Below are 57671 nucleotides of genomic sequence, written 5' to 3'. Positions count from 1 at the left end.
GTTAATACCCCTCTCGTCATATTATTTACGGTCTGCGCAATTTGGGCGGGAGCAATTCCATATTCTGTAGCCTTCTCTCGAATGACATTAATCTGGACCTCTTCCATCTTAGTGCTTAAGTCATTTGTAACTTTGACAACTCCATCTAAGCTACCTAAATCTTGTTGTAAGTTAGTTACTGCTGCGTCCAATATGCTCTTATCGTTAGATGACACTGTAAATGACACAACATTTGGTGAAGAACCAGAAGCAGTCTGCACATTGAAATTAATTTCTGCATCATCTCCAACAGCTTTTACCACTTTTGGCTGCACTTCATCTACAAAAGTAAAAACGGAACGATTTCTATCCTCTAATGCTTTTAACTTCACTGAAATTTCAGCTGTATTAGAACTTGAGCTTCCTCTAGACTGCCCTTCTTGACTACCTCCTACAAAGCTCACATAAACTTCTATATCCTCTTCTTTTTGTAGGATATCTTCTACTTTATTCACCACTGTATCTGTCGCTGTAAAAGAGGAGCCCTTTTCAAGATTTACTGAAATAGTGACAAATCCTTCGTCCGTTGCTGGCAAAAATTCTGTTCCAACTCGGAGCAAACCGATTACGGAAACAATTAACAGAATAACAGTAATCATTAAAATCATTGCACGATGACCTAATGTCCACTTAATCGATCGTTCAAAATTATTATAAGCTTTCGATCTTCTTCGTTTAGCTTCCAGATTTCCTCTTGGCTTTTTCAGTAACTTACTTGCCATCATTGGAATAACAGTTATAGCTACTACCAATGAAGCAAGCAAACTAAAAGAAATCGTAAGTGCAAATTCGGTAAATATCTGCCCTATTAAGCCAGAAAGAAATAGAACAGGAACAAAAACAGCTATAGTAGTCAAAGTTGAGGCAGTAATAGCACCAGCAACCTCCTTCGTACCAATACTTGCTGCTTCTTTAGGTGTCTTTCCTAATCCTAAATGTCTTTCGATATTCTCTATAACAACGATGGAGTTATCAACAAGCATCCCAATGCCAAGTGCTAGTGCCCCTAAGGTCATAATATTAAGCGAAAACCCAGCAAAATACATAAGAACAAACGTTACAATAACGGAATACGGGATTGCTGCTCCAACAATAATTGGACTTCTAATGCCTTTTAAGAATATAAACAAAATAATCATCGCCAATAACCCACCCGTAATTAGGGTAGTTCCAATATTATTAATGGCAACTTTTACATAGTCCCCTTGATCGAAAAGTATATTTGCGTTGACATCCTGGAACGCTTCTTTTTCCAGTTGCTTATCTAGTTCATTTTGAAAAGCTGTAGAGACATTCGCTGTATTAGCATTAGATTCTTGAAATACAGATAACAAAACAGCCGGTTCATCATTCGCTCTAGTTTCAGAAAATTGTTCTTGCTTCGTTAAATCGACAGTCGCCACATCTGCAATTGTGACTGCCGTTCCATCCAACGGATTAACTGTTACTACCAATTTTTTTATATCTTCGACAGATGTTAACGTGCTAATTATTCTAGTAGTTAATGATTTATCCTCATCTGTTTCAATGGGATTACCTGGAAGGGAGATATTATTCGCTTGAATGACTTGTACAATATCTGTTTGTGTAAGTCCTTTGTTTTTTAATTTCTCTTGGTCCAATAATATCTGTACTTCTTCCACCAAAGAACCGGATACATTGACACTTGCGACTCCTTCTGTTCTTAACAATTCTTTCTCTAATTGCTTCGCTATCTGCTGAATATCCGTTTTTGAATCCTTCGTATTCAATGATAGCTGGATGACTGGGAATTGGGCAGGATCGAACTTCAAGAATCTTGGTTTGTCTGCTCCATCAGGAAGAGGTGTAATATCGATGCGCTGCATGACATCTAACTGAATTGCATCCATATCTGTAGACCAATCGAATTCTAATAAGATGAAATTAGCCCCTTCTTGTGATGTACTATTCACAGATTCAATACCTGGTAAAGTACTCAAGGAGGATTCCAAAGGCTTCGTAATTTTTTCATCTACCTCAATTGGACTTGCACCTTGATAGTTCGTGACAACGACTGCAATAGGAGGATTTAAATCTGGTATTAAGGTAACAGGTATTTTAAAAAATGAAACCCCACCTAGAATTATGACTAAGAACATAATAACAGTTGTAAATACGGGTCTTTTTATCGAAAAATCACTAATTTTCATTTACGGGGGACCACCTTCTTATTTGCTCTTTCTATCATATGCTCTACAGAAGAAGAGTTCAAATTTTTATCACGTGTAATGCATTGACAGTGTTGATCTATTAAGATGAGTTTTATGAACCAAAGTTATCGCGAGCAAATAGTATAGAAAATAGAGATTTGCCCATATAAATGCTCTCTTCCCGGATGTGCGCTTGCCGCACGCTACGCATGAGCCTTCAGGATGATCGCTACGCCCCTTCATCCTTTTTGAAGTCTCATTCTTCGCGCTCATGCGGCTTGGAAGACGCACATCCTATAGATTGATACTGGATAAATATTCCTTTTCGTAAGTAAATCTATATTGAGAGCAAGTAAGTCTGTTTTGACCGCATGTAAGATATAGCAAAGCGCAAGTATATTCAAAGTAATCGAAAGTAATCGACAATCCAACGTAAGTAAATAGGATTGAGGATAGAGATTTTCCCATATAGATGCTCTCTACCCGGATGTGCACTTGCCACAGCCGCACATCCTATAGATTGCTACAGAAAAGGAAATCACTATTAAAGGAATTAATTTACTGTAAGTATGCTTTTTTAAATCATTATTTTTTTAATAAATGCACTGCTCAATTTCTAATTAATATCTACTTATATTTGATTGGAGCTCAAGGCATCGACTCAAGTGGGAACAGCAAATGTTTTCTGCATCGAAAGCGAAGCGTCAGGTACACGAGCTGAAAGCCCCGCAGGAACGCATTCAGGGGACAAAGATTAGGTGCATCGTGTGGCAACGCCTTTGCGACCAACATCCTGTTGGTACGAGGAGATTAAGCCGTGCCCGCTTAAAGGGCCCGCATGGAGCGTAAATAAACATTGTTTAGATTTCACTACTAATTACTTTTTTATTAAATTGACTCGAATAGATGAAATATCTTTATTATTAGAAGTCTTCAATCGCAAATGCTTTCCTTCAAAAATAGAAAGAGGTCACCTTATAGGCAACCTCTTGGATATTAAAGTAAATTATAAAGCTTAATGTGCTCATATTTGTCCTGGAACCAACGAGTGGCGAACTCATTTTCAAATAAGAATACATAGTTATCATAACGATCTCTTACAAGCATAGAACGTGGTCCTGTCATAGATTCCTTCACTTCTTCTTCGTTCTCAATCCATCGAGCTACTTTAGATCCGATTGGTTCCATTCGGACCTCCACATTATATTCACTATTCATACGATGCTCAAACACTTCAAATTGAAGCTGTCCAACAGCACCTAAAATAATTTCCTCAGTGTGAAGTGTTTTATAGTACTGAATGGCTCCTTCTTGTACTAATTGTAAAATTCCCTTGTGGAAATGCTTCGACTTCAATACGTTTTTAGCAGTTACTTTAACAAATAGTTCAGGTGTAAATTGTGGAAGTTTCTCATAAGTAAAAGCTTTCTTGCCTCCGACAACCGTGTCTCCTATTTGATAATTCCCCACATCGTAAAGTCCAATAATATCTCCTGCAACTGCCGTTTCAACTGTTTCACGATCATCGGCTAAGAACTGAGTTGACTGCGTCACTTTAAACGTTTTTCCTGTACGAGCTAAAGTAACCGTCATGCCTCTCTCAAACCTACCGGAAACGATACGAACAAATGCAATACGGTCACGGTGAGCTGGGTTCATATTCGCTTGAATTTTAAAGATAAAACCAGAGAAGTCTTCGTTTAACGGATTGATTTCTTCTTCCTTTTCTGTCATGCGAGGCTGAGGAGTTGGTGCAAACTGTAAATACGTTTCTAAAAATGTTTGTACCCCGAAATTAGTTAATGCACTACCGAAGAATACTGGAGTCAAATCTCCATTCAATACTTTTTCCTTATCAAAATCATTCCCAGCTTCGTTTAGCAACATGATATCTTCTATGGCCTGAGTGTAGTAGGAAGTTTTTTTCATCGAATGATCGACTGCAAGCTCTCCCTCTTCATCTAAAGGAAGAAATCTCTCCGATTCTTCTGTACGGAATTGCTCAATTCGTCCATTATAACGATCATAGATACCTAAGAACTCTTTACCCATACCAATTGGCCAGTTCATTGCATAAGATTGAATGCCAAGAACCTCTTCTAGCTCTTCCATTAGTTCAAGTGGTTCTTTCCCTTGACGGTCAAGTTTGTTTATAAAAGTAAAAATAGGAATGCCTCTCATACGACAAACTTTAAATAGTTTTAACGTTTGTGCTTCAATACCTTTGGCAGCATCGACAATCATTACTGCACTATCAACTGCCATCAATGTACGATACGTATCCTCACTAAAATCCTGATGTCCAGGTGTATCCAATATATTTATACGACAATTATTATAGTCAAATTGCATAACGGAGGATGTTACCGAAATTCCACGTTGCTTTTCGATTTCCATCCAGTCAGATGTTGCAAATTTCCCTGATTTTTTTCCTTTGACTGTACCTGCATCACGAATAGCTCCACCAAAGAATAAAAGCTTTTCCGTAATAGTTGTTTTACCAGCATCCGGGTGGGAAATAATTGCAAAAGTTCTTCGCTTCAATATTTCATCTTGTAATTTTATATCCATTCTGTTATATCTCCTTCTTATTCACTTACTAATCATATGGATTTAGGGAGCAAAAAACAAGTAAAAAAGAATCGGTTTTACCCGATTCTTAAGAAATTTGTGTGTTTACATAGCTATACAAAAGTTTAGCTGTGTTTTCCAATGAATCAATATGTGTACGTTCATATGCGTGAGAAGCTTCAATTCCTGGTCCCAATAGAGCATGCTTCACATCATACCCAGCACGAATAGCTGCCGAAGCATCTGATCCATAGTAAGGATAAATATCTAATTTATAATCGATATTCTCTTTTTTAGCCAGTTCTACTATTTGACGAGTTAATTCATAATGATATGGTCCAGAAGAATCTTTTGCACAAATAGACACTGTATACTCATCCGACGATTGTCCGTCTCCAATAGCACCCATATCAACAGCCAAATATTCTACTGTTTCTGCAGGTACGTTTGAGTTACCCCCATATCCAATCTCCTCATTATTGGAAATATAGAAATGTGTTGTATGTGGTAAAGTGACATTTGTATCTTGAATTGTTTTGATTAATTGAAGTAGTAATGCTGTACTCGCTTTATCGTCAAGATGACGGGATTTGATAAAACCATTTTCAGTTTCTTCGAATCGAGGATCGAATGAAACAAAATCCCCCACCTCTACACCTAACTTGCGTGTATCTTCAGCAGTTAATACTTTTTCATCTATACGGACTTCGATATTTTGTTCATCTCGAGGTAAAGCACTAGCGTTTTTATATACATGCACAGTTGTTTGGTGCATTAAAATAGTACCACGAATTTTTTTACCATCCGCTGTATGAATAGTACAATATTCACCTTCCACTGCATTCCAATTAAAGCCACCGACCATAGTAAGTTTTAATCTACCGCTTCCTTTAACTTCTTTTACCATCGCACCTAAAGTATCTGTATGCGCAGTTAAAAGTCGATGCTTCGTTTCATCTGTTCCTTGTATTGTAGCGATTAACGCACCTTTATTTGTCCGAATATAATCCACTTGCAGTTGCTTTAAAATATTCTCCATAAAGTCCATGATCTCTTTTGTATAACCAGACGGACTTGGAATTTCCACCAATTGTTTTAATAATGTAACCGTTTCTTTTGCATGAAAAGTAAATGTCATTGATATATCCTCCTTCAATTCCTTGTTATTATCTTATCAGAGTCTTATATATTTTTTAATACAAAATTTGGTACTTGATGCGCTTCTAAAGGTTTTGAGTAGTAATATCCTTGAACAGTGTGACAGTCATGATTCTTCAAAAACTTAATAACCTCTAAAGTTTCTACTCCCTCTGCAACTACCTCTAGTCCTAAACTATGACCTATCCTAATTATAGAGGATACAATCACTTCATCTCTGCCTATTAACACTCGGTCCATGAGACTACGGTCAATTTTTAATGTATGAATCGGCAGCTCACTTAAATATCGGAAATTAGAAAAACCGGAACCAAAATCATCCATTGCTAGCTTAATTCCAAGTTTCTCTAATTCATATAATAGCTTCAATAATCTATCCATATTTTTCATTAATATATTTTCTGTCATTTCAATTTCCAAATACTCTGGAGGTAACCCCGTTTTCTTTAAAATTGCATGCAGGTTTGCTAAAAAGTCATATTGCTCTAGCTCTACGGGACTTATATTGACGGAAATAGTTTGAAAAGGAATCCCTTGTCGAATCCACGTTGCACCTTGTCTGCAAGCTTCTTCTAATACGTACTTTCCAATTGATATAATGAGACCAGTTTCTTCTGCGAAAGGTATGAAGTCGTTTGGAGGAATAATTTCTTTGCCTTTTTTATTCCAACGAATTAATGCTTCATAGCCATGAATAGATTCACTTTTCAAATTGACTTTAGGCTGATAGACGAGGTAAAACTCATTATTATCTAGCCCTGATCGGATATCACTTTCTAAACCCACCTTGTTGACATAACCTTCCATATGTTTTACATCGAATAGCACAGCATTTCGTTTGCCATACTCCTTAGAAATATTTAATGCTAAGTCAGCTGCACGATGAATTTCCATATAATTGGACCCATGTAGTGGAAAGCAAGCTATACCGATTGAACAAGAAATATGTATTTCCATTTCTTCAATACTAAATGGCTCTTCAATCTTTTGTATTACTAGCTTTGCGTCTTCTAGCGTCGTAATATCTTTTTGTTGTTCCACAATCAGCACAACAAATTCATCCCCGCCGATACGATATAACTCTCCTACATGTTTATAGAAATTTTTAATTCTCGTCGCAACTAACTTTAACAGGGAATCTCCGGTAACATGCCCTAAGGAATCATTAATGTTTTTAAAACGATCCAAATCAATATACACAAAACTAAAAGGCGAGTAATTGTTTATCATTTGTACAATATCTCTTTCTAGCGCAGCGGTGTTATAGGTATTTGTCAAATGATCACGATACGCAAGCTCAGCAAGTTTAGTTCTCGTGGATTCAAGTTCCGTTATATCATTGCCAATTCCAATCGCACCACTTATTATTCCATTTTGTTCAATTGGAGAGATTGTAATATGTATACATCTATCACCTAACCATTCATTATAGGAGACTTCCTCACCAATATTAACTTTGTTTAGATAAAATAATAATCGATCAGTCATCTCTTCTGAAAAATATGTATTTATACTATAGATAGGACTTAATATTTTATTCTTAATAAAATCACTGTTAGGTTGAATAGTTTGTAGCCCTTTATTTGCTAAATAGTCTGAGGCCACTTTCCCTGTCAATAATGAAAAACCATAATTGTTATCATTATCTTTTTCCACTTTGAAGACTAAATTGTTTATGTGGTGTACTACTGTTTCAAAAGATGATAATAGTTTGGATTTTAATAATATTTCCTTTTCTTTTTCTAGTGTAATATCAGTACGGATACTTAGAAAGTAAGTTTCATTGGAATATGTTTCAATAGGTATTATGTAAGTTTTTACCCAATAAATTTCACCGTTCTTGCGTCTATTGCAGATTTCACCTGTCCATGTGTGTCCTTTAAGAATGGTTGACCACATTTCTTTAAAGAAAGAACTTGGATGAGTTTTCGAATTAATAATTTTATGTGTATTTCCTATTAATTCTTCCTTTGAATATCCTGTAATATCACTAAAGCGATTATTAACGAATAATATTTGTCCTGACTTATTTGTAACAGCTATTATCATCGTTTCATTCACTGCATAATCCATAAGCTCCATCTTAAAAAAGGCATCGTCTAGCTTTTCCTGAAGTGCCATATCGCTCGCCAATGACTCATTGAAAATTGCAGTTTTAACTTTATATAATAGTTCATCGGTGTTCGTGTTAAATACAGACTTCATCCTGCTTCCCCCACCCCAAGAAAATGATTAATTAGTATCAACATTACATATAATATTAGTAAAATAGTCTCTGTTTGTCAATGTCATTACTATGAAATATGGATAATCCGAGTCATTTAATCCTAATTTAGAATATTTCGAAGCGTCTCCAAAGCAAATGTTTATTTAAGCATTAATTTTAAACAGTTTAAAAAAAGCCATCATAACTTTCTAAAAAGTTATGATGGAATAAATTAATTTTCATTAAAATTACTTTAGCAAGCCTCTTACTAACTTCACCTTATTTTTATACGGTGGAAAAACAATATTAATTGGTAACGTAGTATTTTTCTTTACGATAGATTTTTGGTGGGTAAATAATGTAAAACTCGCTTCTCCATGATAAGATTGAATCCCGGAATTTCCTACTCCACCAAATGGTAAATGGGGACTACCAGCATGAGTGATTGTGTCATTTATACAGCCACCACCAAACGGTAGCTCTTGTAGAAAGAATGCCTGCGCTTTTTCGTGTTCGCTAAACATATAAGCAGCCAAAGGTTTTGGTAATTGGCGAATTCGATGGATTATACTACGTAAATCTTTGTAACCAATTATAGGTAACAGTGGTCCAAACAATTCATCAGCCATTGATGGACTATTAAAGTCAACCCCATCTAATAACGTTGGTTCAATAAATAAATCATCTCTATCCGTTTTACCACCAAAAATAATATGATTACTCTCCGCTTCTAAAATTCGCATAAGTCGATCAAAATGATTGTCATTCACTATTCTTCCAAGGTCAGGACTCTGTTGCGAATTCTTACCATAAAATTGAACAATAGCTTTCTTCATCTGTTCGATAAACTTATCTTTTACATTTTCCTCAACTAATACATAATCGGGTGCTATACATGTTTGTCCGGCATTAACAAATTTCCCCCACACAATGCGTTTAGCTGCAACAGCTAAATTTGCAGTATGGTCTACAATAGCCGGACTTTTCCCTCCTAATTCTAAAGCAATTGGGGTCAATCTTTCCGCAGCTGCTTTCATCACTATCTTTCCTACTTGAATGCTTCCCGTAAAGAAAATAAAATCAAAAGGTGCATGAATTAACAGCGAAGTTTCTTCTTTTTCTCCCTCTACAACACGAATGTATCTCGGGTCATATGCTTCCGAAATAATTTTTTTTACTATTTTAGACGTATGTGGTGTTGCTTCAGACGGTTTAATAACGGCACAATTGCCTCCAACAATAGCTCCTATGAGTGGTTCCATAATAAGCTGGAATGGATAATTGAATGGTGCAATGATCAAAACAGTACCATAAGGATCATTTACGATAAAACTTTTGGATGGCATTAAAGCAACTGGAGTTTTTACATACTTTGGTTCCATCCACTGCTCGATATTTTTAATCATATATGAAATATTGTCATAAACTAACCCAATTTCTGTAACATAGGCTTCAAATTCACTTTTTCTTAAATCTTTGTATAATGCTTCTATCACTTCTTTTTCATACTTTTTAATCGTAGTTTTTAGTATTTCCAATTGTTCTACACGGAATGCTACAGGTCTAGTCAATCCAGCATAAAAATATGCTTGATGCTCATCTAACATATGATTTAGTTGTTGTTCTGTAAATTTCATTTATATTCGCTCCTTTTTATTCCATTTATCTTAAGGGAATCATACTATTTATTTCTATTAGAAGAAAGAACAAACATTTATATTGGAATACATGAAGTGTGTCTTTCGTGGAATACTATTTTCAAGAAGTCCTTTCCCACAATAGACTGTAACTATAAGTCTATAAGACTTTAGGATACCTATGCTATATGATCCATTTTTCAGTTAATTGGTTTATGTGTGAAGCTTGGCAGGGTATAGACTTGGTATAGAAAAAATGATTAAAGGGAGGAAATAATAATGACTGAAACAGAAACTTGGTGGGAGCCCATTTTTACAGGAGCTTTTGCGCTAGGGCTTAATAAAGAACGTATGAATGAAATAGAGGAAGAATCATTTTTATATTTTAAAGAGGACCAAGGTGAAATGGAGACAACTAATTGAATAATGTATATAGGATCAGCTTTTCCCTTCATAAGAAAAAAGGAAAAGCTGATTTTTCATTCTATATTTCTCCAAAGGTATAAGGCAGCGTAACTATTATAGGGTGCCCAGGAGGCTAAGTGAGGGGTAATTTCACTTTTCATAGGCTTTCTATCTAGATGCCATTGTTGCTTGAGCGAATTTTGAAGACCTATATCTGCCAAAGGAAACAGGTTCTCTCTTCCTAAGCCAAATAACAAGAAGCTTTCCGCTGTCCATGGACCAATTCCTCTATACTTTATCAGTTCAGAAAGTATGAAATCATCCGATTCAGTTACAAGTGCTTCTAAGTTCAAAGCCCCTTCTACAATGGCTTTAGAAATCCCTATCATATACTCTGCCTTTCTTGTACTAAACTGCATTTGACGTAGCGTTCCAACATCAAGATTGGCAATAATCTCAGGAGCTGGATACAACCAGACACCTTCTTTGCTTTTACTAAAAGTATGAACAAATCGTTCTGTTAATGTTCTTGCAAAAGTAAGATTTAGTTGCTGATGAATGATACTTTTCATAATATTCCCATACAACGAAAAGTCAGTAATAATTGGGGTGCCCTCAAATTTTAAAAACAATGAATGTAAATTAGTTTCTAAAAAGTGCTCGTGAATAGGCAACAGACTTCTATTGAAATGAAATATGGACAAGACACGTTCATATTGTTCTTCTGTTTCTAACCCGGTTAGTATAAATTTTGGTTCATGCAATGTTCCGATACTTTGAACCGTTATAATTGTTTCATCTAACGGGATTTTGACTGTTTGATTGGAGAGATCTACAGAATTTAGCGGATCTAAAGCTAGTCTTCTTAATACATCCTCCATACGATAGGTAAATGCTAATTCCACGGTTTGTGTCATGATTTATCCCCTTTCGGTAATATGCTAAACTACAATGGGTGATATAAATGAAAAAGTTTTTTGTATGTATAGGTGGTCTGTTTTTTTGCTTACTATATGGCTGTGAAGAAAATTCCACTAACAGTGTCATTCAAACAAGTGGTAGTACCAAACAAATTCCAGTAAAAGTAGTTGAGGTTACTGACGGTGATACTATTAAAGTTAAGTATAATGGAAACATAGAAAAAGTTCGATACTTGCTAATAGACACACCGGAAATAAACCATCACACATTAGGAAAGCAACCATTTGGGGAAGAAGCGAAACAACGGAACAAGGAATTATTAAATAGTGGGGATGTAACGATTGAGTTTGATGTAGGAAATCGCTTAGACGACTATGGCAGAATGCTTGCGTATATTTATGTGGATGGCCAGAGCGTTCAAAAGACGTTACTCGAAGAGGGGATGGCACGTGTTGCATATATTTTCCCTCCAAACATACGGTATTTAGACGATTTCGAGGAAGCTTCCGAAAAAGCTGAAAAGAAAAATATTGGCGTATGGGAGACAGAAGATTACGTCACTAATCGAGGATTCGATGATGCGGTCATCTCCGATAACAGCGCTAAGGTAGAAATACAAACATCCGGAAAATGTATCATCAAGGGCAATATTAATCGACAAGGCAAGAAAATTTACCATATCCCTAGTGGAAAATATTATGAACAAACAAATCCCGAAGAATGGTTCTGTAACGAGCAGGAAGCTATAAAAGCAGGATTTAAAAAATCTGGGGAGTAAGAAAAATCGGGCAAAAAGACGCCAACCCCTTTAAGACATAAATATGCCGTTGATTTCTACTCCGGTCGGACGCTTTCCGTGGGCGTGGGCATGGCCTCAGCCGCTTCCCTCGCCTCGCTCAGTCTAGGTTCTTCAGCTCGTGCTGTTCCCACTGGAGTCGCCACTCCGCGCTTCAATCAACAATGTCCACTTGAAGTAAATGGATAATTGAAAACAATAGTATTTACTAATTCCTATTGTATATAGAAATAAGTAATGTTGAAATATGCTCTAGTACAAAGAAATTTTACTGTCTGCATCTATCATTGGATAATAGCATTTCTAATTCAACAGCGATTACAGATGATGTTTTCACTAAGTAAAATTGGACCAATCTTATAATGGAGTACTACACACTAATTGATTGTAGTGAAAGGTGACGACTCCGGCGGGATGAGTGAGACAGATGAAACATCACAAACGACGCGTCAGCGACGGTGATGGTTCATCGCTCACCCCGCGGAGGCCAACAGGATGTGGTCACGAAGGCGTTGCGCTCGCGTGGTGACGTACTTAGCCATCGTTCCTTTGTCTCCGCCTGTAACGGAAATCACTAGTATTATTCATTCTTTAAAGTATCATGAACCCAGTATGCACGGGCCATTTTTATATAATTTTATTCTAAAAAAACAAACTGTGTAGCCTCCTATTAAAAGGCCACACAGCTTTATGTTCTAGCACCTTTTACTTTTGCTTCTGGTACTGTTTCTTCTGGCGGAATATCTGCAAATGTTTCATTTTCTTCTTCTAAATCTCTAGTACGATGTGCTAAACGCGAGGCTGCACTTGAAGCAATACTTGCTACTAAATCATCTAGAAACGTATGAACAGCTCCGCCGACTTTTGTATCTAATTTTGAAATAAGTCCAATTTTATTTTTATCTAAATGCCCAAAGGTAGTTACTGCAATACTTCCATAAGTAAATACAGCTCCTAGTGCAATCGTTTCGTCTACCCCAAACAAACCTTCATCCGATTCAACTATTTGTTGTAATGGTGCAGATAACATTTTTTTCTCTGCTAACTCGTCAAGTTCGATACCAACTAATATCGCATGTTGCATTTCTCTTTTTTTCAATACGCTTTTTACGGATTCTATACAATGCTCTATAGTAAGCCCTTTGTTGTAAGGAAACTGCATTTCAAATACGATTTTTGCAATTTCTTCAATAGTAACTCCGCGTCTTTTTAACGCATCCTTTGTAGCCTGCTCCACTTCACGTGAATGAACTCTAGATGTCTGTCTATCCATATTAGTATCCCCTTTGTTGTTTTAGCGTTTGGTTTATTATACCTCTTTGCTAGTATATGATACAATTTCTGTACTACATGAATGACATTAGGAGGAACTTATGAACAAAGGTACTATAGAGGATATAACGCTTTTTAGCGAGGCTTTACAGGAAGAAATGCAACTACTAATTTACTTGCCACCAAATTATTCTGCACTATATAAATATTCTGTTCTAATCGCATCCGATGGTAAAGACTATTTTCAACTAGGTAGAATCTCTCGGGTGGCTGACGATTTATATGAAGAAGAAGCGATTGAAAACTTAATCATCGTTGGAGTACCTTATAAAAGCGTAAAAGATCGAAGAGATAAATACCATCCAGATGGTTCTCAGCATGCTGCATATATACGATTTTTAGCTCAAGAATTAGTTCCTTATATAGATGAAAACTATCCAACTTATCAGGTTGGTATGGGTAGATCACTAATAGGTGATTCGTTGGCAGCGACTGTTTCACTTATGACAGCTTTAGCTTATCCAAATACATTTGGAAGAGTAATTATGCACTCCCCACTCGTAAATGAAGACGTTCTAGAAAAAGTAAAAAACCACGAAGACGTTCATGCATTTTCTCTTTACCATGTGATTGGAACCGAAGAAACTGCAGTTAAAACAGGTGATGGTTTATTAACGGATTTTATCACTCCAAACAGAGAGTTACACAATTTAATAAAAAATAAAGGGTTTTTGACCTTTTATGACGAATTAGAAGGAAATCATACTTGGAAGCTTTGGCAACCAGATATAAAAAGATCACTGTTGCAAAATTTTAGCCTATAGAGAAATATTTGTTATAATAGTGATATGATTTGTATGAAAATTTGAGGAGGTAATGAAAATGAAATACGGAATTGTTGCTTTTCCATCTAAAAAGGTACAGGACTTCGCCAACTCCTATAGAAAGCGTTATGACCCTCACTATGCTTTAATTACTCCACATATGACAATTAAAGGAGTATTTGAAGCAGATGAAAATGAGATTAAATCGATTGCTGAGAAGGTTACTGAAGTAGTAAAGAATCATAAGCCATTTACATTAAAAACAGCGAAGGTTAGTTCATTTGCCCCTGTTACTAATGCAATATATTTTAATGTGGAGCCCACAGCTGAGCTAGTTAAACTACGTGAAGATCTAAATGCGATTCAATATAATGATGAGGAAAGTTATTCTTTTGTTCCTCATATTACAATCGCTCAAAAGATGAGTGCAAGTGAACATGATGATATTCTTCCTCAATTAAAAATGATTGGTGCTGAATTTGAAGAAGAAATCGATCGACTTCATCTTTTATACCAACTAGAAGATGGATCATGGACTGTTTATGATACATTTAGATTGTCTGGAGCTGAGTAAGTATTGGTGTACGCAAAGAAAGTTGAAACTGAAAAAGAATATCAAGATGCAATTAATATTAGAAGAAAAGTTTTTGTAGAGGAACAGGATGTCCCGCTTCACCTTGAACTCGATGAGCATGATGCGGAAGCTGTGCATTTTGTAGCATACGATGGAGAAACACCTTTTGGTGCTGGCCGAATAAGAGTAATTGAACCAGGCATCGGAAAAGTAGAACGTGTCTGTATACTTCCAAGTTATCGTGGGAAGAAGTTAGGAAATCTCATGATGCAATGTATGGAGGACTACTCACTTTCTACCGGAATTACCAAGTTAAAACTAAATGCACAAAGTCAGGCTATTCTTTTTTATGAAAAAAGAAATTATACAATAAGCTCTCCTGAGTTTTTAGAGGCTGGAATTCCTCACCGAGCAATGGAGAAACAAATTTAATTTAGTAAATCTTTATGGAGGGTTGTGACTGACGTCATTGCCCTCCATTTGATGTTTAAAAGAATAAAAGAATGGAGTAAATCAAAACCATTGTGATGAAAATGCACTTTTTCCTAATGGAAACATTCTATCCAGATGCGTGATATCGTATGTTGAGCACATTCTAGTAATAGTAATTAGATTAGAAAAAATAGTATTACTTGACTTCTGTGAGAAGTTCTTATAATTCCTTATTTTGTACAAATGATCATTACAATTTTATTTAATAAATTGCATTTTGGGTGTCATTCTTTACTTCATTATCATATACATACTAAGAACGAATGTAATTCGAATACTTCTATATTTTTATATAACTACTGGAACCACACTGTACTTGTCCACATCTGACTTTTATTTGGATCCTCTATTTTTGCTGTTACTCTAAAAGCTGTAGAATGAATTCAAACTATATATGTATCCATATTAAATTCATCTTAACATTCCAAACTTTTTTCAATCTTTTAGTTGGAGATAAGATTTTTTATGATGGATTCTTTTTATTTTTAATGTAGAAATTGGAGTTATATAAAAAAGCAGGAAATCTCCATTTTTTAGGAAGTTCCTGCTAACCCTTAGCCTCTTCATAAATAATATTTCTTCTTGTTAATTAAAAACTATCTGTACCCAAAAATATAAAAGTGTTAGCGTTACAATCGTTGTTATCGGAATAACTTTTATCGTGATGCTTAAATAATCTTTCCACGTAATATTAATTTTATTTTTCCTTAAAATATCCATCCAAATAAGGGATGCGAGCGTTCCAATTGGCAATAACAGCGATCCCATGTCGCTTCCAATTATATTTGCAAGATAGATAGTTTTTAATGTAATTGGGTCTAAGCCCATTTCTGTTAATGTTATTGTCCCAATCATTAAGGCAGGGTGATTGTTAAAAAGGTTAGAGAGTATGGACACTAATCCTCCCATGATGAAACTTGCTTGAAATAGCCCCTGCTGAACTATCGGTTTACACCACTGAACTAATAATGCAGTTAGTCCAACATTATGCAGGCCATAAATAATTACGTACATAGAAAATGCAAAGATTAGAATATGCCATGGCGTCTTTTTCAAAATATCTATAGGATTAGATTTTAAATGGTATCCTCTCCAAAGCAAAAGAATGACAGAACTAATTGCTGCTACTATTTCAATGGGAATATTTACATAAGAAGCGACAAATAGCATACCTCGTACAACTAACACATAGAATAGGATCTTCAACATAAATTTAGTCCGCTTTTGTTTTGTTTCTAAGGATATACTTGCTTTCAGTGGGTGAAAGCTTTTAGTGAAAAAGGATTCTTCAATATTGATGAGAGATGTTGGTAAAGTTACTGGCAGTTTTTCCTTCACAATGATGAACATCAAATATGACATAAACAATAACCCTAAAGTTGCTGGGACAAACATCATTAAAGTATGCATCCATAATGACATATCTACAATTTCTAAAGCTATTAAGTTAACTAGATTACTTACTCCTATAGGTGCGCTGGAGGCAGTAGCGATTAATGCTCCACTGATTAAATAGGGGATCTGTTGATGAGGTTTTAGTCGCATATTCTTCAGTAATAATATTAAAATGGGAGTTGTTATTAATATACTACCGTCATTATTAAACAATAGTGTCATCCCAAAACATAATAACTGAATATTCCAATACAATCGATATCCCGAACCTTTTGATAAACTTACAATTCGAGTAGCTACCCAGTTAAAAAAACCGAAGCTTTCTAATATGACAGCCATGACAACTGTCGATATAATAGTAATGGAAGCCCCTCCAATTTTATCGATAATATCTAAAACATCCTCTAATGACACAATACCTGCTAATAATATAATCACAGCACCAATTGTTGCTGGCCAAGCTTCATTTACTTCTCTAGGTCTTACAAAAATGACTAACATAGTAGATAGGAACACCAAAATGGCGATTCCAATTTGCCAACTCATACATATACCATTTCCTCTCCTTGTTAAGATTGTCCGCTTCCTTGTATGTATATTCTCTTTCTACTTAGAGAAACGAGGTGTATGTCCATATTCCTTAAAATAATATAAATAATTCACTATTTTTCAAGAAAAAAGTTTTATGTATTTCCAACTTCAAGAAGCATGAAACATTTCATGCTTCTAATTTTTGTATTTATTTTTACCTTTACGATGTAAGACTTAGTCATGTCATGACTTTATCCATATCTTTCTTATACTTGGTGGATTGTTTTTATATGTTCGATATTTAGATAATCTTTAGCTGCTCTTGCTTTCTCCAACTCAACTATTTGTTCTTCTACATTTTTTATTTTTCCTATATGACTCTTACTTCCTCCAATATTGAACACAACCATTTTATCTCTAAACTTTTCTATTTGAGTTTTAAAGGTATTAACAAGAATTTCATTAGCTAAAGGTTTGGAGTAGTTGTTATTTAACCCGTAAGGACCTTCATTAGAAGTATAAGGAATAAGCCACTTTAAGTGTTTTGTAGATATATACATAGTTTTATAAACGGGTGAATAAAACTCAAAATAGTCATCCATTATCTGAGTAATAGAACCATGTAGAGGCTGATCATCTGCCAAATAAATTTCAGAATTTTTACCTTTTGCATGCTGTAGCGTAGCTAGCAAGGATAAACCCTCGTTATTTCCACCATTATTTAGAATAGACGACTCCTTTGGGGCAGATGTATCAAATTCGTCGTTCTTGATAGCACAGAAACTATGGATATGATTGATAGGGATGTACATATAATCTATTCCGTTAAAAATAACGAGTAAGTCTGTTCCCAAATCAATTAGTGTACCCTTTAATTTCTTTTTTCCTGAAACCTCAATTTGGACAAATTCCTTGATTAGACTTTGAATAATTTTATTCAAGGTCACAACTCCTTTTAGCATTTATTCATCTTCGAACTAAGTTTTCCTTAGTTTGCGGTACATTGCTGTTGCATGTCTCATTAACGAAATATACTGTTTTTCTAATGCAGCTGTGTCTTGTTTGGAATCATAAAATTGATAACCACTATTCATTTCAAACCGTCTAATTTTATCTGGACGATATTCACTTCCTTCAACCCTTGGGTGAAAGTATGATTTGTTATCTGTTTGTTTAAAATTTATCGTATTTGAAATTTGTACTGCAGCGTAATTCATCAATGCAAAGTATTGCTGCTCCAGCATTTCATTTACTTCTTTTCTACTCAGCACATTTGCAGTTAATACTTGTTTTTTTTTTTCTGATGTCTCCGATATTTTATCTAAGACATCGAGTTTGTCATGGCGATCAGAATTTTCGTTTGTTTGATTTGAAAGAGATGTTTGTTGCCCAGTGTTACTGCTAGTCAACATTGTATTTTCGATTGGGATTGCATGTTTCCTTTTCGAATCAGCTTTCTTTGGTAGTGCAACTGTAGATTGATCGCTATTCATAGTACTCCAAGCCGTTAAAAGTATATCTTTTCCCTTCATCTCCAAACGATTTTCGGGAACGTTAAGTTGTTCATCGGAAAACTCATTAGTTTGTTCTTTTATTATTTGATCTTCTAGTTGAGGAGAAAACGTATTTTCCTCCAACTCATCGGTGTTTATCGGTTCCGTTACTTCTGTATGAACACCATCAACTATTGGGGATGATTTCTCTTCACTACCTAAATTATTGGCAGCCGCTGCCGCTAGATTCAAACTTATACTTTCTAGCTTCTCTTTCAATTTAAGATAAAATTCGTTTTCCTCTAATGTATCCGTATTTATCGGTTCCGGAACTTCTTTATGAACACCATCATGTATTGTGGATAATTTCTCTTCACTTACTAAAATATTGGCAGCCGCTGCTGCTATATCCAAGCTTTTACTTTCTAGCGTCTCTTCCATTTGAGAAGAAAATACGCTTTCTTCTATTGCATACGTATTTATAGGTTCCATTACTTCCGTATGAATACCATCATCTATTGCAGCTAGTTCCTGATCACTAACTGAAATATCGGCTTTCTCTTCCAATAGCGAAGAAACTGTACTTTGGTCAGCTTTTCCCTTATTTATAGCATCGTTCCAATCTGCAATAATTCCAATGTCCGGTGATGTAATTCTGTCCTGTATCCCAATCAAATGATCATCTTTAACTTCAATAGATTCTTTGCTAATACGCATCCTATATAATTTTTGGATAGTACGTTGTTCCTTTTTGTTTAAAAAGTAGTGGTCACTTTTAGATATTTCGCTAGAAATATCCGTAATATGTGAAATAGGTATATAAAATAACTCTTTTTTATTGATTAGGATAATATGATCCTCGAAGATACTGCTTAATATACCAAAAAGAGTAGGATTACTAAATTTATTTATAGTAACCCAGTGATATCTTAATGCAATTAATACATCTGTCAAATCATTTCTAACTAGATGTAGACTGGATTCCTTTGCCATACGTAGATCTTTTGCATTCTTAGAAAGTGCTTGTATTTGATGAATTGCTATATAGACAATATTTTCATTCACTTCCAAAACAATATGATTATTTTGAACGTCTAATAAGATACCTTCAACAAATTGATTTTTTGTTAAATACAATCCTATATTCATGTTTTCATTGGCATATAATACATTTTCGAAGTTTTGTTTCTGCATTTGGAGATCGCCTCCCTTTTAGAATAGTCGTCGCTTTTAAATAAAAAAAGCGACGAATGCATCCTCTATTTATTTACTAGCTTTACTTTTCTTTTTCTTGATTATTTGAATCTTTTTTATTTTCTTCTTTATCATTTTTACCTTTGTCTTCTTTATCATTTTTACCTTTGTCTTCTTTATCATTTTTACCTTTGTCTTCTTTATCATTTTTACCTTTGTCTTCTTTAGTTTTTTCAATCTTTGCTCCATAGCTGATATTACGAATATGGAATAAAGCAACTCGGATTATTTCTTCGTTCGCCACGATTGTTACAAAATCATCTGTAACTACGTCCAGAACGCCTTCTAGTGTTTCAGGTCCACCACGGTTAATTTTTACCCAATGTAGTGTTAGACAATCCAAAATACCTCTAAAATCATCTGCTTGTAAATACTTAAAATCCTTAGGTATTTCAAGAGTGAATTCTACTGGTTTTTTTGAATTATGAGTCAAACTTTTAATATGCTGTGTATTATAATAAATAATGCCATCTTCTTCTGTTAGAAGAGTAAAGTAATCATCCTCTGCTGATAAGAGCTTACCAACCCGCGATTCTGGACCACCTCTATCCACTTTAATTACTTTGTCTACTAGAGAGAGTATCATTTTCTTATTCATCTTTCTAACCTCCTTTTTTAGTATCCTAGTATCTATATGTATCCCAGGGTATTTGAGTATTGGTTAAACGCCCATTTACCAATAATTATACAAGCACTCAATATAAGTTAGTTCCCGAACAAAATTGTACTTTCCTACATACTCTGTAACAGTGACATTAAATTATAGAAAGTAGTGAGTAATTTTGAAAGACCATAAAAAGAAAAAAATGCCTCATCATAGATCGGCAGATACATCAAAAGAACTTACCGATACTAATGTAAGTGAATCGGAAGAGGAAACAGAAACGGTAGAACAAAACCAAGTTTCCAAGAACAAAAAAGAAAAGGACCAGAAAAAAGAAGAAGATAATACAGAAGATAAGGAAAAAAAGGAGAAAAAGAGCTCTAGGGATTCAGAGAAAAAAGAAGATAGTAAAGCAGATAAAAAAGAAAAAAAGGAAAAAAAAGAATCCAGTGATTCTGATAATAAAGATGAAGATAGTAAAGATAAAAACGAAAAAAAAGAATCCAAAGAATCAAATAAAAAAGAGTCTGATCATAAGAAAGACTCGAATGGTAAGAAAAAAGGACATAAGAAATAGTTGATCTTTATTACTGCATAGATTGCACTTTGGACATAAGAATGGCATAATTTTTCATCCATACTTAAATGGTTAATGATATTCCACATGGCAAGTGATATACCGAATGAAATAATGGATTAATAAATATAATAGTATATGCCAAATTCACAAAGTAAATAAAGGTCTAGCTAATCCCCTTCATGGAAATAGCTGGACCTTTATTTAATGCTCTGGTATATCATAGGTAATAATAGGACAAGTAATTTATATTAGACCTCTCTTAATGGTTGGAGAAAGAAAAACCGCTTATCGGAATAACCCGATAAGCGATTTTCTAATACTTTGAACTACACATACAAGTTAACACTGTTTCCTTTGCCATTTATTTCAGCAATTCTTGGTGATAGGTTTACTGGATTTGGATGAATAAAGCCTTTAAATAATGGTTGGGTTGATGGTCTTTCACTTTCCAGTAATTGCTCTTCTTCCTCTTCAAGAAGTTGCTCTTGCTCTTCTAAGTGATCATCAAAAACAGATTTAAATTTTGCATTTTGGATATTATCAATATAAGCAAAATTACGATCGTTTCCAATCATTCGATTAGCATAAACTTCCGTTTGAATCGATTGCATTGGAAGAATATATCCCATTTTCTCCACCCCCACATTATTATTCTATTAAGCTTTACCCCATTTTAATACGACTTAAACCTTTCATTCAAATATAATCTAAATATTCTATTAGATTATAATAATTTTTGAATATCTGCCATACTCAATGAACTACCGCTCTGTAAAATCGAGCGAGTAAGTTCATTTTCTAATTCCTGAGAAACAGGTTTATTTGCTAGCTTGCCAACTTTACGTACAATTTTACGAACCTGTTTTTCATCCGTAAAATCAGCATATGAGATGGCATTGGCAAGCGTAAATAGTTCATCCATTGATACACCAGTTTTATTTTCTATTGATTTAAAAAATGAATTTTGCATTATTTTTCCCCCTCACATCTTTATAATTTTGGATTAAGGGAAAAAGCTTCTACCAACAATGATTAATAATATAAATAATACTACGATTAGTACAAATGTAGAACTTTTATTACCTCCGTACTCGTTTCCTCCGTAATATTCAGGATAACCTCCGCCACAGTAGCCGTACATACCTTTCCCTCCTCTCCTCTTCAACCTATTGTATGCAAGAGTTGAATGGAAAAAAGGGCGATTCAACTAGTATCTTGTTTTCCTCTTATGAAAAATGAATGCACCAATTACGCCAAACAAAATAGCAGCACTAATACCAGAGCTTGTTACTTCGAACATGCCAGTCAAAACACCTATCAACCCATGCTTCTCCGCTTCTGCTAATGCACCGTGTGTCAAAGAGTTACCAAAGGAAGTAATGGGAACAGTAGCCCCCGCTCCAGCAAAGTCAATCAATGGCTCGTATAGACCAAAACCATCTAAAATGGAACCTAATACAACTAAAGTACTTAATGTATGAGCTGGTGTTAGTTTAAACACATCCATAAATATCTGACCTATTACACAAATTAGTCCACCAACAACAAATGCAGTAACTAATGATGAAATCATCCTAACCCCTCTTTTCCATACGACATTCAATGGCATGCGCAATACAAGGGATTGTTTCCCCTTGCTGATATGTTAAAGGAGACAATAATGCCCCTGTAGCTACTAGTAAAACACGCTTAAAAAAACCTTTTTTTAGCTGGTCATATATTTGACCAAAGAAAACAGTTGCAGAACATCCTGCTCCACTAGCACCTGCATTGAAAAAAGTATCATTTCCATAGAACTGAGCTCCCGCATCTTGAAGGACAACACCAGTATTTTCATCCTCAAACATTTCCTTTAGTATAGAAATTCCTATATTCCCTAAATCACCTGTCATGATTACATCGTAGTCTGCCATTTTACTGTTCGTATTCGTTAAATGCCGTTCAATTGTATCCCTTGCCGCAGATGCCATTGCTGCACCCATATGCAATGGATTTGTCTGAAAGCTGTCCACTACTCTGCCGATTGTGGCATGAGTGACTACTGGGGAATTTTTTACATCTTTTTCTAGCAGTGCAAAACCCGCTCCAGTTACAGTCCATTGTGCTGTTTTAGGTTTTTGCGACCCATATTCAAGTGGGTATCTAAATTGTCGTTCTACTGCTTGATGATGACTTGATGCTCCGGCAATGACTGTCTTCGCATTTCCCGAGTCCAGTAAAAGACAGCCGAGAATAACGGATTCCATTGAACTGGCACATGCAGAAAAAACACCTAGAAATGGGATAGCCAAGCTTCGCGCTGCAAAATTTGTCGGGGATAATTGATTAATAAGGTCCCCTCCTATTAGAACATCTACTTTATCAATCTGAGTATGACCCTTTTTAGCAGCCCACTGACATGCTTTTTCAATCATTCGGGAAGCTGCCTGCTCATTCGTTTCATTTTTTTCCGTTTCTAATGAAAGAACCTCATCAAAGGAGTCAGCAAAAGCACTATCTTTTTCTACTGGTCCCACTACTATCCCCGTATTGGCTATGCAAATTTTATTTGTAAACTGGAGAGTTCCGAATGTATTTACCATGAAATCACACCTATATTCACTAATATTGTTTTAATGAGTGCGACGACAAATGCAGATAGAACACCAAATAATATAACCGATCCAGCAAGCTTGAACATATTGCCTCCAACTCCTAATACATATCCTTCCGATTTATGCTCTATAGCGGCTGATATTACAGCGTTACCAAATCCTGTAACTGGTACTGCTGAACCAGCACCTCCAATCTGCGCAATCTTTTTGTATATACCAGTTCCAGTTAGAATCATCGAGATAAATACTAAAGTAGCCACCGTTGGATTAGCAGCAGTTCCTTCTGTAAAAGGGAAAAACCGCATATAAAAAAAAGTGATTAGTTGTCCAATAGTACAAATTATTCCCCCTACGATGAATGCTTTTAGTATGTTCATAAAATAAGGCACTTTAGGATTTTTTTCATCAACTATTTTCTGAAATTGTTGTTGGTCCATTATGTCTCTTCCTTTGATAATGATTTTATTTTTTCAATCCTCTTCTTAAGGTCTTCTTCTTTCAGCTTTTTCTCGATGATGGATTCTACTTCCCACATAACTTTTTGATCTGCTGTGACTAATACTTCTTTTTCTGGAAATTGTTTTTCAATTTGTTTTGTAATTTTATTTTCAATTTTTGTTTTATTAAAACGATCAAATCGGTTGATATAAATGGCCACTAAAATATCTTCCTCGTTCATCACACCTTTATATCCGTAAATCGAATCATGTTTTTGCATGATCGGCTTTAGTGAAGTGGAATTATCAGCAGGAAATATTACTTTTTCCTTCTCACTTGAACAAGCGCCCAACAATAAAACCATTAAAAAAACAATTACGCTTTTTTTCATACGATTACTTGCTCCTTTTTCGTGTTAGTATGCTCGCTGCTATTTGAAATATGCGGTTGGGTTACGAGATATTTGCCCTTATCAAGATGATCTTCCCACATACGTTAGTAAGAGATGAAGAGGAGGTGAATTTAATGGGTTGTGGAAATATAGGTGATGTTACTGACGAAAGACGATCTAGAAATTGTGTTTGTGATGTTGTCCGCGCAATTAAAGACATTCAAGATCAAGCAACAAATGACGATTGCCCTCAATGTCCGACAAATTGTTTTCTAGAACCACTTGGAGGTCTTGTGAGCCCTGCTGCTCGACGCCAAGCTGACACACGAGTATTCATGTTATTAACAAAAGACGGAGATCCATTTAAAGCATTTTTCCGTGATAATGATAGATTTGATTGTGATTGCATTTCTGTTTTCTTCCGTGTAGAAGATATCTTTGACGGTTGCTGTGCAACTTTACGAGTATTAGAGCCACTTGACAGAGAACGTAAAGAAGTTGATCTATTGAACGATTGTGGAACAAAAATCGATTTAAGAAAGCTTTGTAAAGTTCGAAATTTCAGATCAACTGGTAGCTGTGTGACTGTAGACTTGGATTGTTTCTGTGCAATTGAATGTATCGCCGATGTATTTTTAGGTGTATGTGACTGATCGTTTCATCATTGTAGTGTCTATTCCGTTCGGGCCTAACCCGAGCGGTTTTTTTATTGGTGAATCAGCCATGGATAGCAAGCTCATTGTGCATTTTGGCAAATAATTTAAAAACGCCAATAAAAAAAGCTATCCTACAATAGGATAGCTCACTTTCACTTCAATATACTTCCACGCCAAACAATTTTAACAATCTCGTCTAACGGGAACGTCATTAATTCTTCTGTACCTACGAGTAAAGTAACGATGTCCTCTTCTACTTTCTCCACTTCACCTTGTACAGATCCTCCATCCTTTAGATGAAATATTAATGGTCGGTACACTTTACGTTGAAATGGTTTTGCTAAAAAGTTTAATTTATCTATAATTTCTAGTGTCTTCGTGGAGTAACTTTTTTGTATTTCATAAATTGATGTACTTTCATCTAGTAGCTCATATGGAGCTTCGATTCGTTCATTTGGTGGTAGATGAAAGACTGGAGGACCTTTTATAAAGAGCAAAGGATCATTAAACGAGTTCATTAGCACATCCTTTTTCCTTTACTTTATGCAATTATAAAAAATATGATACAAATTACAAAGATGAGATAAATAAGGTGGCCAGTCCAAGGTAAATTAAAATACTTACTACGTCATTAACCGTTGTGATAAATGGTCCCGATGCGACTGCTGGGTCTATTTTCATTCGATGAATCAATAACGGTATAAAAGAACCCCCTAATGTAGCAATAAATATAGAGCCAAAAATAGATGAACCTACTAATATACCGATTAGTAAATCGTGTTTCCAAAAATATACTACTCCGACTACTAGTAAACCACAAATGATACCAGTTATAAGACCAGTTCCAGCTTCTCTAAAAAGTAATTTAATCTTGCTTTCTTCCTCAATATCTCCAGTTGCAATACCACGAACAGCCACGGCCAGTGCTTGAGTACCACTATTCCCAGCCATACCAGCTATTAAGGGAATAAAAACAGCGAGCAGGGCAACTTTATCTAAAGTTTGTTCAAAGATACTCATTAAATTAGCGGTAAACATTCCTAGGAACAATAAAATTATCAACCAGGGCAATCTTTTTCTTGCAGCCTGTAATGGTCCTTTATCGAAGGTGTCCATGTTGGAAACCCCTGCAAGTTTCGAGTAATCATCTGATGCTTCTTCTTCTAATACGTCTAAAATATCATCGACCGTAACAATCCCAAGTAAATGATTTTTGAAATCTACTACCGGGACAGCTAAGAAATCATAGTCTTTAATCATTCGAGCTACTTCTTCTTGGTCAACACTTACTAAAACACTAACTACCCGATCATTCATAACATCTTTTATCAACGTATCTTCATCTGCAATTATAAGATCACGAAGTGAAATAACTCCTGTAAGTTTATGATCATCATCCACAACAAATAAATAATAGATGGTCTCTGCTTCTGGTGCAGCACTACGCAAAATAGTCATTGCCGAGCGACATGTTGAATTCTCAGGAATTGCTACATATTCCGTTGTCATAATGGAACCAGCAGTGTATTCCTCATAGTGTAAGAGGTCTTTAATTTCTTGTGCAGATTCCTTATCCATTATATTTAAATAACTTGCAACTTGATCTTTTCCTAACTCATTTAATACATCTACCGCATTATCCGTATACATAAAAGAAAGCATATCGGCAGCATAAGTAATATCCATTTCCTGCATAAATAAATCATATTGTTCATCATCAAACTTTGTCGCTTCAAATAGCTCCGCTATTTCTTTAGGAGAAAGGTAATGATAGATTTTCTTCCTTAAATCTGGCTCCACCTTCTCAAAAAATATGGATTGATCGTACGGATGAAGTTGCATAAATTCTTCTCTAAAATCGTCCATTGAATCATTTAATAAAAACTCAATTAAAATGGACTCCTCTAAAGGCTGTTGAGTCATTTCATCTTTCACAACACTTTCCCCTCCTCTCAGCGTTTGTCCTTACTTATTGTATGGAGTAAGTAATAAATAAGCAATAAAAATATTCCCTAGGAAATAATCTAACTTAATACTTGTTTAAAATGAAATCCCACCATTCTTCCTGTCACTTAGGAATAATTAGTGGGAATCAGCGATTTCATATCTTGCGGAAAAGGAGCAACTAAATGAATATTTTCTTTTGTAAAAGGATGTACCAAGGTTAGTTCTCTTGCATGAAGTGCTTGTCTTTCTATTAACTGTAGATCACCACCATATAAATCATCCCCAATTAACGGATGACCGATAGACATCATATGTACACGAATCTGATGGGTTCGGCCAGTGTGTAGATGTAATCGCACATGGGTAAGCTTTTCTCCAAGTTTTTCAAAACGCGTCAACACTTGAACAGAAGTTTTAGCCTGTTTACCTTCAGAATCGATAACTCGTTCAATAATACTGCCATTTTTTCTACCAATGGGTGCGTCAATAAGAAAATCATCTTGTCCTATATGACCATGAACGAATGCTTCGTAAGTTCGTGAAATTTGTCCTAGCTTTTGCATTTCACTTAATAAATGATGAGCATGCCGATGCTTTGCTACACAAATGATACCTGATGTGTCCTTATCCAACCTAGTAACAATATGTACCGTAGATGATAGCCCGCTTTTCTCCATATATCCAGCTATAAAATTTGCCAGTGTCCCGGTAGGATGCTCTCGAGAAGGAATAGTGCTAACCCCAGCAACTTTTGTGAGAATGAGGAGATGATCATCCTCCATCAAAATAGGGAAATCTACTTGCTGAGGGATTAATCCGTCACTTTTTTTCTCTGGTGGAAATGTAATCATGACTGTATCCCCCACGTCTAATCTATGCCGCACTGTCTTCTCTTCACCGTTGACAGTAATTTTACCACCTTCGTATTTAATACTAGTCAATGCTTTTTTCGAAATACCATATTGTCGAATTGCATCTCGAAGTAATTGTTGCGATTCATTTATTTGAAATGTCAATTGGATTAGCTCATCTTTCATATTTCCAAATCACTATCGATAAATGAGGAATGTACTCTATGCCAAAACGGAAATGCTCTAAACCTAGCGAAGCGTACTTTTTCATCTGCTACTCGATATTTAATGGACTGAACATCTTTATGCAATAACTGAAGATGATCCACGGTTACCATGAAATCGGGTCCTTTCACAGGTTTTAGTAAACAAGAGTGATGTTTTGGTAAGACAAGTGATGAACCAACTGTACGGAAAACCCTATTGTTAATAGATGCAATTTCTGCAAGCTGAATAGCTTCTAACGAAGGATGCACAATCGCACCTCCAAGTGCTTTGTTATAAGCGGTACTTCCAGAAGGAGTAGACATACATAATCCGTCTCCTCTGAAACGTTCAAAATGATCTCCATTAAGCTCTACATCCATTACTAAAGTAACGTCCGGTGACTTTACAGTAGATTCATTTAACGCCAAATAGACTGAACTATCTTCGCCATGTCTATAATTGATCGTCACCTCAAGTAAAGGGTATTCTATTACTTCAAATTCTTTTTTCGCTATACTAATAACAAGTTTTTCAATTTCTTCCGGTTTCCAATCTGCATAAAATCCAAGATGCCCAGTGTGTAGCCCGACAAAAGCAACCGAAGTGGTTAAGTGTTTATACTTATGAAAGGCATGTAATAATGTACCGTCCCCACCAATTGATAAGACAATATCCGGATTTTCTTCATCTATTATAAGTCCAAAATCTACTAGATATGTTTTCGCACTTTCCATTAATTGATTGGATAAATCATCATTTCTAGACAATATAAAAAATTTCATGATTCACGTACCCTCTCTTTCGCTTTTCGATTCACGGAGACTTGGATGAGAAAGTTCCTTATTTTCACTAAAGTATTTTTGTGCTTCTTGAATTTCCCCTCGGATTAAAGACATTTCTTCATCTAGGCGAAATGCTGCTTCTGCTGCATATTGAAGTCTCTTTTTTATCTCTTCTGGAAAGATTCCTTTATATTTGTAATTCAATGAATGCTCAATGGATGCCCAGAAATTCATAGCTAATGTACGTATTTGAATTTCAGCAAGAATATTAATCTCCCCGTGAATAGTTTGAACTGGATATTCAATAATTACATGATAGGATCTATACCCACTTTGTTTTTTGTGGGAAATATAATCTCGCTCTTCAACGATTCTTATATCATTTCTATCACGCAATAATCCTACGACGGTTTCTATATCATCTACAAATTGACACATCATTCGTAAGCCCGCAATATCAGGAATTTCCTGTGCCAACGTATCGGAAGGCTCAAATATTATTCCTTTTTCTAGTGATTTATCATAAATACTTGCCAAAGGTTTGACACGACCTGTCACAAATTCTATAGGTGAATTTGTATTATCTCTCTCAAACTGAGCACGCATTCCTTTTAGTTTTACTTTTAACTCTGAAACTGCCTGTTTGTACGGCTCTAAAAAGCGATCCCATTGCCCCATAAGCTTGACCTCCACTTCCCTTGACCTAACTACTATGCTTGTAAAATTTCACTAAATGCCTCTTCCACTGCTTTGGAGAAATCAGCCCCGTAGTTGTCATTACCTTCAATATTGAAAATAAGCATGTTTAGTTCTTCTTTAAAGCCATGTAAAGTCAGCTCTTCTTCACCAATTTGCAACGAGGGGTCTTCTACTGCTTTCAAAGTATTTACGAGCAATGGCCATACCTCTTGACCTAACTTCAAATAATGGTAGCCAGTCTCATCCTCTAATAGGTAGATAAAAGCAATTGAATCCGAATCAGTAATCATTTGACCTGCAGCTTTTATATGAGAGTTGTTAGGTAACACCTCTAGTGTAAAACGTATATCATTTTCTAATTGAATACCACTATGCACATTATAAGTAATAGGCAAAATAAATCGTTCCTTTCTGTCCATTCTTCCACTATTTTAACATATTGAAACTCGTTGAAAAGCGCTATAATAGAAATAATAGGAAAGGTCGTGTATTATGCAAATCGAAAAAGAAATTGAGTTTAAAAATTTATTAACAAAGCAAGAATTTGAGCTTTTAGTATCCTTTTTTCAGGTAAATCAAAAGGACTTTCGCTCCCAAACGAATTATTACTTTGACACGCAAGATAACTATTTTAAGGACAATGGGATGGGTTTCCGCCTGCGCGTATTAAGAGAAAAAAACGAACTTACTCTTAAACAGCCGATTGAAAAACATGTAATGGAAGAGAGTACAGTACATGTGTCTGATCAAGAGAGGGATGCTATTATCAACCAAACCGCTTTTCCTTCTATTCCCTTTCTTGAGCAATTTAATCTCGTTTCTCCTTTAAAATGCATCGGGATCCTGCAAACAAATCGTGTACACATACCTTTTGAAAATGGAACGCTATTTTTAGATCATTCCATTTATAGTCAAACAGAGGATTTTGAGGTAGAATATGAGAGTAGTAATGTTAAATATGGAGAAAAAGTGTTTCATGATTTGTTAGATTCACATAATATCCCTATGCGACACACAGATAAAAAAATTGCTCGCCTTGTGAAATATAACAACAAGTTGAAAGGTTGATCCCTTTGGATATTCAATCCCTCAAAGTTTTAATGGAAATAAATGCAATGCAATCATTAGGAAGTGTGCAAAACTCTCAAACTAACTCTTCCACTTCTTCCATGTTTTCAGATATGTTAGGACAAGTTTTACAAGCCAGTACAGAAGATCAGGCGACTGAAAATTTTAATTCTTTACTATATAGTGGTGACTCTCCCGTATTTGTTCCATCAAATTTATACTCCGGACAGAGTAGCTTAGTGGATGCTATCTCTTCGTATTCATCTGCTTCTACAAATAGTAGTTCAGATTTTGATGAAATTATTAAGAAAGCCGCAGAAACGTACAACGTTCCAGAAAAGCTTATTTCTTCCATCATCAAACAAGAATCTAATTTCAACCCAGTAGCTACAAGTTCTGCTGGTGCATCCGGACTAATGCAATTAATGCCTGGCACGGCTAAGTACTTAGGTGTCACTAATTCGTTAGATCCTGAACAAAATATAATGGGCGGAGCAAAATATATAAGCCAAATGCTTTCTCAATTTGACGGTAATATTGAAACAGCGCTTGCTGCATACAACGCCGGACCTGGAGCAGTAAAAAAATACGATGGCATACCACCATATAAAGAAACTCAAAATTACGTAAAAAAAGTAATGAATTACTTCCAAGCATAACCTCCCATGGACAACCTATTAATATTAATAGGTTGTTTTTATAGAGTAAGTACTATTAACTAATACCCTTTTTTCTTACTCAAACGAATGCTGAAATGATTGAAAACCTGCAATAGAGCATATCCGTGTAGAAAATCCACCATAGGGATTTTTTATGTTGATGACAACTTACTTTTACTTGTTGAACTGGAAATTTATCTATTCTTTGCTACATTACATCCATTTATAATGCAAAATAATGCTCTTGTAGTTACAAATAATACTTAGAATTATGATTTTTAATAGGATTTTTAAACGGTGTCGGGGCTATCCAGGTGCTAATGCTTTTCTATGAGATAATCTAATTGTTTGAGATATTTGGGTTTCGTTGATAGAATAAGTATAGTGCTAGAGCAAAGGGGTAAAGAAAATGACACAAAAGCCAATACTTCCTTACGATGAAATCGGAGCAGAGAAACTACATCTGCTTGTCGATACGTTTTATGGCAATGTAGCAAAGCATCCGCTGCTTATACCGATTTTTCCAGATGATTTATCGGAAACAGCTAGAAAACAAAAACAATTTCTAACTCAATATTTAGGTGGACCTAATTTATATACAGAAGAACACGGACATCCGATGATGAAAATGCGTCATAACCCTTTTCCGATTACACTGGAACGAGCACAAGCTTGGCTCTCCTGCATGAGAGATGCTATGGATAAGGTAGGATTAGAAGGCAAGATTCGCGATACATTTTATAGACGTCTAGAGCTTACAGCAAACCACATGGTCAATCAAATGAGTCATGAGGAGGAAGAAATGTGACAAGAATACAAATTCCGTCTGAAACGTTCACATCCCCTTTAGTAAACAAGCCGCTCGAAATGTATGTTTTTTTGGACCCACTATGTCCAACTTGTTGGGATATGCAACCTACCCTTCGGAAATTGCAAGTAGAGTATGGCCAGTATTTTACTGTTCGCACTGTACTTAGTACTCAATTGAATAAGTTAAATACAGTTTGTAACTTTCCCAATGCCAATTTGAGTAATGATTCATTTGATATTTCCAAAATAGAACATTCCGTTTTTCCTTCTATAGCTGTGAAAGCTGCAGAATTTCAAGGAAAGAAAGCTGCTTTACGTTTTTTTATAAAAATACAAGAGTATTTGTTTTTGAAAACTAAAAACGTTACATCCTTTTCCATATTACAGGAGATAGCAGAGGAAGTTAGACTTGATGTAGATGAATTTACCCGTGATTTTCTCTCCAATGAATGTGCTAGGTCCTTCCAAAGCGACTTATCCATTACTTGTGAAATGGAAGTGGACTCTTTTCCAAGCATCGTATTCTTTAATGAAAATATTGAAGATGAGGGTATAAAAGTAGCTGGAAATTATCCTTACGAGATATATGTACAAATCCTGCAAGAAATGCTATATGAAAAGCCCGAAATTCAAGATCCTCCATCACTGGAAAAACTTTTTGATCGATTCCATTCTTTAACTACAAATGAAATTGCAAGCTATTATAATATTTCTGATCAATTAGCTGAACGTGAACTAAAAAAACTTCTATTATTGCAAAAAGTTGAAAGACTTCTCTTACCAAACATCGTACTATGGCGTAAAAAATAAATAAATAGCAGCCTATCTAAATAAAGATAGGCTGCTATTTTTTTAAGGTAAGACTTTATATTTTGTATAAAACAGAAAATGCCCATTTCCTCCTACCGAGGAAAGGGCATTTTCATTTACAAAGGGGATGGGAGAAATGTTCACGTTCAAACAAAGGGGTGTATGTTATCTTGTGATTTATTTCACACTCTTACTTTACCACGTCGTTTTATATAATACAATATATTAGCTCCGCTTTTCACAAAATCGTCATACATCATAGGACGTCCTACCTTTCAAGTTAAATTATTTGACACGGTAACTTTTATTAGTAGATAAAAAAGCTAGAGATAGACAAATGTTGAATCAAACAAAAGCATATATCATTAAAAAAAGCCTGGCATAAAGCCAGGCTTTTAGTTATTCCCCTAAAAGTAGTTGTTCTAATTCATTTAGCTTTTCTTCAAAGACACGACATGCTTCCTCGATAGGAGCAGCAGTATTCATATCTACTCCCGCTTTTTTCAATACTTCGATTGGGTAGTCTGAACAACCTGCTTTTAAGAACTCATTAATATAACGATCCACAGCCGGCTTGCCTTCTGTTAGAATTTGATTGCTAAGAGCAGTGGCTGCGCTTAAACCGGTCGCATATTGATATACATAGTAGTTGTAATAGAAATGAGGAATTCTCGCCCATTCCAATCCAATTTGTTCATCTATAACGATTTCATCACCAAAGTATTTTTGATTTAACTTATAATATTCTTCCGATAGCTTATCAGCGGTTAATGCTTCCCCATTTTGATCTAACTGGTGAATAATATGCTCAAATTCAGCAAACATGGTTTGACGGAAGACAGTTGCGCGGAAGCCTTCTAACCAATAATTTAAAAGGTAAATACGCTTCTTAGGATCTTCAATAGTTTTAAGTAAGTGGTCGTTTAATAGTGCTTCATTGCACGTTGAGGCAACTTCTGCCACGAAAATGGAATAATCCCCGTAAACATAAGGTTGATTTGCACTTGTATAATAACTATGAAGACTATGCCCAAATTCATGCGCTAACGTAAAAAGGTTGTTCACGTTATTTTGCCAGTTCATTAGTATATACGGGTTCGTATCATATGCTCCTGAAGAATACGCACCGGATCGTTTGCCTTTCGTTTCTACTACATCGACCCAACGACTCTCAAGCCCTTTCTTGACTATGGATACATACTCTTCACCTAATGGTTCAAAGCTTTTAAGCATCGTTTCGCAAGCCTCTTCATACGTGTATTCCATATTCAATTCTTTCACTAATGGCGTATAAAGATCCCACATATGCAATTCATCTAAGCCTAACACTTTTTTTCGAAGGCTAACATATCGATGAAGTAAATGGACGTTTTTATTGATAGTATTAACTAAATTTTCATATACACTTTCGGGAATATGATTATTAGACATTGCTGCTTCACGTGCTGACGCATAGTTTCTAATTTTTGCGTTGACATTGTCCCCTTTAATATTCCCTGTTAGAGTAGACGCAAATGTGTTACGGAATTTACCATACGTATTATACATTGCTTTAAATGCATCCTCACGCACTCGTGGATCCTCACTTTCTAAGAAAAGTGAAAATCTACCCTGTGTTAGTTGCACGTCATTGCCATTTTCATCTTTAATAGAAGGAAATTCTAAATCTGCATTATTTAATTTGCCAAATGTGTCTGATGAAGCTCCAGCAACCTCTGAATATTGTGCTAGTAGTGCTTCTTGTTCTTTTGGAAGCACATGTGGACGCTCTTTATTTATTTCTTCCAGTAGTTGTCTGTATACTTGTAAATCCTTATTCTCAGCTAGGTAACTGGCAATAACAGACTCCTCCACCGAAAGAATTTCTGGAACTAAAAAGGATAGCTCTGTTGAAACTTTTACATATAATGATTTTATCCGACTATCCATTGCCTGGTAAGTGCTATTGGCTGTATCTTGGTCCGTACGCATATGTGCAAATGTATACAGTTTACGTAATCTTGAAGTAATTTCATCACGATAAGTCAATACTTCCAGTAAAGCGTTTGCTCCACCACCGATTGTTCCTTGATAAGAAATTGCTTTCCCCGCCAACGCCGCAACCTCTTGGTATTCTTTTTCCCATTCATCATTAGAGGAGAAAATATCTTCTAATTTCCATGTTAAGTTTTCTGGTACTTCATCACGTGTCAAGATTTTATTCTTTGTATCTGTAGTCAAACTAAGTTCCCCCTCATATTGTTACGAATTTCGAATCACTTACTATTTTCTCAATTTTCAAATCAATTTGCAAGGAATTCACTGTACAACAATTGCGTCATCAAAGAGTAATTTATTTTACTAGCATATATTACATTATCTGATGAAATTCGACAGCGTTGCAATAAATAAAGATAGGATTCTACTGCTTTTAAATGTTCAGCTGAAGGATTAGAAGTTAGTTTTCTATATAACAAAAATGATTCGCAATGTTGGGAATCAGCTTGTTGAAGAGATATACCCTGTTTATACAAATAGTCAATAAACTGAATTTGCCATTCGATAGCATGTACGGAAAAAATAGAAGCTTGCATGGTAGGAATACCTATAAAGAAAGGGATTTTTTTCGGATGTATTCTCCATTGATAGCATATTTGCAGAAAAGGCGATTGAATACCTTTTCTATTATAAAAGTACAGATTGTCTAACTGTTTGAAACGATGATGCTTGTATATCGTTAAGTACTGTTGAAATTCTTCCCACGTGTTCCTTTTTATAATTGCAAATGGCCAGGTCTGCTTTTCAATAGAAAGTTTTTTGACTTTTACAATATAATTATTTGTCTTTATGTGCATTGGATTTGAAATATAATGAAAGTATTTAGTTTGAGGACAATAAGTGAGTATTATTTTCCCATTCGGGGTTGTGTAAAAAAACTGTTGTCGATATGAGGAGAGCTTCATAGTTCCAATTTCTTGGAGCGGGAAATCGGGAATTGTCGGTGTTCGTAATATCCAAATCGGGATTATCTGATTAGCTATATAGCCTGCTGTTCGCTGCTGAATTACAGTTGCTGATATTTGGCTACACTGAAATTCTAATGCAATAGGATAGGGTTCACTTCGGACATATAGATCAGGTCTTTGTTGAAAGGGAGGAAGATAGGCTTCCAGTTGGACTTTTGAAGAATGCTTTTGCAAAAATTCATATAAATGCAATTTACCTTTTAAATGGTCTTCACTTTCCCCTTCCGAAAAATTCTGAGTACAAGAAGCATTACGAACATGAGCGAAATGCGGGGTTTTTATAATGCCGTTTTTTAATATGACTTGTTCCTTACATTGTATGCAGGAGAATCTGTTGCTGGATTTTATTTCATCTAAAAGGTTTCTTGAATGTTGTGCAGGTATGATAATTTCTCCATCTGCTGTTGCTGCTGATAATATTTGAATCACCTCCTTCTACCAATATACAAATTTTCAGAAAATAATGCAACGTCATAAGAAAGACTCGTTGCTATATTATTATCGATTGATTTCTAGAGAAGCTAGTCGTGACTAACGTTAAAACAAACCTCTCCTTTCTCGGTAGTCTTATGGCATTTGTCTGTCTATCGCACTCCTACAACTGCAAAAAAGATAAGTGTTTTTTGGATAACTAAAAAAAGATGGATTCTTATTCATACAAGAAGCATCCGAAGATACAATTTCTATCGCTCCCTCCTTCTTTATCGGTTAAACACTTACTATCCCTTGCGCTTCTACTATTATACAAATACAAATAAATATATCTCCTGAATCGCTATTGAAACGATAGTTGATTGTCAAATGGCACTAGACACTATAATCTTATACCTTTGATAGGCTGTGCTAAATCACTTTTGAGTACTACATCCTTCATTGACTGTAGTGGAAGGCGACGTCTCCGGCGGGATGAGTGAGACAGATTAACCATCACAACGAACACCTGAGCGACGGTGATGGTTCATCGCTCACCCCGCGGAAAGCGTCCGCCTAAAATGGAAATCAGCATTAGATAGATTTTACTCTGTAATAATAGCTGGATCCTTGCTTTCAAGGTATGAGACTTTATACTTCCTACAAAAAAACCTTCTATAAATAGAAGGTTTTAAAAATGTTTATTTAATTCATCTAGAACGCCATTGGCAATTATCTGTTTCCCATACTCTTGAATTATATGAATTGTTGTCTTTGAATTATTTGCAAACTCTGAAACAATACTTAATGTATTAAGCACTAATTCAAATTCTGTTATATCAAAATCAAAAACAATGTGCAAATAGTACTTATCTTCATAATAATACAAAGAGGTCTGTAAATCTGCTTCATCTAACTTTTTCGCAAGACCAATTACATCATCAAAGCTCTCAAAAACAAATGTATAATCCGCTGGAATTTCTTCTAATTCATCCATATAACTTGAAAAGTCATCAAATTCATGTGGACCGATCGAGCTTGATACCCCATTTTTAAATATTTTACTGGATATATCATCTACATCCGAATTATCTCCTAAACGCTCATCTTGTTTTGTTATTTCCGTTCTTGTAACAATCACTTCCAAACCTTTTTCCATCGCATGAACTTGAATCCATAAGGGACCATCTAATTCTTCAAAATGATCATCATCATGAACCTCATCCATCATTTCCCAAAAAAGCTGCTCGCTCTTATCCTTATTGAACCAGATTTCATCTCGGCTGAAGCCTCTTTCTTCAATGTCGATGTATGAAATGTATACTTTGAAAGTGTTATCATTGATACGTTCGATATCCATTTAACACATCTCCTTTCGCTTCTTACCGTTTCAAATGTGTAGTGTCTATTACTATTGTATGTCGTTTGTGAAAAAAAGAAAAGGATTCCTGCTTCACTTTTTAAATTATTAAACAAACTATATGCATTGTAGAAAATTTTCACACTTAATGCAAGTAGAAGGAAAAAAGAAAAGCCAATTGTTTTTCAAAACGAACTTTGAAAAACAATTAGCTTAGTATAATACTAGTTAACTAGACGTTGTGCTTCAAGTAGTTGATAAGCACGTACTTTTCTAGGTAAGAATCTACGAATTTCATCTTCATTGTATCCAACTTGTAAACGTTTTTCATCTAAGATAATTGGTCTACGAAGTAAACCAGGATGCTCTTGAATTAGTTCGTAAAGACGTTGTAACGGAAGACTTTCTAAATCTACATTCAACTTTTGGAATATTTTAGAACGAGTTGAAATTATTTCATCTGTTCCGTCTTCTGTCATTCGTAAAATTTCTTTTATTTCACTTATACTAAGTGGTTCAGAAAAAATATTGCGTTCTTTATATGCTATCTCGTGTTCTTCTAACCAAGCTTTCGCTTTTCTACAAGAAGTACAGCTTGGTGAAGTGAATAAGGTTACCATCATTTAAAAAAACACTTCCTTTCAAATGTCTGTGTTATATAAAGTAGATTATAATTAATTTAATGTAGTAATATACATTCTAAGTATACACCACTTTTAATTCATTTTAAATACGTTTTAATGAAAATTTTTTCTTGTAATAATTACTGTCACAATTTCGTGTTACTTATAAAGGAATCCTTATATTTAATTATATATAATTTAGATACATATTAATTAATACCCATCATTTAAAAAAATTAAACATCACTATTATAAAAAAAGCGCATTCTCAATTAGTGATACTTAATGAAAATATCTGTTATACTTAATAGTACGTTTTGTATGTAAAAAGGTTTCAAAAAAAGAAAAAAAAGCAGGATAAAATCTCATCCTACTTCATTAATCTATCCATTATGCTTATGGAGTATAATCTACTCCAGGAGAATATCTATTCCCAGCATTCCATAATAAGTATTCATTTATACCCGCTTCATTTAATGCTTTAATCTGAGCCTCTACCTCATCTTTACCGTATTGTTGATAATTTCCTGACCCTAAATAGGAAGCTGTAAAATCTTGTAGCCATGGTCTAGATACAGGTGGATTTTCAAGCTCTGCTAGTTTTGCATTTTCAACTTTTGCGTATTCCTGTACTAATCTATATGGCTCTAAATCTGGTTTAGCAATTCCAAAGTAAGAAGTCCAATGACTTGGGTAGATCATGGAGGAAATAACATCTACATTTTCAGAGATTTTACTGAAGTTTTGCCCAATACCTGGGGCTTCAGGTAATGTAGCTGAGTAACCGAAAATATCAACCGATAATTGTGCACCATATGGTTTAAGTTTTTCCTTGGCATAAGCTACAAAATCCGTAACCGCTGAAACCCTACGTTGAACCAAATCTAACTCTGACGTTTCATATTCACCCATAGAGTATTTTAAAGTGTCTTCTCTTTTTTCAAACCCTTCAGGAAAACGAACATAGTCAAATTGAATTTCTTTAAAGCCCATTTTAGCAGCCTCGATAGCAATTTCTACATTATAATCCCATACCTCTTTCATAAATGGATTGACGAATGCTTCACCTCGTCCATTTTTCCAAACCGATGCGCCTTCTACAAATGACCATTCAGGCTTAGTTTCTGCAAGCTCAGTATCCTTGAAGATAACGATACGAGCTATTGGATAAATCTGTTTTTCTTCCATTTTCTTCAACATTGCTTGGGTGTCTTTTATGTATGGCTTTCCAATATTATATTTTGCCAGAGGTGAATCCTCTTTGGGGATATAAGTAAGGTTTCCGAAATCATCTTTAAGATCAATAACCATCGCGTTTAAGTCCGTGGTATCCATTAAATTCAACAAGTCATTAAATCGTTCCCCCCCTGCGGAATGACCTGTTACATAAACTCCTCTTACCGCATCTGGATATTCAAAAGTAAATCCAGAGTCATATGTAAATAATTTGGAGGAAGATACTATTGTTTCATCTATTGCTTGAAAGCTAAATTCTTTAGATGAAAAATCCTTTGAAAACAAAGTTGTTTCGGCCTTCCCCGTACCTGGTAGTAATATAGTCATCGCAATAGATGCCGAAGCTATTACTCTAAGTTGTTTTTTCATATTTTAAAAATTCCTTTCCTCTAAGTCCTTTCATTCTAACAATCGATACATATGAATAAAAGTGCCAATAGACCAAAATAAGTTAGATTACTAGAAATATTAAGTTTACTCTTTATATACCCAGAATACATGTTTTAAATCTTTTCGGAAATACTGCATGGCTATTTGCTTCCTTTTATTAAAATAGCAAAAAAGTTTATACTTTATCTTAGAAAAAACTGGGCAAAAATATGCATAACCCTTAAGAGGTCAAAACCTGTTTCTATCGTTTTCGAAGGGCTTTGAACAGACAGGTCGCTACATTATTACCGAGTGAATTTCTAAAGATGCTGGTCGTGACCGCGTCACGACCAGCATCTCTTTTTGCGGTAATTTTATGGCGTTCGTCTGTTCGTCTCCCTCCTACAACTTTTAGAAACAGGTAAGTACTTTTATGGATAACTAGAGAAAAAATACTTTCCTAATCATAGAGGTGATGACAGACAGTCTTAGTACGCGACATCGTGTCACAACGACTGCCTGACCCGCATCGTGCGGGTCTCGAAGATACAATTTCGGTCGCTCCCTCCTTCTTAATGAAGCAAAAACTTACTATACCTCTAAATCTCCACTATTATAAAAATATATGTACAGTCTTTATCCTTCATTTAATTGGGATTAATAACATGAAATGCTATCAACACTTATTGCAGAGCATTTTTTTTATACTTTTATCCTGTAAAATAGCAATTACAGGATGGTATTATTACTACATTAACTTTTTCTATTAGCTTGCTGATTTTCTTTGCTAAATCATATTGTCAAGCACTACTCCCTATATTGATTGTAGTGGAAGGTGGCGACTCCAGCAGGATGAGTGAGACAGATGAACCATCACAAGCGAACGCGGAGCGTCGGTGATGGTTCATCGCTCACCCTGCGGAGGCCAACAGGATGTTGGTCACGAAGGCGTTGCCACACGAGGTGGCGTTCTTAGCCATCGTTCCTTTGTCTCCACCTGAAACGGAAATCAGTAGTACTATACCTTCATTAAAGTCCCACGAACCAAGTGTTCACACTACATTTCTATATACTAATTCTTTCAAAAAAAACGACCATTCGGTTTGAATGGTCGTCGATTTATTAAACTTATGAATTTGATATAGCTTGTAAAGTTGCAAGCTCTTTTGCTGAACAATATACGAAATGTCCAGATGTTACTTCACGCATAGCTATCTCTTCCCCATCTTGATAATTATGAGAGGCAGGATCGTATGATTTACGAACACGATTACGCTCATAATTTGGGTCAGGAAGCGGTATAGCAGATAATAATGACTGCGTATACGGATGCATAGGATTATTGTATAAATCTTCTGCAGGCGCTAGTTCTACTAGCTTACCAAAATACATTACACCTATACGATCGGAAATGTATTTAACCATTGATAAATCATGGGCTATAAACAAGTATGTTAATCCTTTTTCTTCTTGTAACTCTTTTAATAGGTTAACTACTTGTGCTTGAATAGAAACGTCTAATGCAGAGATAGGCTCATCGGCAATGATGAATTCTGGGTTAACTGCTAATGCTCTCGCTATTCCTAGACGTTGACGTTGGCCACCAGAAAACTCATGTGCATATCGATCTGCATGCTCACGATTCAAACCTACCGTTTCTAATAATTCAACCACACGTTCTTTACGTTCTTTTGAATTTTTCACAAGTCCATGAATATCAAGACCTTCTGCAATGATATCCAGTACTTTCATACGTGGATTCAAAGATGCATAAGGATCTTGGAAAATCATTTGCATTTTACGGTTAAATGTTTTTAAATCTTTTTTAGATTTTTTATCATGTACATTTATACCATCATAAATTACTTGTCCATCTGTTGCATCGTAAAGACGGATAATTGTACGACCTGTTGTGGATTTCCCACAACCAGATTCTCCAACTAGTCCAAGTGTTTCCCCTTTATAAATATCAAAGCTGATATCGTCTACAGCGCGAACTTCATTAGGCTTACCTTGATTGAAATACTGCTTAAGATTTTTAATTTCTAATAATTTTTCAGCCATCAGTAAGTACCTCCTTCCGTTCCTTCATAATAACGACTGCCAGGGAATTTTTTCATACGTTCTACAATTGCTAGCGGTGGTTCTACTTCTGGAGCATCTGGATGTAACAACCATGTTGCTGCAGAGTGAGTGTCACTTACCTTAAAGAACGGCGGTGCTTCTTCTAAATCTATTTTCAATGCATAATCACTACGTAGAGCAAATGCATCGCCTTTTGGAGGATACAATAAATCAGGAGGAGTTCCTGGAATTGCATACAATTTCGCTTCTGCTGTATCTAATGACGGCATCGAACTTAGTAAGCCCCATGTATATGGATGCTGCGGGTTGTAGAATATTTCATCTACAGTCCCAATCTCCACAATTTTACCACCATACATTACTGCCACTCTATCTGCAACATTAGCAACAACCCCAAGGTCATGGGTAATGAAAATGATAGAAGTATCAATTTTCTTTTGTAAATCCTTCATTAACTCTAAAATTTGCGCTTGTATCGTTACATCTAACGCAGTCGTAGGTTCATCTGCTATTAGAATTTGTGGATTACAAGCTAATGCTATTGCAATTACAATACGTTGACGCTGACCACCTGAAAATTGGTGTGGATATTGTTTAATACGTGCTTCTGGTTTAGGCATACCAACTAAACGTAAAAGATCAACTGCCACTTTACGTGCTTCCGATTTACTAACTTTCTGGTGCTTTAAAATTGGTTCCATGATTTGCTTACCAATTGTCATCGTTGGATTTAAAGAAGTCATTGGATCTTGGAAAATCATCGAAATATCTTTCCCACGAATCTTTTGCATCTCTTTATCCGATAGCTTAGTTAAATCTTTTCCATTAAATAATATTTGACCATTTTTAAATTCTGAACTTGATTCAGGCAATAAACGCATAATTGCCTTCGTTGTAACTGACTTACCAGAACCAGACTCTCCAACAATTGCAAGTGTTTCACCTTTTTTTAAGTCGAAGTTAACACCACGAATGGCTTTTACTTCACCAGCAAATGTATGGAAGGAAAGCTCTAGGTCATTTACTTCTAATATGTTTTCCATTTTGGCTTTCCTCCTTTTAGTCTTTCATTTTTGGATCAAGTGCGTCACGTAAACCATCACCTAATAAGTTGAATGCAATCATTAGTAAACTAATAATAATAGATGGGAACAAGAGAATATGTGGTTGGAATTGAACCAATTTGTATCCATCATTAATAAGAGTCCCTAAAGATGCGTCAGGTGGCTGTAAACCTAAACCAATGAAGCTTAAAAATGCTTCGAAGAAAATTGCAGTTGGAATAGTGAACATTGTGTTAATAATAATAATACCTAAAATATTAGGTAAAATATGTTTTGTAATAATTCGTCCATTTGTTGCACCTAATGTCCGTGATGCTAATACAAATTCTTGGTTTTTGAATTTTAATACTTGGCCACGTACTATACGGGACATGCCAATCCATCCAGTAATGGTGATTGCGATAATAATCGCGGTAATACCTGGTTCCATAAAGCTAAGCATTAGGATAACTATTACAAGTGTTGGGATACCATATAGAATCTCTACGATACGTTGCATAATATCATCAGCACGACCGCCATAGTAACCAGAGATCCCACCGTAAGCAACACCGATAACCATATCGATTATAGCTGCCACAAAAGCGATGAGTAAAGAGATTTGTGTACCTTCCCAAACTCGTGAGAACATATCGCGGCCTAAACCGTCTGTACCAAACCAATAATACGTATCTACTTTTTTCATTTCATATAAGTCTACTTCTTTACCTGCTAGAGTACCAACACCATCCATTATTCCAAGTTTTTCAATACCGGGAACCTTTGGAGGTAAATTAGCATGAGTGATTGTTTGTGTTTCCGCATCATGCGGACTAATCATTGGCCCGACAAAAGCCATAATGATAATGAGAGCCAAAATGAACATACTCACTATCGCGGCTTTATTTTTACGAATTCGAAGCCAAGCATCCTGCCAGAAACTTAAACTTGGTTTTGCAATACGCTCCGCATGACTAGCATCTAATTCAATTCTTTCAAAGGAATCTGCAGGTGGTTTTTGTAAGTCGTGTTTCATTAATCTTTACCTCCTGACAAACGAATACGTGGATCGATGATGCCATAAAGCACATCTACTAAGAATATTACGACAATTAAGAATGCAGAGAAGAATAATGTTGTTCCCATAATGATAGAGAAGTCATTAGACATAATGGACTTAACAAATTGCTCTCCGATACCAGGTATTGCAAAGATTTGTTCTATAACAAGAGATCCTGTTAATAATCCAGCTGCTAGTGGTCCTAAAACAGTAACTAGCGGGATCAATGCATTTCGGAAAGCATGCTTAAATGCTATTTCGAAACCATTGGCTCCTTTAGACTTTGCCAAAGTAATATAATCTGAACTTAAAACTTCAATCATTTCCGTACGTATAAATCGAGAAGCCGTTGCAAGTGGTCCCATTGCTAAAGCAATAGATGGGAGTACGCTGGACATCCAGCCATCCTTCCACAAACCGACGGGGAATATTTTCCATTCAACAGCCAACCAATATTGAAGAAAAGTGGCAAAAACGAAAGATGGAATAGAAATACCGATGATAGCCACAAATGTACTACCGTAATCCCAAATAGTATTTTGTCTTAGTGCTGCAATCATACCTAATAGTATTCCTAACGCTACACCAAGTACTAAACCTTGAGTTCCAAGTAACATAGATGGTCCTAAACGATCTATGATTAAATCTGTTACGCTAGCATTCTTAAATTGAAATGAGTTACCTAAGTCGCCTTGCGCCAAATTCAACATATATTTTGCGTATTGTACTGGAATCGGTTGATCTAACCCATATTTCGCTTCAACTACCGCAAGTTGTGTAGGGGATAGTTTTGAAGCAGAGCTAATCGGGGATCCTGGAAGCGCCTTCATTAAGAAAAATGTTGCCGTCGCAATCAGGAAAAACGTTATAAACATATAAAAAACACGACGAGTAATGTATTTTGCCATCTTTGCACCTCCTACAAAAAATATTTTAAGATTAATAACCTACTAATATATATAAACAGAAAACACGGGTAATTGTCAAAATCAAATTATTAATATTAAATATTTCGTGAATTCTGATTCATTTAAAAAGAGAGTACATGATCCAGTAGGAACCATATACTCTCTAACTATGAGATTTTAAAACTTGTTAACTATCTAAATTATTTACCTTCGATATAAGCCCATTTATAGCTGTAATCTCCACCGAATGGATGAGCAATTACACCTTTAACATAAGGTTTTTGAAGGAACATTAATCCACGTTGGTAGATTGGTCCAACTGCGAAATCTTGGTCAACGATCATTTTCTCGGCTTTAGCCATTGCTTCCCAACGAGCTGGAATATCTTGAGCTAAAGAACCATTAATATCTGTTAACAATTGATCGTACTCAGGATTTGAGTATGACATTTGGTTGTTACCGCCATCAGTTTCCCATAGGCTTAAGAATGTGAATGGATCTTGGTAATCTGGTCCCCATCCTGCAACTTGAATGTCATAGTCTTGGTTTGTGTCAAGATCTAAACGAACATTAAATGGAACTTCTTTAAGAGTAATAGTTAAACCAGGTAAGTTACCTTCTAATTGAGCTTTGAAGTATTCATCCATTTTTTTAGAAAGTTCAGTGTCTCCACCAAGAATTTCTAAAGAAAGTTCAGTAACACCTAGCTCTGCTAAACCTTTTTCCCATGCAGCTTTTGCTTCATCTGCATTGAATACAGCCATGTCTCCGTTAACGTCACGGAAGTCATTTCCATCTTCATCAAAAACGAAATCTTTTGGAATGAATGAATATGCTGCTGTTGAACCATTTGCTAAAACTACAGAAGCCAAATCTTCTTTGTTGAATGCTTTAGTAATAGCTTCACGAATATTAACATTTGCAAGTGGAGTTTTTTCTCCAAGACGTTCTTGGTTATATTTGAAATAGAATACTGAAGTTTCTAATTCAGTTACTAGTTCTGGATCAGCAGCATATTGCATTGCATATTCTCCTGATAGTGAAGCACGATCTTTTTCACCATTTGTATATAAGTTTACTGCAGTTGCAGTTTCTTTCACTACGTCATAATTAATTTCAGTAAGTTTTACAGTTTCTTTATCCCAGTACTGCTCATTTTTAAGTAGTTGCCAAGATAAACCTGTTCCGTCCCAGTTAGCTAAAGTAAATGGTCCGTTGTATAAAAGTGCTTCAGAATTTTTCGCGTAGTTTTCACCTTGCGCTGTAACGAATTCTTCTTTTTGTGGTAAGAATGTTCCAAATGACATAAGTGATAAGAAGTAAGGAATTGGTTTTTCAAGCGTTACTTCTAATGTTTTTTCGTCAAGCGCTTTAACACCTAACTCAGTGTATTCAGCTTCACCATTAGAAATTGCAGTTGCATTTTTGATAACGCCAGACATCATGTATGGACCGTATTCAGATGCAGTATCTGGGTTCATAGCACGTTTCCAAGCATATTCAAAGTCATTTGCAGTTACTGGAGTACCATCTGACCAGTTTGAGTCACGTAAAGTGAATGTATAAACTAATCCATCTTCAGAAACTGTTGGTTCACCATCAGAAAGTGCTGGAACAGCAATATTTTCTTGACTCAAACGGTATAAACCTTCGTTTACGTTGTTAAGTAGATCAAAACCAACTGCATCAGTTACTAGAGCTGAGTCCATTGTTGGAATTTCTGCAGTCATGATCAAGTTAAGAACTTGGTCTTCATCAGCAGCTACTTCTTCTGTTTCTTCTGTTGTACCTTCTTTTTCGTCTGTGTCTGTAGTTGTATCTTTTGCTTTATCGTCGCCACCACAAGCAGCCAGGAATAAAGTAACAACTAACAGTAGGCTTAAAAGCCATACAAGCTTGCTATTCTTCAAAATAATAACCTCCTTAAATATTCAGAAAAATTCATTACAATAATTATTATACATTTTCTTTTAGACTTGTACAGGCTTTTTTTAAATATTTTTACAATAGTGTAACAAAATCATTACATTGTCCTAACAATTGTGAATGTTTGGAAAAGAAATTGTTTATTTTTGTTAAATTAAATAATCAATTTTTTGCATATTTTCTGAGTCTATTTTATAATTTCAATTGATAGAGGTGAAATATGAAAAAAAGAATGATGTACTTTTTTGGTTGTCAGGTAGTTATTTTTATACTTATGCTTTTAGTTTATAAAAATATTCAACTCGTTCCTTACATAAACATGTCCTTTTTTGTCGGTGGAACAATTACGTTTGTCGGTTTAATGACTTATGTTGTTTCAGGTGGTTTTTTTGACTTTTTTACTGAAAGTACACGTAAAGTATTTACGCCCAAACATATGAAAAAAGAGGCAGAACAGATGCGATTACCGTCTCAAATATTTTCTTTTCCACATAAGCCGATTATTGCATTAGGTCTCTCTTGTTTATTTTGTATGTGTATCGCTTTGTTCATCTATTATAGTTACTAGGAACGCTTGATTTTTGCATTCCTTCTATATATAATAATCAAAACTAAATAATTGAGCTTTGAAGAAGAAAAGTACATTTACTATCGTATGTTAAGAGAGTCTGTGGTCGCTGGAAACAGATCATACTGTAAATGGAATGGGCTTCTGAGCAGTATATGTGAAAGTGAAGTAGCATATACCGTCCCCTTCACGTTACGAAAGTAGAGTGGCTAATTATTTTTAGCAAGCTGGGTGGTACCACGGATTTAACATCATTCGTCCCTTTTATAGGGATGCATGATGTTTTTTTATTTTCAATAGGAAAAGGAGATACGAAAAATGAAGAAAATTTTTTCAGGCGTACAACCAACAGGTATTATCACCCTAGGGAATTACATCGGTGCCTTCAGACAATTCACTGCATTACAAAATGATTTTGACTGCGTGTTTTGTATTGTAGACCAACATGCAATTACAATTGCGCAGGACCCAAAAGAATTGAGCGATCATATACGTTCCTTAGCAGCATTATATATTGCCGTAGGTATTGATCCTAAGAAATCTACATTATTTATACAATCTGAAGTTCCTGCACATGCACAAGCTGGATGGATTATGCAATGTATATCGTATATCGGTGAATTAGAAAGAATGACTCAATTCAAGGATAAGTCTTCTGGTAAAGACGCTGTTTCTGCTGCACTGCTAACATATCCTCCCCTAATGGCTGCAGATATACTTTTATATCAAACTGATATCGTACCGGTTGGTGATGATCAAACTCAGCATGTAGAACTGACACGTGACTTAGCCGAGAGATTCAACAAACGCTACGGCGAGGTATTCACAATTCCTGAAATCCAATTACCTAAAAATGGTGCTCGTATTAAATCACTACAAGACCCACTGAAGAAAATGAGTAAGTCAGATCCAAATCAAAAAGCTACGATACGTCTTTTGGATAGTCCAAAAGAAATTGAAAAGAAAATTAAAAGCTCTGTAACAGATTCAGAAGGTATCGTCGCTTTCGATCCTGCAAATAAACCCGGAGTTTCCAATCTATTAACAATCGAATCCGCATTAACCGACGTTTCAATTCCTATACTTGTACAAAAGTATGAAGGAAAAGGATATGGAGACTTCAAAGCTTCCGTAGCAAGGGTTATAATCGATCATCTTACACCTATTCAAGAAAGATATGAGCAGCTGTTAAACTCTTCAGAACTAGATGAAATTCTAGATTTAGGAGCAGTGAAAGCACAGGCTCTGGCAAATGATACATTGACTAAGATGGAAGCCGCAATGGGCCTCGGAAGAAGACAATCGCGGTAATAGATAGTAAGGACACACATAAGAGTACAAAGTCGGTCGACTCCATCATATACATGAGTACCGATCTCCATGAGTATCCGAGCGATAAAAAATTCAAATAAAGTACTAAGTGGGAGCAGCTAATTACTGCTATTCCATAACTGATTAAAAATATTAATAATCTTATTAGTATCACATCCTTATAAGACCATATGAAAAACCGCTCCTAAACTTTCGTTTAAGAGCGGTTTTTTTAAAATATTATTTTACTGGAGTATCTCCTGTTAATTCAATGTCGATATAATCGAAATCTGTTTCATAACCGAAATCATAGTTTTTCACACGGTCATTAACCGGGAACAACTCGTAACGGAATTGCATTGGAATTACAGCAGAAACATCTTGCATATATTCTTGCCATTCACGGAACTTCTGAGAACGGAAATCTCCATCAATAGCTTCTGGAGAATCGATTGCAGTTAATAAAGCTTCTAGTTCTTCAGATGTGTAACGGCTGAAGTTATAAACTGCTGTTTTAGAGTATAATCCCGCTGGAGATGGGTTTGTACCTGTACCCCATGCGCCCATAAAGATATCAATTTCTGGATCATCCGCTTGTACTTTATCGTAGAATGTGTTGAATTCGATTAGACGACCTGTAGCTAATTGTACATCTAAACCAACTTCATTCCAGTTTTGTAAATAGTAAGAGATTACTTGTTCTTGTGTTTCATCACCAGACATTGCAGCTAATTTAATTGTAAGTTTTTCCCCTTTTGGATTTTCACGTAATCCATCGCCATCTGTATCTTTATAGCCAGCATCGTCTAGAAGTTTCATAGCTTTTTCAGGATCATAGTTATATCCTTCGATAGAAGCATCATGGAACGATTTAAATACTGGTGGGATTAACGAGTTAGCACGTTCACGTAAATCGAAGTAGAATACTTCATTAACTTGCTCGATGTCTAAAGCATACCCCATTGCTTGACGTAAAATTTTGTCACCCATTTTTGCTTCTGCTTCATTTGTAATTGCAAGACTTGCATCATAGTCATATTTACCAAGCTTGAATCCTACATAAGAGTAGTACAATTCTTGACGACCAAGAAGTGTAATATTTTCAAGATCTTTTACATTTTCGTATGCGCTCGTTGGGAATGATAGAGCCATATCGTACTCACCAGTTTCTAATGCTTTAGCAGCTGATGCACTTGGAACAGTTTTAATAAGTACGCCATCAAGTTTCGATTGACCTTTCCAGTAGTTCTCATTGCGTACAAATTGTACAGACTCACCTGGAACGATTTTGTCGAATTTGAAAGCCCCTAAAGTAACTGGGTTTTTACGAACTGCATCATTTTCAAGTAATTCAGCTACAGGAATATCTTTCACGATATGACTTGGCTCTGCATAATACCAAAGTCCATCTCCACCTGAATAAATTGCTGGTGAAACTTTGTTAAATGAAATTTCTAAAGTAGTTTCATCCACTTTTTTCAAGCCTGAAATTGTATCTGCTTTTCCATCATGGTATTCTACAGCACCAACGATATTTTGGAAGTCAGCATCATAGCGAACTCCAGCATAATCTGGATGACCAATAATTAGGTAAGGTTGGATTAAGTCCTCAATTTTAAGAGGTTCTCCATCTGACCATTTTACCCCTTCTTGAATTTTAATAGTAGCTTTGTTGTTATCGCTATCAACTTCTAATGAAGCAATACCTCCATCGGAAATTAGGAAATCTCCATCAGTTTTAAATAATACATTGCTTGAAAAATTCATAATTTCAGCGTCATAAGCATCTTCATATAGTGTATAAGAGAAAATACCTTGGAATGGAGAATCGTTAACTAATGCTACTTGTAAAGTTCCACCGTCAATAACTTCTCCTTCATTATCAAGTACTACTGGGAATAACTCATCTGAAGCAGGTTGTTCAGCCTCTTCCTCTGTACCTTCTTCTTCTGCACCTTCTTCTTCTGCACCTTCTTCTGTTTTGTCCGGCTCATCGGCAGGTTTTGCAGTTTCATCATCTGAATTACAAGCGGCAAGAACTAACATAAGTGTTAACAGCAATGCCATTAGAGCTAAAAGCTTTTTATTCATTCTTTTTCCTCCTTTTTATCTCTTTTTATATATCAAACGCTCATGCGTCTAATAACAGTTTTAACCAAGTCGTTGACGTGCATCTGCAGATCGTCGAATGGCCTGACCAACATAATTAATCCCAAGCATAAGTAATAGAATTAATAATGATGCTGGCAACCAGTTCCACCATGCGTTTTCCATAATGAACGGATCGTTCGCATAACTTACAAGTGTTCCTAAACTTGGTGTAGAAGGTGGTAAACCAAAACCAAGATAGGATAGTCCGGTTTCAAGTCCTACATTCCCTGCAAAGTTCAAGGTCATTTCTACTATCAATATAGAACTTAAATTTGGCATCATTTCTTTGAAAATAATGATAAAATTTCTTGTACCTAATGTTTTCGAAGCACTAATGTAATCTCTTCTACTTTCAGAAAGGGCCTTGCTTCGAATAATTCTCGCCGTACCAACCCAGAGAAACACACTCATTATTAAAACGAATATCGGAATATTATATTTAGGAACAATAGTTACAAATACAATAATGATCATCAAAGATGGAATAGTAATGAAGAAATCAATAATGCGCATGAAGATATTATCAATCCATCCTCCAAAATAACCTGTCACTAAACCAATTACTACACCGATAAAACCAGTTATAAGTGTAACTGCAATTGCAATTGATAGTGAGTTTCGTGCACCTACTATTAATTGTCCAAGGATATCACGTCCACCTTTATCTGCTCCTAACCAGAATTTTTCTCCTGGTTCTGCTAGCTTGTCTCGTAAGCTTATTCGCATCAATTGTGTTTGGTCGATTTGCCATGCCCATATATATATGCCACTAATAACAATAATTAACGATATAAGCGAGAACATAGCTAATTTATCTTTCATAAACTCCCGCGCAATTACTTGAAAACCTGTCGGCGGAGAGCTTGCTTTCATTTCTTTTGTTAGTTCAATAGTTTCAGTATTTTTCATTATTTGGACTCTCCTTATCCATTATTTTTGTTAGTCAATCCTAATTCGAGGGTCAACAATGCTCATGATGATATCGGATAATAGACTTCCTAATAATGTTAAGAATCCAAAAAGCATAACAAGTGCTGTAATTACACTATAATCACGCCCGTTTATAGCCTGAATGAACAATTGTCCCATACCAGGATATCCAAAAATGGTTTCAATAAAAATAGATCCACTTAAAAGTCCTGTTATCGTGAAACCTAAAAATGCTGCAATCGGTAACAATGAGTTACGGAATATATGACGAGAGTATACTTTATTGATCGGAATACCCTTACTTTTCGCGGTACGTACATAATCCATCGACTTAGAATCGATAATTTCCGTACGTAAATACTGAATTATTCCAGTAGTCGCAAGCAAAGCATACGTAATCGCTGGTAATAAGATATGATAAAACTTACTCCAGAGGTAACCAGCTGTTCCTGAGTCGTATTTAATATCTACCGTCCCACTAGTCGGGAACCAACCTAGTTCGTAGCCGAAGAAAAACAGATTGATCAGTCCTAATACAAATGTTGGTATGGCATATACAATAAAGCTATAGAACACAATCGATTTATCTAAGAAGGAATCATGGAATCTACCAGACAATACTCCTAATGGGATTGCGATTAAATATAATAAAAAGACACTTAATAACGATAACCATAATGTATTCAACGCACGGTCCCCGATTAAATTCGATACTGGTACATTAAATGTGTAACTGCGTCCAAAATCTCCTTGAAAGGCATTTCCAATCCAGTTCACATATTGTATGTACCAAGGATCATAAAAACCTGCCTTAATACGTAACTCTTCTACTCTAGCAGGATCTGTTTCTGGAGTAATTAGTCCCGTAAAAGGGTCACCTGGCATAAACTTCGCCATAATGAATATCAAAAGACTAAGTACAAATAATTGTGGAATCATAACAAGAACACGTCTAACAATTGTTTTCCACATATTACATGCCCCCTTTGTTTTGAGCACTTGTTGCTACTTGATGTGATTCGGAAATAGTTTGTAAATCATATACTCTTCCATTTTCATCATAATAATTATGGTGATTCGTTAAATAATCTACTTCTACCGCTCTTCGAATTTTCTTTCGCTCTTCGCGGTCTGTTGGATTTACTTCTGGAATTGCTGAAAGTAATCTCTTTGTATATATATGTTGAGGATTCGTATAGATGTCTTTCCGACTACCGGACTCTACAAAACGCCCCTTGTACATAATCGAGATATTATCACACATATGTTTAACTACTCCAAGATCATGGGAAATAAATAAGTAACTTAAGCCAAACTCATCTTGGATATCTTTCAGGAAATTAAGAACCTGTGCTTGAACCGATAAATCGAGTGCCGATACTGGTTCATCTGCAATGATTAGTTTAGGATTACTAGCAATCGCTCTCGCAATACCGATACGCTGTTTTTGTCCACCGGAAAATTCATGTGGATATTTAAATCTTGCTTCCTCGCTCATGCCTACAATCGCTAGTAATTCATTAATTCTTTTTCTTTCTTCACCAGGAGAAAGTTTTAAGAAGTTCCTAATAGGCTCTGCGATGATATCCTGCACTCGTTTACGAGGGTTCAAACTTGAATGTGCATCTTGGAAAATCATTTGGATGTCACGATTATAAGCCGAATTTCGACCTCTAACTTTGTTAGTAACATTCTCACCTTCATAAATAATGCTTCCAGATGTAATTTTTTCTAATCCGATAATAGATTTTCCTGTTGTGGATTTTCCACAACCTGATTCACCTACTAATCCGTAAGCTTTACCTTTTTCAAATTCTAGATTTATACCATCTACAGCGTGAACATTGTCCACTACTGTATTGAAAAATCCTCCACGTATTGGGTAATGCACTTTTAAGTCATTAATTTGCATGAAACTCATAGGGAATTACCTCCTTTTTCACTTTCAAAGTGAAAATGTTGCCAGCAAGTACATCTAACTAGATGACCTGGAGATACTTCATGCAATGTTGGATTTTCCTCATGTGCCTCAGATGGAATCCATGAAATACGATCTGCGAATCTACATCCTACTCTAGGTAATTTCACTAACGATGGGACCATCCCTTGTATTACTTGGAGTTTTTCATTTTCACTATTCATTTGAGGTATAGAATTTAGTAGAGAACGTGTGTATGGATGTCTAGGGTTTGCAAACAACTCTTCCACAGGAGCCTCTTCAATAATTTGACCAGCATACATAACCGCTACACGGTCAGCTGTTTCGGCTACTACACCTAAGTCATGTGTGATTAATACGATACCTGCTCCAGTTTCTTTTTGAAGTTCTTTTAGCAAATCAAGAATCTGAGCTTGAATAGTTACATCTAGTGCAGTTGTTGGTTCATCGGCAATAATAATATTCGGTTTACAAGAAATGGCAATCGCAATAATAACGCGTTGTCTCATCCCACCTGAAAGCTGATGTGGAAACTGTCTAGAAATTCGCTCTGGGTTAGGTATTCCGACTTGTTTTAACAGTTCTAAAACACGGGTACCTCGTTCTTGTTTTGTCATTTTAGTATGATATAGAAGACCTTCTTCAATCTGCTCACCAATTCTCATTAACGGGTTTAAAGCTGATAATGGATCTTGGAAAATCATTCCTATTTCTTCCCCACGAACATTATTTAACTTTTCCTCTTCCAATAGTGCAAGGTTTTGCCCTTTATAAAGAATTTCTCCTTGAACTCTTGTTTTGTTATGATCGTATAATCCGATAATAGAAGTTGCTAAAGTAGATTTTCCACAGCCCGACTCACCAACAACTGCAAGTATTTCATTTTTATTCAAGGTTACGGATACACCATCAACCGCATCATAATATGTATCTTTTATGCGAAAACCTGTATGTAAGTCGTTTATCGTTAAAAGCTGATCTAAGTTGTTCACATTATTACCCCTTTCGGCCATCGCTCGCTTAAACTATTAATTTAGAATGATACTAGCTTATTAAATATTTATATTTTTCTGTTTATTGTTACCTTATTGTTAAAGTCTATTACAGTTCTGTTACAATCGCAATAATATTTTTTCATTATTTGATTAATTTACTCTTTTTCAAAAATTGGGATATGTTACAAAACTAGTAATATCAAGACATTATAAGCACTTTTAATAGTAAGAAATATTTTTTTGAAATATTAATCATCCGTCAAATTTCAACAAATAATATCAATAAAGTGTCATTCTATCCTCTAAAACACTAGTGTTTCAACACTTTAAAGCATTAAAATTTTTAGTATAAAAAAAGCATTTCCAAGTTTTAACTTGGAAATGCTTAATCAGAAAAGCTTTATATTTTTTTGAATAAAATACTTGCATTATGTCCACCAAAACCTAATGAATTACTCATAGCGAATTCGATATCTGCTTGTCTTGCAGCATTCGGCACATAATCCAAATCACATTCTGGATCTGGTGTCTCTAAATTCATCGTCGGCGGTAAGATACCCTCTTTTAATGCTAATACGGTGAAGATTGCTTCAACTCCACCTGCAGCTCCTAAAAGATGACCCGTCATTGACTTTGTAGAACTCATAGCAAGTTTATATGCATGTTCTCCAAAGACAGTTTTCACAGCCATTGTTTCAAAATGATCATTATATGGTGTGCTTGTTCCATGCGCATTAATATAATCGACTTGCTCAGGTGAAATTGTGGCATCATCTAGCGCTTGTTTCATCGCACGCGCGGCACCTTCTCCACCTGGAGCTGGAGCAGTAATATGATGCGCATCACCTGTGGAACCATATCCGATAATTTCGGCATATATTTTTGCTCCACGTGCTACAGCATGTTCATACTCCTCCAAAATAATAATCCCTGCACCTTCTCCAATGACAAATCCATCACGATTCGCATCGAATGGGCGAGAAGCTTTTTCAGGATCTGTATTTAACGTAAGGGCAGTATTTGATACAAATCCTGCTACAGACATATGAGTAATTGGAGACTCTGCTCCTCCTGTAATCATTACGTCTGCATCTCCACGTTCAATTACCTTAAATGCATCTCCAATAGAGTTTGTTCCAGAAGCACAAGCTGTTACCGAACATGAATTTATAGCCTTGGCACCAAAATGAATAGATACTTGCCCTGCTGCCATATCTGGAATCATCATCGGAACAAAAAATGGGCTTACTCGGCGTGCGCCTTTTTCTAAAAAGACACGGAATTGTGCCTCATACGTCTCCATACCACCTATACCAGAACCAATCCACACTCCAGTACGGAGGCCCACTTCTTCTGTAATTGTAAGATCTGCATCTTCCACAGCCATGATAGAAGCAGCTAATGCATAATGGGTAAAGCGATCCATTTTACGTGCTTCTTTTCTTTCAATATACTTTTCAATATCAAAATCTTTTACTTCAGCTGCAACCTTAGCTGCAAACTGTGATGCATCTAGTCTTGTCAGCATACCTACACCAGATTTACCTTCTTTTATTCCCGACCATGTTGTTTCGATATCATTTCCTAGTGGTGTAACAGCACCTAAGCCTGTTACTACTACTCTACGTTTTGTCATGAATTATTCATCCTTCCAAATTGTACGTTTATTTTCCCCATTTTAATGCAATTGCACCCCATGTTAAACCTCCACCAAAACCAACCATTACAATGGTATCATCGTCTTTTACTTTGCCATTTTTCACTTCTTCATTTAAAGAGAGAGGTATGGAAGCAGAGGATGTATTACCATACTTATGAATGGTTTTAGACATTTTCTCAATAGGTAACCCTAGTCTTTCTCTTGATGATTCCATTATACGGATATTAGCTTGATGTGGAATTAGCATATCAATTTCTTCTTTATTTAATCCAGCTTTTTCTATTACATTTACCGCAGATTCACCCATTTGTCTTACAGCAAATTTAAAAACCTCTCTTCCGTTCATATGAAGATGCGGACCTTCTTGCGATAAATGCTTACCACCACTACCATCTGCACCAAGCTCGAAGGATAAAATTCCCCGTCCTGCAGAAACTTCACTTACTACTGCAGCACCAGCACCATCACCAAATAAAACTGCAGTGTTTCTATCTTCCCAATTAGTAATTTTAGATAGTTTTTCTACTCCCACTACAAGGACGTGAGAGTATGTATTGGCTTCAACAAATTGCTTCGCTGTTACTAGACCATATATAAATCCTGCACATGCTGCCGATAAATCCATTGCAGCCGCATTTGTTGCACCAAGTTGTTCTTGGAGCATTGTTGAAACACTTGGAAATGGGCGGTCTGGAGTTACTGTTGCTACAATTATCAAGCCAATTTGATCTGCAGTAATTCCTGCATCTTTTATTGCTTCTTTTGCGGCTTTCACAGCCATATGAGATGTATTTTCTTCTGGTCCTGCAATCCTACGTTCTTCTATACCAGTCATCGTTCTTATCCATTCGTCAGATGTATCCATTCTTTTTTCAAGGTCTTCATTTGTCAAAATATGTTCAGGTGCATATGTACCTAAACCAATTATTCCTGCATTCATGAATGTTCCTCTTTTCTTATAATCTATTATTAGTACCTGGTATTAATAATAACGAATATATGTATATTTTTCAACAACAGAGTTTGTTTTACCAAATATTCTTTTGTAATATGCTATGCTATGGTATGATACATATATAAAATTAGCGCACGAGGTGAAATTACATGCAATATATAATGACGGTATTTTGGTCAGTACTTTTAGTTTCTATGTTAAATTACGTAGTAAGCTCCGTTCAAAACGTTGAGTTTGTATTCATGGATGGTATCTTCATGTCCATTCCAGTTGCAATTTTAGTTCTGATCATCGCTGCAAT

At 35.5% G+C, this 57671-nt stretch carries 55 protein-coding genes and 1 other annotated feature (2 of these 56 cut by a window edge); of the genes, 14 read left to right on the top strand and 41 right to left on the bottom strand.

What is annotated here, in order from left to right:
* The 5 genes from KD050_RS16620 to KD050_RS16600 all read right to left on the bottom strand — a co-directional run.
* On the bottom strand, nucleotides 1–2210 hold the 5' portion of the coding sequence (locus KD050_RS16620; RefSeq protein ID WP_211893442.1) for an efflux RND transporter permease subunit. The gene continues 844 nt to the left of window position 1, outside the view; only the first 2210 of its 3054 coding nucleotides appear in the window; the start codon lies at nucleotides 2208–2210; its stop codon lies beyond the left edge, outside the window.
* Between the two features lie 996 nt (nucleotides 2211–3206).
* Nucleotides 3207–4781, bottom strand: coding sequence for a peptide chain release factor 3 (locus tag KD050_RS16615; RefSeq protein WP_211893441.1), 1575 nt, complete (start codon nucleotides 4779–4781; stop codon nucleotides 3207–3209).
* A gap of 88 nt (nucleotides 4782–4869) precedes the next feature.
* Nucleotides 4870–5919, bottom strand: a complete 1050-nt coding sequence (locus KD050_RS16610) for a M42 family metallopeptidase (RefSeq protein WP_211893440.1) — start codon at nucleotides 5917–5919, stop codon at nucleotides 4870–4872.
* A 44-nt stretch (nucleotides 5920–5963) separates the two neighbouring features.
* Complete coding sequence (locus KD050_RS16605) at nucleotides 5964–8144, bottom strand: sensor domain-containing protein (RefSeq protein ID WP_211893439.1); 2181 nt, start codon at nucleotides 8142–8144, stop codon at nucleotides 5964–5966.
* A 249-nt stretch (nucleotides 8145–8393) separates the two neighbouring features.
* Nucleotides 8394–9782, bottom strand: coding sequence for an aldehyde dehydrogenase (locus KD050_RS16600; RefSeq protein ID WP_211893438.1), 1389 nt, complete (start codon nucleotides 9780–9782; stop codon nucleotides 8394–8396).
* Nucleotides 9783–10061: 279 nt separating this feature from the next.
* On the opposite strand from KD050_RS16600, the gene KD050_RS16595 reads away from it, so the two are divergent.
* Nucleotides 10062–10205: a hypothetical protein gene (locus KD050_RS16595; RefSeq protein ID WP_211893437.1), complete on the top strand. Its 144-nt coding sequence runs from the start codon at nucleotides 10062–10064 to the stop codon at nucleotides 10203–10205.
* Nucleotides 10206–10261: 56 nt separating this feature from the next.
* Here KD050_RS16595 and KD050_RS16590 read toward each other — a convergent pair whose 3' ends face one another.
* Entirely contained in the window at nucleotides 10262–11107 is an 846-nt protein-coding gene (locus KD050_RS16590) for a DNA-3-methyladenine glycosylase family protein (protein WP_370627236.1), read from the bottom strand.
* Nucleotides 11108–11151: 44 nt separating this feature from the next.
* On the opposite strand from KD050_RS16590, the gene KD050_RS16585 reads away from it, so the two are divergent.
* The gene (locus tag KD050_RS16585; RefSeq protein ID WP_211893435.1) at nucleotides 11152–11886 is read left to right on the top strand and encodes a thermonuclease family protein; all 735 of its coding nucleotides are present in this window, start codon (nucleotides 11152–11154) and stop codon (nucleotides 11884–11886) included.
* A 706-nt stretch (nucleotides 11887–12592) separates the two neighbouring features.
* Here the strand turns inward: KD050_RS16585 and KD050_RS16580 are convergent.
* Entirely contained in the window at nucleotides 12593–13177 is a 585-nt protein-coding gene (locus KD050_RS16580) for a phosphatidylglycerophosphatase A family protein (RefSeq protein ID WP_211893434.1), read from the bottom strand.
* A gap of 100 nt (nucleotides 13178–13277) precedes the next feature.
* On the opposite strand from KD050_RS16580, the gene KD050_RS16575 reads away from it, so the two are divergent.
* The 3 genes from KD050_RS16575 to KD050_RS16565 are packed head-to-tail and all read left to right on the top strand — an operon-like array spanning nucleotide 13278 to nucleotide 15006.
* A complete protein-coding gene (locus tag KD050_RS16575; protein ID WP_211893433.1) occupies nucleotides 13278–14000 on the top strand; it encodes an alpha/beta hydrolase in 723 nt (240 codons plus the stop codon).
* Between the two features lie 58 nt (nucleotides 14001–14058).
* On the top strand, nucleotides 14059–14574 hold the full coding sequence (locus KD050_RS16570) for a YjcG family protein (protein WP_211893432.1): 516 nt from the start codon (nucleotides 14059–14061) through the stop codon (nucleotides 14572–14574).
* A gap of 3 nt (nucleotides 14575–14577) precedes the next feature.
* Complete coding sequence (locus tag KD050_RS16565) at nucleotides 14578–15006, top strand: GNAT family N-acetyltransferase (protein WP_211893431.1); 429 nt, start codon at nucleotides 14578–14580, stop codon at nucleotides 15004–15006.
* Between the two features lie 645 nt (nucleotides 15007–15651).
* Here KD050_RS16565 and KD050_RS16560 read toward each other — a convergent pair.
* From KD050_RS16560 to KD050_RS16545, 4 genes are all read right to left on the bottom strand, one after another.
* Nucleotides 15652–17007, bottom strand: a complete 1356-nt coding sequence (locus KD050_RS16560; protein WP_211893430.1) for an arsenic transporter — start codon at nucleotides 17005–17007, stop codon at nucleotides 15652–15654.
* A 251-nt stretch (nucleotides 17008–17258) separates the two neighbouring features.
* On the bottom strand, nucleotides 17259–17933 hold the full coding sequence (locus KD050_RS16555; RefSeq protein ID WP_211893429.1) for a DUF2642 domain-containing protein: 675 nt from the start codon (nucleotides 17931–17933) through the stop codon (nucleotides 17259–17261).
* A 36-nt stretch (nucleotides 17934–17969) separates the two neighbouring features.
* On the bottom strand, nucleotides 17970–19679 hold the full coding sequence (locus tag KD050_RS16550; RefSeq protein ID WP_211893428.1) for a DUF2642 domain-containing protein: 1710 nt from the start codon (nucleotides 19677–19679) through the stop codon (nucleotides 17970–17972).
* A gap of 82 nt (nucleotides 19680–19761) precedes the next feature.
* Nucleotides 19762–20337 carry a hypothetical protein gene (locus tag KD050_RS16545; protein ID WP_211893427.1) on the bottom strand — a complete coding sequence of 192 codons (576 nt, stop codon included), beginning with the start codon at nucleotides 20335–20337 and terminating at the stop codon, nucleotides 19762–19764.
* Between the two features lie 184 nt (nucleotides 20338–20521).
* On the opposite strand from KD050_RS16545, the gene KD050_RS16540 reads away from it, so the two are divergent.
* Nucleotides 20522–20920 (top strand): hypothetical protein, encoded by a 399-nt coding sequence (locus tag KD050_RS16540; RefSeq protein WP_211893426.1) that lies wholly within the window; start codon nucleotides 20522–20524, stop codon nucleotides 20918–20920.
* Between the two features lie 329 nt (nucleotides 20921–21249).
* Here the strand turns inward: KD050_RS16540 and KD050_RS16535 are convergent, their stop codons facing one another.
* The 7 genes from KD050_RS16535 to KD050_RS16505 all read right to left on the bottom strand — a co-directional run bounded on the left by KD050_RS16535 (nucleotide 21250) and on the right by KD050_RS16505 (nucleotide 24346).
* Nucleotides 21250–21552: a hypothetical protein gene (locus KD050_RS16535; RefSeq protein ID WP_211893425.1), complete on the bottom strand. Its 303-nt coding sequence runs from the start codon at nucleotides 21550–21552 to the stop codon at nucleotides 21250–21252.
* A gap of 95 nt (nucleotides 21553–21647) precedes the next feature.
* Nucleotides 21648–21893, bottom strand: a complete 246-nt coding sequence (locus KD050_RS16530; protein WP_211893424.1) for a stage VI sporulation protein F — start codon at nucleotides 21891–21893, stop codon at nucleotides 21648–21650.
* 33 nt (nucleotides 21894–21926) lie between these two features.
* Nucleotides 21927–22064 carry a YjcZ family sporulation protein gene (locus KD050_RS16525; RefSeq protein ID WP_211893423.1) on the bottom strand — a complete coding sequence of 46 codons (138 nt, stop codon included), beginning with the start codon at nucleotides 22062–22064 and terminating at the stop codon, nucleotides 21927–21929.
* 66 nt (nucleotides 22065–22130) lie between these two features.
* A complete protein-coding gene (gene spoVAE / locus KD050_RS16520; protein ID WP_211893422.1) occupies nucleotides 22131–22496 on the bottom strand; it encodes a stage V sporulation protein AE in 366 nt (121 codons plus the stop codon).
* A gap of 1 nt (nucleotide 22497) precedes the next feature.
* Nucleotides 22498–23505, bottom strand: coding sequence for a beta-ketoacyl-[acyl-carrier-protein] synthase family protein (locus tag KD050_RS16515; protein WP_211893421.1), 1008 nt, complete (start codon nucleotides 23503–23505; stop codon nucleotides 22498–22500).
* Complete coding sequence (spoVAC, locus tag KD050_RS16510; RefSeq protein WP_211893420.1) at nucleotides 23499–23954, bottom strand: stage V sporulation protein AC; 456 nt, start codon at nucleotides 23952–23954, stop codon at nucleotides 23499–23501. Before spoVAC ends, KD050_RS16515 begins: the two co-directional genes overlap by 7 nt.
* Nucleotides 23954–24346 carry a YhcN/YlaJ family sporulation lipoprotein gene (locus tag KD050_RS16505; protein ID WP_211893419.1) on the bottom strand — a complete coding sequence of 131 codons (393 nt, stop codon included), beginning with the start codon at nucleotides 24344–24346 and terminating at the stop codon, nucleotides 23954–23956. Before KD050_RS16505 ends, spoVAC begins: the two co-directional genes overlap by 1 nt.
* A 134-nt stretch (nucleotides 24347–24480) precedes the next feature.
* On the opposite strand from KD050_RS16505, the gene KD050_RS16500 reads away from it, so the two are divergent.
* Nucleotides 24481–24999, top strand: a complete 519-nt coding sequence (locus tag KD050_RS16500) for a CotY/CotZ family spore coat protein (RefSeq protein ID WP_211893418.1) — start codon at nucleotides 24481–24483, stop codon at nucleotides 24997–24999.
* Nucleotides 25000–25154: 155 nt separating this feature from the next.
* Here the strand turns inward: KD050_RS16500 and KD050_RS16495 are convergent, their stop codons facing one another.
* The 6 genes from KD050_RS16495 to KD050_RS16470 all read right to left on the bottom strand — a co-directional run bounded on the left by KD050_RS16495 (nucleotide 25155) and on the right by KD050_RS16470 (nucleotide 29907).
* Nucleotides 25155–25520, bottom strand: coding sequence for an LSm family protein (locus tag KD050_RS16495; RefSeq protein ID WP_211893417.1), 366 nt, complete (start codon nucleotides 25518–25520; stop codon nucleotides 25155–25157).
* A 52-nt stretch (nucleotides 25521–25572) separates the two neighbouring features.
* A complete protein-coding gene (gene mgtE / locus KD050_RS16490) occupies nucleotides 25573–26925 on the bottom strand; it encodes a magnesium transporter (protein WP_211896333.1) in 1353 nt (450 codons plus the stop codon).
* Nucleotides 26926–27074: 149 nt separating this feature from the next.
* The gene (locus KD050_RS16485; protein WP_235753841.1) at nucleotides 27075–27965 is read right to left on the bottom strand and encodes an RluA family pseudouridine synthase; all 891 of its coding nucleotides are present in this window, start codon (nucleotides 27963–27965) and stop codon (nucleotides 27075–27077) included.
* Nucleotides 27966–27982: 17 nt separating this feature from the next.
* On the bottom strand, nucleotides 27983–28789 hold the full coding sequence (locus tag KD050_RS16480; protein WP_211893415.1) for an NAD kinase: 807 nt from the start codon (nucleotides 28787–28789) through the stop codon (nucleotides 27983–27985).
* A 3-nt stretch (nucleotides 28790–28792) separates the two neighbouring features.
* Nucleotides 28793–29467, bottom strand: a complete 675-nt coding sequence (locus KD050_RS16475; protein WP_211893414.1) for a GTP diphosphokinase — start codon at nucleotides 29465–29467, stop codon at nucleotides 28793–28795.
* A 32-nt stretch (nucleotides 29468–29499) separates the two neighbouring features.
* Nucleotides 29500–29907 carry a UPF0738 family protein gene (locus tag KD050_RS16470; RefSeq protein ID WP_235753840.1) on the bottom strand — a complete coding sequence of 136 codons (408 nt, stop codon included), beginning with the start codon at nucleotides 29905–29907 and terminating at the stop codon, nucleotides 29500–29502.
* 73 nt (nucleotides 29908–29980) lie between these two features.
* On the opposite strand from KD050_RS16470, the gene KD050_RS16465 reads away from it, so the two are divergent.
* From KD050_RS16465 to KD050_RS16450, 4 genes are all read left to right on the top strand, one after another.
* On the top strand, nucleotides 29981–30556 hold the full coding sequence (locus KD050_RS16465) for a CYTH domain-containing protein (protein ID WP_211893413.1): 576 nt from the start codon (nucleotides 29981–29983) through the stop codon (nucleotides 30554–30556).
* A 5-nt stretch (nucleotides 30557–30561) separates the two neighbouring features.
* Entirely contained in the window at nucleotides 30562–31215 is a 654-nt protein-coding gene (locus KD050_RS16460; protein ID WP_235753839.1) for a lytic transglycosylase domain-containing protein, read from the top strand.
* A 409-nt stretch (nucleotides 31216–31624) separates the two neighbouring features.
* Nucleotides 31625–32023: a globin domain-containing protein gene (locus KD050_RS16455; RefSeq protein ID WP_211893412.1), complete on the top strand. Its 399-nt coding sequence runs from the start codon at nucleotides 31625–31627 to the stop codon at nucleotides 32021–32023.
* Nucleotides 32020–32835 (top strand): ClpXP adapter SpxH family protein, encoded by an 816-nt coding sequence (locus tag KD050_RS16450; protein ID WP_235753838.1) that lies wholly within the window; start codon nucleotides 32020–32022, stop codon nucleotides 32833–32835. Before KD050_RS16455 ends, KD050_RS16450 begins: the two co-directional genes overlap by 4 nt.
* A gap of 399 nt (nucleotides 32836–33234) precedes the next feature.
* Here KD050_RS16450 and pepF read toward each other — a convergent pair whose 3' ends face one another.
* From pepF to KD050_RS16400, 10 genes are all read right to left on the bottom strand, one after another.
* Nucleotides 33235–35055 carry an oligoendopeptidase F gene (pepF, locus tag KD050_RS16445; protein ID WP_211893411.1) on the bottom strand — a complete coding sequence of 607 codons (1821 nt, stop codon included), beginning with the start codon at nucleotides 35053–35055 and terminating at the stop codon, nucleotides 33235–33237.
* A 62-nt stretch (nucleotides 35056–35117) separates the two neighbouring features.
* Nucleotides 35118–36269, bottom strand: a complete 1152-nt coding sequence (locus KD050_RS16440) for a competence protein CoiA (protein WP_211893410.1) — start codon at nucleotides 36267–36269, stop codon at nucleotides 35118–35120.
* 673 nt (nucleotides 36270–36942) lie between these two features.
* Nucleotides 36943–37611, bottom strand: coding sequence for an adaptor protein MecA (gene mecA, locus KD050_RS16435; protein ID WP_211893409.1), 669 nt, complete (start codon nucleotides 37609–37611; stop codon nucleotides 36943–36945).
* 224 nt (nucleotides 37612–37835) lie between these two features.
* Complete coding sequence (spxA, locus tag KD050_RS16430) at nucleotides 37836–38231, bottom strand: transcriptional regulator SpxA (protein WP_175453953.1); 396 nt, start codon at nucleotides 38229–38231, stop codon at nucleotides 37836–37838.
* A 399-nt stretch (nucleotides 38232–38630) separates the two neighbouring features.
* Entirely contained in the window at nucleotides 38631–39839 is a 1209-nt protein-coding gene (locus tag KD050_RS16425; RefSeq protein ID WP_211893408.1) for a putative glycoside hydrolase, read from the bottom strand.
* Nucleotides 39840–40967: 1128 nt separating this feature from the next.
* Nucleotides 40968–41903, bottom strand: coding sequence for an ABC transporter ATP-binding protein (locus tag KD050_RS16420; protein WP_211893407.1), 936 nt, complete (start codon nucleotides 41901–41903; stop codon nucleotides 40968–40970).
* Nucleotides 41903–42967, bottom strand: a complete 1065-nt coding sequence (locus KD050_RS16415) for an ABC transporter ATP-binding protein (protein ID WP_211893406.1) — start codon at nucleotides 42965–42967, stop codon at nucleotides 41903–41905. Before KD050_RS16415 ends, KD050_RS16420 begins: the two co-directional genes overlap by 1 nt.
* A 16-nt stretch (nucleotides 42968–42983) precedes the next feature.
* A complete protein-coding gene (gene opp3C, locus KD050_RS16410) occupies nucleotides 42984–44003 on the bottom strand; it encodes an oligopeptide ABC transporter permease (protein ID WP_211893405.1) in 1020 nt (339 codons plus the stop codon).
* A complete protein-coding gene (gene opp3b, locus KD050_RS16405; protein ID WP_211893404.1) occupies nucleotides 44003–44935 on the bottom strand; it encodes an oligopeptide ABC transporter permease in 933 nt (310 codons plus the stop codon). The genes opp3C and opp3b overlap by 1 nt, the downstream gene beginning before the upstream one ends.
* A gap of 200 nt (nucleotides 44936–45135) precedes the next feature.
* The gene (locus KD050_RS16400) at nucleotides 45136–46845 is read right to left on the bottom strand and encodes a peptide ABC transporter substrate-binding protein (RefSeq protein ID WP_211893403.1); all 1710 of its coding nucleotides are present in this window, start codon (nucleotides 46843–46845) and stop codon (nucleotides 45136–45138) included.
* Between the two features lie 236 nt (nucleotides 46846–47081).
* On the opposite strand from KD050_RS16400, the gene KD050_RS16395 reads away from it, so the two are divergent.
* The gene (locus KD050_RS16395) at nucleotides 47082–47429 is read left to right on the top strand and encodes a DUF3899 domain-containing protein (RefSeq protein WP_211893402.1); all 348 of its coding nucleotides are present in this window, start codon (nucleotides 47082–47084) and stop codon (nucleotides 47427–47429) included.
* A gap of 49 nt (nucleotides 47430–47478) precedes the next feature.
* Nucleotides 47479–47695, top strand: a binding site (T-box leader).
* A gap of 52 nt (nucleotides 47696–47747) precedes the next feature.
* Nucleotides 47748–48740: a tryptophan--tRNA ligase gene (gene trpS, locus KD050_RS16390; protein ID WP_211893401.1), complete on the top strand. Its 993-nt coding sequence runs from the start codon at nucleotides 47748–47750 to the stop codon at nucleotides 48738–48740.
* Between the two features lie 240 nt (nucleotides 48741–48980).
* On the opposite strand, the gene KD050_RS16385 is transcribed toward trpS, so the two are convergent.
* The 7 genes from KD050_RS16385 to KD050_RS16355 all read right to left on the bottom strand — a co-directional run bounded on the left by KD050_RS16385 (nucleotide 48981) and on the right by KD050_RS16355 (nucleotide 57355).
* On the bottom strand, nucleotides 48981–50831 hold the full coding sequence (locus KD050_RS16385; protein WP_211893400.1) for an oligopeptide ABC transporter substrate-binding protein: 1851 nt from the start codon (nucleotides 50829–50831) through the stop codon (nucleotides 48981–48983).
* A 60-nt stretch (nucleotides 50832–50891) separates the two neighbouring features.
* Nucleotides 50892–51800 (bottom strand): ABC transporter permease, encoded by a 909-nt coding sequence (locus tag KD050_RS16380; RefSeq protein WP_211893399.1) that lies wholly within the window; start codon nucleotides 51798–51800, stop codon nucleotides 50892–50894.
* Between the two features lie 30 nt (nucleotides 51801–51830).
* A complete protein-coding gene (opp4B, locus tag KD050_RS16375; protein ID WP_211893398.1) occupies nucleotides 51831–52793 on the bottom strand; it encodes an oligopeptide ABC transporter permease in 963 nt (320 codons plus the stop codon).
* A 1-nt stretch (nucleotide 52794) separates the two neighbouring features.
* Nucleotides 52795–53742, bottom strand: coding sequence for an ABC transporter ATP-binding protein (locus tag KD050_RS16370; protein ID WP_211893397.1), 948 nt, complete (start codon nucleotides 53740–53742; stop codon nucleotides 52795–52797).
* The gene (locus KD050_RS16365) at nucleotides 53739–54752 is read right to left on the bottom strand and encodes an ABC transporter ATP-binding protein (RefSeq protein WP_235753837.1); all 1014 of its coding nucleotides are present in this window, start codon (nucleotides 54750–54752) and stop codon (nucleotides 53739–53741) included. The genes KD050_RS16370 and KD050_RS16365 overlap by 4 nt, the downstream gene beginning before the upstream one ends.
* A gap of 403 nt (nucleotides 54753–55155) precedes the next feature.
* Complete coding sequence (fabF, locus tag KD050_RS16360; RefSeq protein WP_211893395.1) at nucleotides 55156–56391, bottom strand: beta-ketoacyl-ACP synthase II; 1236 nt, start codon at nucleotides 56389–56391, stop codon at nucleotides 55156–55158.
* A 28-nt stretch (nucleotides 56392–56419) separates the two neighbouring features.
* The gene (locus KD050_RS16355) at nucleotides 56420–57355 is read right to left on the bottom strand and encodes a beta-ketoacyl-ACP synthase III (RefSeq protein WP_211893394.1); all 936 of its coding nucleotides are present in this window, start codon (nucleotides 57353–57355) and stop codon (nucleotides 56420–56422) included.
* A gap of 164 nt (nucleotides 57356–57519) precedes the next feature.
* Here KD050_RS16355 and KD050_RS16350 point away from each other — a divergent pair, with 164 nt between their 5' ends.
* Nucleotides 57520–57671: the 5' portion of a DUF2929 family protein gene (locus KD050_RS16350; RefSeq protein WP_211893393.1), read on the top strand. 37 nt of this gene lie beyond the right edge of the window; only the first 152 of its 189 coding nucleotides appear in the window; its start codon is at nucleotides 57520–57522; the stop codon falls past the right edge of the window.

Origin of the sequence: Psychrobacillus sp. INOP01 (assembly GCF_018140925.1) — a bacterium.
Taxonomy (GTDB): domain Bacteria; phylum Bacillota; class Bacilli; order Bacillales_A; family Planococcaceae; genus Psychrobacillus.
This window is presented reverse-complemented; position numbering and strand designations above follow the sequence as displayed.

Bases quoted from the DNA above. Each gene is read 5' to 3' on its own strand.
- KD050_RS16615 (WP_211893441.1), bottom strand. From the start codon at position 4,781: ATGGATATAAAATTACAAGATGAAATATTGAAGCGAAGAACTTTTGCA.
- KD050_RS16610 (WP_211893440.1), bottom strand. From the start codon at position 5,919: ATGACATTTACTTTTCATGCAAAAGAAACGGTTACATTATTAAAACAA.
- KD050_RS16605 (WP_211893439.1), bottom strand. From the start codon at position 8,144: ATGAAGTCTGTATTTAACACGAACACCGATGAACTATTATATAAAGTT.
- KD050_RS16600 (WP_211893438.1), bottom strand. From the start codon at position 9,782: ATGAAATTTACAGAACAACAACTAAATCATATGTTAGATGAGCATCAA.
- KD050_RS16595 (WP_211893437.1), top strand. From the start codon at position 10,062: ATGACTGAAACAGAAACTTGGTGGGAGCCCATTTTTACAGGAGCTTTT.
- KD050_RS16585 (WP_211893435.1), top strand. From the start codon at position 11,152: ATGAAAAAGTTTTTTGTATGTATAGGTGGTCTGTTTTTTTGCTTACTA.
- KD050_RS16580 (WP_211893434.1), bottom strand. From the start codon at position 13,177: ATGGATAGACAGACATCTAGAGTTCATTCACGTGAAGTGGAGCAGGCT.
- KD050_RS16575 (WP_211893433.1), top strand. From the start codon at position 13,278: ATGAACAAAGGTACTATAGAGGATATAACGCTTTTTAGCGAGGCTTTA.
- KD050_RS16570 (WP_211893432.1), top strand. From the start codon at position 14,059: ATGAAATACGGAATTGTTGCTTTTCCATCTAAAAAGGTACAGGACTTC.
- KD050_RS16560 (WP_211893430.1), bottom strand. From the start codon at position 17,007: ATGAGTTGGCAAATTGGAATCGCCATTTTGGTGTTCCTATCTACTATG.
- KD050_RS16550 (WP_211893428.1), bottom strand. From the start codon at position 19,679: ATGCAGAAACAAAACTTCGAAAATGTATTATATGCCAATGAAAACATG.
- KD050_RS16545 (WP_211893427.1), bottom strand. From the start codon at position 20,337: ATGAATAAGAAAATGATACTCTCTCTAGTAGACAAAGTAATTAAAGTG.
- KD050_RS16535 (WP_211893425.1), bottom strand. From the start codon at position 21,552: ATGGGATATATTCTTCCAATGCAATCGATTCAAACGGAAGTTTATGCT.
- KD050_RS16530 (WP_211893424.1), bottom strand. From the start codon at position 21,893: ATGCAAAATTCATTTTTTAAATCAATAGAAAATAAAACTGGTGTATCA.
- KD050_RS16525 (WP_211893423.1), bottom strand. From the start codon at position 22,064: ATGTACGGCTACTGTGGCGGAGGTTATCCTGAATATTACGGAGGAAAC.
- spoVAE (WP_211893422.1), bottom strand. From the start codon at position 22,496: ATGATTTCATCATTAGTTACTGCATTTGTTGTTGGTGGACTAATTTGT.
- KD050_RS16515 (WP_211893421.1), bottom strand. From the start codon at position 23,505: ATGGTAAATACATTCGGAACTCTCCAGTTTACAAATAAAATTTGCATA.
- spoVAC (WP_211893420.1), bottom strand. From the start codon at position 23,954: ATGGACCAACAACAATTTCAGAAAATAGTTGATGAAAAAAATCCTAAA.
- KD050_RS16505 (WP_211893419.1), bottom strand. From the start codon at position 24,346: ATGAAAAAAAGCGTAATTGTTTTTTTAATGGTTTTATTGTTGGGCGCT.
- KD050_RS16500 (WP_211893418.1), top strand. From the start codon at position 24,481: ATGGGTTGTGGAAATATAGGTGATGTTACTGACGAAAGACGATCTAGA.
- KD050_RS16495 (WP_211893417.1), bottom strand. From the start codon at position 25,520: ATGAACTCGTTTAATGATCCTTTGCTCTTTATAAAAGGTCCTCCAGTC.
- mgtE (WP_211896333.1), bottom strand. From the start codon at position 26,925: ATGACTCAACAGCCTTTAGAGGAGTCCATTTTAATTGAGTTTTTATTA.
- KD050_RS16480 (WP_211893415.1), bottom strand. From the start codon at position 28,789: ATGAAATTTTTTATATTGTCTAGAAATGATGATTTATCCAATCAATTA.
- KD050_RS16475 (WP_211893414.1), bottom strand. From the start codon at position 29,467: ATGGGGCAATGGGATCGCTTTTTAGAGCCGTACAAACAGGCAGTTTCA.
- KD050_RS16470 (WP_235753840.1), bottom strand. From the start codon at position 29,907: ATGGACAGAAAGGAACGATTTATTTTGCCTATTACTTATAATGTGCAT.
- KD050_RS16465 (WP_211893413.1), top strand. From the start codon at position 29,981: ATGCAAATCGAAAAAGAAATTGAGTTTAAAAATTTATTAACAAAGCAA.
- KD050_RS16455 (WP_211893412.1), top strand. From the start codon at position 31,625: ATGACACAAAAGCCAATACTTCCTTACGATGAAATCGGAGCAGAGAAA.
- mecA (WP_211893409.1), bottom strand. From the start codon at position 37,611: ATGGATATCGAACGTATCAATGATAACACTTTCAAAGTATACATTTCA.
- spxA (WP_175453953.1), bottom strand. From the start codon at position 38,231: ATGGTAACCTTATTCACTTCACCAAGCTGTACTTCTTGTAGAAAAGCG.
- KD050_RS16425 (WP_211893408.1), bottom strand. From the start codon at position 39,839: ATGAAAAAACAACTTAGAGTAATAGCTTCGGCATCTATTGCGATGACT.
- KD050_RS16420 (WP_211893407.1), bottom strand. From the start codon at position 41,903: ATGGCTGAAAAATTATTAGAAATTAAAAATCTTAAGCAGTATTTCAAT.
- KD050_RS16415 (WP_211893406.1), bottom strand. From the start codon at position 42,967: ATGGAAAACATATTAGAAGTAAATGACCTAGAGCTTTCCTTCCATACA.
- opp3C (WP_211893405.1), bottom strand. From the start codon at position 44,003: ATGAAACACGACTTACAAAAACCACCTGCAGATTCCTTTGAAAGAATT.
- opp3b (WP_211893404.1), bottom strand. From the start codon at position 44,935: ATGGCAAAATACATTACTCGTCGTGTTTTTTATATGTTTATAACGTTT.
- KD050_RS16395 (WP_211893402.1), top strand. From the start codon at position 47,082: ATGAAAAAAAGAATGATGTACTTTTTTGGTTGTCAGGTAGTTATTTTT.
- trpS (WP_211893401.1), top strand. From the start codon at position 47,748: ATGAAGAAAATTTTTTCAGGCGTACAACCAACAGGTATTATCACCCTA.
- KD050_RS16385 (WP_211893400.1), bottom strand. From the start codon at position 50,831: ATGAATAAAAAGCTTTTAGCTCTAATGGCATTGCTGTTAACACTTATG.
- KD050_RS16380 (WP_211893399.1), bottom strand. From the start codon at position 51,800: ATGAAAAATACTGAAACTATTGAACTAACAAAAGAAATGAAAGCAAGC.
- opp4B (WP_211893398.1), bottom strand. From the start codon at position 52,793: ATGTGGAAAACAATTGTTAGACGTGTTCTTGTTATGATTCCACAATTA.
- KD050_RS16370 (WP_211893397.1), bottom strand. From the start codon at position 53,742: ATGAGTTTCATGCAAATTAATGACTTAAAAGTGCATTACCCAATACGT.
- fabF (WP_211893395.1), bottom strand. From the start codon at position 56,391: ATGACAAAACGTAGAGTAGTAGTAACAGGCTTAGGTGCTGTTACACCA.
- KD050_RS16355 (WP_211893394.1), bottom strand. From the start codon at position 57,355: ATGAATGCAGGAATAATTGGTTTAGGTACATATGCACCTGAACATATT.